At 66.4% G+C, this 56,049-nt stretch carries 60 protein-coding genes (1 of these 60 only partly in view); 29 read left to right on the plus strand and 31 right to left on the minus strand.

The genetic code is table 11. The features are described 5' to 3' along the window. The 8 genes in view from AU197_RS16380 to echA20 are tightly spaced (at most 57 nt apart) and all read right to left on the minus strand, a layout consistent with a single transcriptional unit that may run on beyond the window. Positions 1-647 carry the 5' portion of a hypothetical protein gene (locus tag AU197_RS16380; protein WP_064403712.1) on the minus strand. It extends 241 nt beyond the left edge of the window, so 647 of the gene's 888 nt are visible here — the first part of the coding sequence; its start codon is at positions 645-647; its stop codon lies beyond the left edge, outside the window. 19 nt (positions 648-666) lie between these two features. Next, entirely contained in the window at positions 667-1,782 is a 1,116-nt protein-coding gene (locus AU197_RS16385) for an NDMA-dependent alcohol dehydrogenase (protein ID WP_064403713.1), read from the minus strand. 57 nt (positions 1,783-1,839) lie between these two features. After that, positions 1,840-2,565, minus strand: coding sequence for a hypothetical protein (locus tag AU197_RS16390; protein ID WP_064403714.1), 726 nt, complete (start codon positions 2,563-2,565; stop codon positions 1,840-1,842). After that, entirely contained in the window at positions 2,562-3,215 is a 654-nt protein-coding gene (locus AU197_RS16395; RefSeq protein ID WP_064403715.1) for a SatD family protein, read from the minus strand. The genes AU197_RS16390 and AU197_RS16395 overlap by 4 nt, the downstream gene beginning before the upstream one ends. Before the next feature lie 43 nt (positions 3,216-3,258). After that, positions 3,259-4,335 carry a (3aS,4S,5R,7aS)-5-hydroxy-7a-methyl-1-oxo-octahydro-1H-indene-4-carboxyl-CoA dehydrogenase gene (gene ipdC, locus AU197_RS16400; protein ID WP_082696706.1) on the minus strand — a complete coding sequence of 359 codons (1,077 nt, stop codon included), beginning with the start codon at positions 4,333-4,335 and terminating at the stop codon, positions 3,259-3,261. Then, positions 4,332-5,078 (minus strand): cholesterol ring-cleaving hydrolase subunit IpdB, encoded by a 747-nt coding sequence (ipdB, locus tag AU197_RS16405; protein ID WP_064403716.1) that lies wholly within the window; start codon positions 5,076-5,078, stop codon positions 4,332-4,334. Before ipdB ends, ipdC begins: the two co-directional genes overlap by 4 nt. Continuing rightward, complete coding sequence (gene ipdA, locus AU197_RS16410) at positions 5,075-5,950, minus strand: cholesterol ring-cleaving hydrolase subunit IpdA (RefSeq protein ID WP_064403717.1); 876 nt, start codon at positions 5,948-5,950, stop codon at positions 5,075-5,077. Before ipdA ends, ipdB begins: the two co-directional genes overlap by 4 nt. Positions 5,951-5,984: 34 nt before the next feature. Then, positions 5,985-6,740: a (7aS)-7a-methyl-1,5-dioxo-2,3,5,6,7,7a-hexahydro-1H-indene-carboxyl-CoA hydrolase gene (gene echA20 / locus AU197_RS16415; RefSeq protein WP_064403718.1), complete on the minus strand. Its 756-nt coding sequence runs from the start codon at positions 6,738-6,740 to the stop codon at positions 5,985-5,987. A 61-nt stretch (positions 6,741-6,801) separates the two neighbouring features. On the opposite strand from echA20, the gene AU197_RS16420 reads away from it, so the two are divergent. Both AU197_RS16420 and AU197_RS16425 read left to right on the plus strand, forming a co-directional pair. Then, positions 6,802-7,575 carry an SDR family oxidoreductase gene (locus AU197_RS16420; protein ID WP_156434440.1) on the plus strand — a complete coding sequence of 258 codons (774 nt, stop codon included), beginning with the start codon at positions 6,802-6,804 and terminating at the stop codon, positions 7,573-7,575. A gap of 30 nt (positions 7,576-7,605) precedes the next feature. Continuing rightward, a complete protein-coding gene (locus tag AU197_RS16425; protein WP_064403720.1) occupies positions 7,606-8,511 on the plus strand; it encodes an SDR family oxidoreductase in 906 nt (301 codons plus the stop codon). A gap of 16 nt (positions 8,512-8,527) precedes the next feature. Here the strand turns inward: AU197_RS16425 and AU197_RS16430 are convergent, their stop codons facing one another. Then, complete coding sequence (locus tag AU197_RS16430; protein ID WP_064403839.1) at positions 8,528-8,983, minus strand: nitroreductase family deazaflavin-dependent oxidoreductase; 456 nt, start codon at positions 8,981-8,983, stop codon at positions 8,528-8,530. 23 nt (positions 8,984-9,006) lie between these two features. Here AU197_RS16430 and AU197_RS16435 point away from each other — a divergent pair, with 23 nt between their 5' ends. Then, positions 9,007-9,387, plus strand: coding sequence for a DUF8021 domain-containing protein (locus AU197_RS16435; protein ID WP_064403721.1), 381 nt, complete (start codon positions 9,007-9,009; stop codon positions 9,385-9,387). 42 nt (positions 9,388-9,429) lie between these two features. On the opposite strand, the gene AU197_RS16440 is transcribed toward AU197_RS16435, so the two are convergent. Next, positions 9,430-10,593 carry a steroid 3-ketoacyl-CoA thiolase gene (locus AU197_RS16440; RefSeq protein ID WP_064403722.1) on the minus strand — a complete coding sequence of 388 codons (1,164 nt, stop codon included), beginning with the start codon at positions 10,591-10,593 and terminating at the stop codon, positions 9,430-9,432. Positions 10,594-10,722: 129 nt separating this feature from the next. Between AU197_RS16440 and AU197_RS16445 the strand changes: the two genes are divergently transcribed. The 7 genes from AU197_RS16445 to AU197_RS16475 are packed head-to-tail and all read left to right on the plus strand — an operon-like array spanning position 10,723 to position 17,511. After that, the gene (locus tag AU197_RS16445) at positions 10,723-11,976 is read left to right on the plus strand and encodes a cytochrome P450 (protein ID WP_064403723.1); all 1,254 of its coding nucleotides are present in this window, start codon (positions 10,723-10,725) and stop codon (positions 11,974-11,976) included. Positions 11,977-12,027: 51 nt separating this feature from the next. Continuing rightward, a complete protein-coding gene (locus AU197_RS16450) occupies positions 12,028-13,053 on the plus strand; it encodes an acyl-CoA dehydrogenase family protein (protein ID WP_064403724.1) in 1,026 nt (341 codons plus the stop codon). A 2-nt stretch (positions 13,054-13,055) separates the two neighbouring features. Continuing rightward, on the plus strand, positions 13,056-14,219 hold the full coding sequence (gene fadE29, locus AU197_RS16455; protein ID WP_064403725.1) for an acyl-CoA dehydrogenase FadE29: 1,164 nt from the start codon (positions 13,056-13,058) through the stop codon (positions 14,217-14,219). Beyond that, complete coding sequence (locus AU197_RS16460; protein ID WP_064403726.1) at positions 14,216-15,196, plus strand: bifunctional MaoC family dehydratase N-terminal/OB-fold nucleic acid binding domain-containing protein; 981 nt, start codon at positions 14,216-14,218, stop codon at positions 15,194-15,196. Before fadE29 ends, AU197_RS16460 begins: the two co-directional genes overlap by 4 nt. Beyond that, on the plus strand, positions 15,193-15,597 hold the full coding sequence (locus tag AU197_RS16465) for a MaoC family dehydratase (RefSeq protein ID WP_064403727.1): 405 nt from the start codon (positions 15,193-15,195) through the stop codon (positions 15,595-15,597). Before AU197_RS16460 ends, AU197_RS16465 begins: the two co-directional genes overlap by 4 nt. After that, entirely contained in the window at positions 15,597-16,763 is a 1,167-nt protein-coding gene (gene ltp2 / locus AU197_RS16470) for a 17-hydroxy-3-oxo-4-pregnene-20-carboxyl-CoA lyase (protein WP_064403728.1), read from the plus strand. The genes AU197_RS16465 and ltp2 overlap by 1 nt, the downstream gene beginning before the upstream one ends. A 43-nt stretch (positions 16,764-16,806) precedes the next feature. Next, a complete protein-coding gene (locus AU197_RS16475; RefSeq protein ID WP_156434441.1) occupies positions 16,807-17,511 on the plus strand; it encodes a hypothetical protein in 705 nt (234 codons plus the stop codon). Between the two features lie 34 nt (positions 17,512-17,545). On the opposite strand, the gene AU197_RS26780 is transcribed toward AU197_RS16475, so the two are convergent. From AU197_RS26780 to kstD, 3 genes are all read right to left on the minus strand, one after another. Continuing rightward, positions 17,546-18,490 (minus strand): MPT63 family protein, encoded by a 945-nt coding sequence (locus tag AU197_RS26780; protein WP_064403730.1) that lies wholly within the window; start codon positions 18,488-18,490, stop codon positions 17,546-17,548. A gap of 276 nt (positions 18,491-18,766) precedes the next feature. Beyond that, entirely contained in the window at positions 18,767-19,627 is an 861-nt protein-coding gene (chsH3, locus tag AU197_RS16485) for an enoyl-CoA hydratase ChsH3 (RefSeq protein WP_064403731.1), read from the minus strand. 3 nt (positions 19,628-19,630) lie between these two features. Next, positions 19,631-21,313: a 3-oxosteroid 1-dehydrogenase gene (gene kstD / locus AU197_RS16490; protein WP_064403840.1), complete on the minus strand. Its 1,683-nt coding sequence runs from the start codon at positions 21,311-21,313 to the stop codon at positions 19,631-19,633. Between the two features lie 73 nt (positions 21,314-21,386). On the opposite strand from kstD, the gene AU197_RS16495 reads away from it, so the two are divergent. Genes AU197_RS16495 through dmpG form a run of 3 tightly spaced genes read left to right on the plus strand, consistent with a single transcriptional unit; the run spans position 21,387 to position 24,152 of the window. Further along, positions 21,387-22,172, plus strand: a complete 786-nt coding sequence (locus AU197_RS16495) for a 2-keto-4-pentenoate hydratase (protein ID WP_064403732.1) — start codon at positions 21,387-21,389, stop codon at positions 22,170-22,172. Between the two features lie 7 nt (positions 22,173-22,179). Further along, positions 22,180-23,097 carry an acetaldehyde dehydrogenase (acetylating) gene (locus AU197_RS16500; protein ID WP_064403733.1) on the plus strand — a complete coding sequence of 306 codons (918 nt, stop codon included), beginning with the start codon at positions 22,180-22,182 and terminating at the stop codon, positions 23,095-23,097. Continuing rightward, positions 23,094-24,152 carry a 4-hydroxy-2-oxovalerate aldolase gene (dmpG, locus tag AU197_RS16505; protein ID WP_064403734.1) on the plus strand — a complete coding sequence of 353 codons (1,059 nt, stop codon included), beginning with the start codon at positions 23,094-23,096 and terminating at the stop codon, positions 24,150-24,152. Before AU197_RS16500 ends, dmpG begins: the two co-directional genes overlap by 4 nt. On the opposite strand, the gene AU197_RS16510 is transcribed toward dmpG, so the two are convergent. Both AU197_RS16510 and fmdA read right to left on the minus strand, forming a co-directional pair. Further along, positions 24,149-24,793: a DedA family protein gene (locus AU197_RS16510; protein ID WP_231745003.1), complete on the minus strand. Its 645-nt coding sequence runs from the start codon at positions 24,791-24,793 to the stop codon at positions 24,149-24,151. The two genes, dmpG and AU197_RS16510, sit on opposite strands and share 4 nt — an antisense overlap. Positions 24,794-24,885: 92 nt before the next feature. After that, the gene (gene fmdA, locus AU197_RS16515) at positions 24,886-26,139 is read right to left on the minus strand and encodes a formamidase (RefSeq protein ID WP_064403736.1); all 1,254 of its coding nucleotides are present in this window, start codon (positions 26,137-26,139) and stop codon (positions 24,886-24,888) included. 83 nt (positions 26,140-26,222) lie between these two features. Between fmdA and AU197_RS26315 the strand changes: the two genes are divergently transcribed. From AU197_RS26315 to AU197_RS16525, 3 genes are all read left to right on the plus strand, one after another. Further along, a complete protein-coding gene (locus AU197_RS26315; RefSeq protein ID WP_156434442.1) occupies positions 26,223-26,423 on the plus strand; it encodes a hypothetical protein in 201 nt (66 codons plus the stop codon). Between the two features lie 114 nt (positions 26,424-26,537). Continuing rightward, positions 26,538-28,616 (plus strand): RecQ family ATP-dependent DNA helicase, encoded by a 2,079-nt coding sequence (locus tag AU197_RS16520; protein WP_064403737.1) that lies wholly within the window; start codon positions 26,538-26,540, stop codon positions 28,614-28,616. 191 nt (positions 28,617-28,807) lie between these two features. Further along, the gene (locus tag AU197_RS16525) at positions 28,808-29,218 is read left to right on the plus strand and encodes a hemophore-related protein (RefSeq protein WP_064403738.1); all 411 of its coding nucleotides are present in this window, start codon (positions 28,808-28,810) and stop codon (positions 29,216-29,218) included. Positions 29,219-29,268: 50 nt separating this feature from the next. Here AU197_RS16525 and AU197_RS16530 read toward each other — a convergent pair whose 3' ends face one another. After that, the gene (locus tag AU197_RS16530) at positions 29,269-29,475 is read right to left on the minus strand and encodes a hypothetical protein (RefSeq protein ID WP_064403739.1); all 207 of its coding nucleotides are present in this window, start codon (positions 29,473-29,475) and stop codon (positions 29,269-29,271) included. Positions 29,476-29,554: 79 nt separating this feature from the next. Here AU197_RS16530 and AU197_RS26900 point away from each other — a divergent pair, with 79 nt between their 5' ends. Further along, the gene (locus AU197_RS26900) at positions 29,555-29,728 is read left to right on the plus strand and encodes a hypothetical protein (RefSeq protein WP_156434443.1); all 174 of its coding nucleotides are present in this window, start codon (positions 29,555-29,557) and stop codon (positions 29,726-29,728) included. A gap of 93 nt (positions 29,729-29,821) precedes the next feature. On the opposite strand, the gene AU197_RS16540 is transcribed toward AU197_RS26900, so the two are convergent. Beyond that, positions 29,822-30,256: a hypothetical protein gene (locus tag AU197_RS16540; protein ID WP_064403741.1), complete on the minus strand. Its 435-nt coding sequence runs from the start codon at positions 30,254-30,256 to the stop codon at positions 29,822-29,824. Between the two features lie 183 nt (positions 30,257-30,439). Next, positions 30,440-31,363, minus strand: coding sequence for an IclR family transcriptional regulator (locus AU197_RS16545; RefSeq protein WP_064403742.1), 924 nt, complete (start codon positions 31,361-31,363; stop codon positions 30,440-30,442). An 84-nt stretch (positions 31,364-31,447) separates the two neighbouring features. Between AU197_RS16545 and AU197_RS16550 the strand changes: the two genes are divergently transcribed. The 3 genes from AU197_RS16550 to AU197_RS16560 are packed head-to-tail and all read left to right on the plus strand — an operon-like array spanning position 31,448 to position 34,496. Beyond that, positions 31,448-32,575, plus strand: a complete 1,128-nt coding sequence (locus tag AU197_RS16550; RefSeq protein WP_064403743.1) for a hypothetical protein — start codon at positions 31,448-31,450, stop codon at positions 32,573-32,575. After that, complete coding sequence (locus AU197_RS16555; protein ID WP_064403744.1) at positions 32,575-33,357, plus strand: SDR family oxidoreductase; 783 nt, start codon at positions 32,575-32,577, stop codon at positions 33,355-33,357. Before AU197_RS16550 ends, AU197_RS16555 begins: the two co-directional genes overlap by 1 nt. After that, positions 33,354-34,496: a sulfotransferase family protein gene (locus AU197_RS16560; RefSeq protein ID WP_064403745.1), complete on the plus strand. Its 1,143-nt coding sequence runs from the start codon at positions 33,354-33,356 to the stop codon at positions 34,494-34,496. The genes AU197_RS16555 and AU197_RS16560 overlap by 4 nt, the downstream gene beginning before the upstream one ends. Before the next feature lie 2 nt (positions 34,497-34,498). On the opposite strand, the gene AU197_RS16565 is transcribed toward AU197_RS16560, so the two are convergent. The 3 genes from AU197_RS16565 to AU197_RS16575 form a co-directional block, all read right to left on the minus strand. Beyond that, complete coding sequence (locus AU197_RS16565; RefSeq protein WP_231744964.1) at positions 34,499-35,083, minus strand: sensor domain-containing protein; 585 nt, start codon at positions 35,081-35,083, stop codon at positions 34,499-34,501. 130 nt (positions 35,084-35,213) lie between these two features. Beyond that, complete coding sequence (locus AU197_RS16570; protein WP_064403841.1) at positions 35,214-35,624, minus strand: hypothetical protein; 411 nt, start codon at positions 35,622-35,624, stop codon at positions 35,214-35,216. Between the two features lie 44 nt (positions 35,625-35,668). After that, on the minus strand, positions 35,669-36,832 hold the full coding sequence (locus tag AU197_RS16575; protein ID WP_064403747.1) for a 3-ketosteroid-9-alpha-monooxygenase, oxygenase component: 1,164 nt from the start codon (positions 36,830-36,832) through the stop codon (positions 35,669-35,671). 130 nt (positions 36,833-36,962) lie between these two features. Between AU197_RS16575 and AU197_RS16580 the strand changes: the two genes are divergently transcribed. Further along, positions 36,963-37,493 (plus strand): gamma carbonic anhydrase family protein, encoded by a 531-nt coding sequence (locus AU197_RS16580; protein ID WP_064403748.1) that lies wholly within the window; start codon positions 36,963-36,965, stop codon positions 37,491-37,493. Here AU197_RS16580 and AU197_RS16585 read toward each other — a convergent pair whose 3' ends face one another. Then, entirely contained in the window at positions 37,494-38,111 is a 618-nt protein-coding gene (locus tag AU197_RS16585; protein ID WP_197415561.1) for a hypothetical protein, read from the minus strand. A gap of 149 nt (positions 38,112-38,260) precedes the next feature. Between AU197_RS16585 and AU197_RS16590 the strand changes: the two genes are divergently transcribed. Then, positions 38,261-39,247: an MOSC domain-containing protein gene (locus AU197_RS16590; protein WP_197415562.1), complete on the plus strand. Its 987-nt coding sequence runs from the start codon at positions 38,261-38,263 to the stop codon at positions 39,245-39,247. On the opposite strand, the gene AU197_RS16595 is transcribed toward AU197_RS16590, so the two are convergent. From AU197_RS16595 to AU197_RS16615, 5 genes are read right to left on the minus strand one after another with little or no spacing between them, the layout of a single operon-like run. After that, positions 39,244-39,660 (minus strand): nuclear transport factor 2 family protein, encoded by a 417-nt coding sequence (locus tag AU197_RS16595; protein WP_064403750.1) that lies wholly within the window; start codon positions 39,658-39,660, stop codon positions 39,244-39,246. The genes AU197_RS16590 and AU197_RS16595 overlap by 4 nt on opposite strands. Continuing rightward, the gene (locus AU197_RS16600; RefSeq protein WP_502687885.1) at positions 39,657-40,544 is read right to left on the minus strand and encodes a TIGR03619 family F420-dependent LLM class oxidoreductase; all 888 of its coding nucleotides are present in this window, start codon (positions 40,542-40,544) and stop codon (positions 39,657-39,659) included. Before AU197_RS16600 ends, AU197_RS16595 begins: the two co-directional genes overlap by 4 nt. Next, positions 40,541-41,719: a thiolase family protein gene (locus AU197_RS16605; protein ID WP_064403751.1), complete on the minus strand. Its 1,179-nt coding sequence runs from the start codon at positions 41,717-41,719 to the stop codon at positions 40,541-40,543. The genes AU197_RS16600 and AU197_RS16605 overlap by 4 nt, the downstream gene beginning before the upstream one ends. Continuing rightward, positions 41,719-42,804, minus strand: coding sequence for a thiolase family protein (locus AU197_RS16610; RefSeq protein ID WP_064403752.1), 1,086 nt, complete (start codon positions 42,802-42,804; stop codon positions 41,719-41,721). Before AU197_RS16610 ends, AU197_RS16605 begins: the two co-directional genes overlap by 1 nt. A 14-nt stretch (positions 42,805-42,818) precedes the next feature. Next, the gene (locus tag AU197_RS16615) at positions 42,819-43,823 is read right to left on the minus strand and encodes a Zn-ribbon domain-containing OB-fold protein (RefSeq protein WP_064403753.1); all 1,005 of its coding nucleotides are present in this window, start codon (positions 43,821-43,823) and stop codon (positions 42,819-42,821) included. Positions 43,824-43,881: 58 nt separating this feature from the next. On the opposite strand from AU197_RS16615, the gene AU197_RS16620 reads away from it, so the two are divergent. From AU197_RS16620 to AU197_RS16630, 3 genes are all read left to right on the plus strand, one after another. Continuing rightward, positions 43,882-44,922: an LLM class F420-dependent oxidoreductase gene (locus AU197_RS16620; protein ID WP_064403754.1), complete on the plus strand. Its 1,041-nt coding sequence runs from the start codon at positions 43,882-43,884 to the stop codon at positions 44,920-44,922. A gap of 78 nt (positions 44,923-45,000) precedes the next feature. After that, positions 45,001-45,720: an acetoacetate decarboxylase family protein gene (locus tag AU197_RS16625; RefSeq protein ID WP_064403755.1), complete on the plus strand. Its 720-nt coding sequence runs from the start codon at positions 45,001-45,003 to the stop codon at positions 45,718-45,720. Beyond that, the gene (locus AU197_RS16630; RefSeq protein WP_064403756.1) at positions 45,717-46,922 is read left to right on the plus strand and encodes a cytochrome P450; all 1,206 of its coding nucleotides are present in this window, start codon (positions 45,717-45,719) and stop codon (positions 46,920-46,922) included. Before AU197_RS16625 ends, AU197_RS16630 begins: the two co-directional genes overlap by 4 nt. An 89-nt stretch (positions 46,923-47,011) precedes the next feature. Here the strand turns inward: AU197_RS16630 and AU197_RS16635 are convergent, their stop codons facing one another. Continuing rightward, the gene (locus AU197_RS16635; RefSeq protein ID WP_064403757.1) at positions 47,012-47,812 is read right to left on the minus strand and encodes a crotonase/enoyl-CoA hydratase family protein; all 801 of its coding nucleotides are present in this window, start codon (positions 47,810-47,812) and stop codon (positions 47,012-47,014) included. A gap of 69 nt (positions 47,813-47,881) precedes the next feature. On the opposite strand from AU197_RS16635, the gene AU197_RS16640 reads away from it, so the two are divergent. Further along, on the plus strand, positions 47,882-49,534 hold the full coding sequence (locus tag AU197_RS16640) for an acyl-CoA synthetase (RefSeq protein WP_064403758.1): 1,653 nt from the start codon (positions 47,882-47,884) through the stop codon (positions 49,532-49,534). 5 nt (positions 49,535-49,539) lie between these two features. Then, positions 49,540-50,661: an NAD(P)H-dependent flavin oxidoreductase gene (locus tag AU197_RS16645; RefSeq protein ID WP_064403844.1), complete on the plus strand. Its 1,122-nt coding sequence runs from the start codon at positions 49,540-49,542 to the stop codon at positions 50,659-50,661. A gap of 80 nt (positions 50,662-50,741) precedes the next feature. Here the strand turns inward: AU197_RS16645 and fadD17 are convergent, their stop codons facing one another. Genes fadD17 through AU197_RS16660 form a run of 3 tightly spaced genes read right to left on the minus strand, consistent with a single transcriptional unit; the run spans position 50,742 to position 54,547 of the window. After that, entirely contained in the window at positions 50,742-52,247 is a 1,506-nt protein-coding gene (gene fadD17, locus AU197_RS16650) for a long-chain-fatty-acid--CoA ligase FadD17 (RefSeq protein ID WP_064403759.1), read from the minus strand. Position 52,248: 1 nt separating this feature from the next. Then, positions 52,249-53,355 carry an acyl-CoA dehydrogenase family protein gene (locus AU197_RS16655; RefSeq protein WP_064403760.1) on the minus strand — a complete coding sequence of 369 codons (1,107 nt, stop codon included), beginning with the start codon at positions 53,353-53,355 and terminating at the stop codon, positions 52,249-52,251. Positions 53,356-53,365: 10 nt separating this feature from the next. Beyond that, the gene (locus tag AU197_RS16660; protein ID WP_064403761.1) at positions 53,366-54,547 is read right to left on the minus strand and encodes an acyl-CoA dehydrogenase family protein; all 1,182 of its coding nucleotides are present in this window, start codon (positions 54,545-54,547) and stop codon (positions 53,366-53,368) included. A 145-nt stretch (positions 54,548-54,692) separates the two neighbouring features. Between AU197_RS16660 and AU197_RS16665 the strand changes: the two genes are divergently transcribed. Then, positions 54,693-54,884, plus strand: coding sequence for a ferredoxin (locus tag AU197_RS16665; RefSeq protein ID WP_064347982.1), 192 nt, complete (start codon positions 54,693-54,695; stop codon positions 54,882-54,884). A gap of 45 nt (positions 54,885-54,929) precedes the next feature. Beyond that, complete coding sequence (locus tag AU197_RS16670; protein ID WP_064403762.1) at positions 54,930-55,856, plus strand: 3-oxoacyl-ACP reductase; 927 nt, start codon at positions 54,930-54,932, stop codon at positions 55,854-55,856. Positions 55,857-56,049 lie beyond the last annotated feature (193 nt).

A 56,049-nucleotide genomic window follows, 5' to 3' on the forward strand; every position in this document is an offset into this window, starting at 1 on the left:
GGCCCGACGCTGGTCGCGATGATCCAACTGGCGCAGGAGATCCCAAGCGACCACGGCCACGCCAGCAGCAGTGATTGTCTGTCCACCAGTTCGGCGGCGCAGCGCACGGTCTCGGCGAGGTAGGCGACGCCGAGTGCGGCCAAAAGAACCCCGATCTGCGCGGTGAGCAGGTCGTTGACCACCGGATGCGCCAGTTCGTCGTCGGGCCGGGTCGGCAGCCCGATTGCCAGCGCGACGAGGCCGGCCACCAGGGCGAGGGTCGCCAACCGCGCGGCGGTGTCGCTGATGCGATCGAACGAGTCGACGACGGTGCGAATCACGAGGCGTGACGCGGTAGCCGGCGCCGTTCGATAGATGACCACCAGCACGAGACCGGACACCACGATCGCGATCAACCATGTCATCACAGCCGTGCCCACGGCCGTCAGCGCCAGCGATCCCAGGAGCGGGACCAGCACGTCATCGGTGCTGACACTGCTGCGGATGACGATCAGTGGCACGGCGCCGAACGCCACGACACCGGCCAGTCCCAACAGCAACGGGAACGTGAAACGGGTGAGATCGGCGGGATTGAGGTCCAGCTTGCGATTGCGGACGGCGTGAATCTCGGTGCTCAGCACCGACCGCACGTGCGACAGCCAGCGCACCTATGTCTCCGGCATCGTGTCAGTGGTCGTGGATGATCACGCCGCGGATGTTTCGCCCCGCCAGCATGTCGTCATAACCCTCGTTGATGTCGTTGAGTTTGTATTCGGCAGTGACGGTTTCGTCGAGCAGCAGCTTGCCGTCGCGGTAAAGGTTGAGTAGCCGCGGAATGTCGGCGCGCGGATTGGCCTCGCCGTAGAGACTGCCCAGTAACCGCTTCTGGAACAACGTCATCATCGCCATCGACAGCGTCGGAGTGACATCGGCCATCGAGGCGATCGCGGTCATCACCACCGCCCCGCCCTTGCGGATGATGTTGAGCGCCTCGTCGATCATCCGGCCTTCGAGCACACCCATCGTCAACAGTGCGGAATCGGCCATCACGCCGCGGGTGAGCTCACCGACCAATTCCATCGCCTCGGGCATGGACGTCACGAAATGGGTGGCGCCGAACTCGAAAGCCTTCTCCCGCTTGCTCTCTACGAGGTCGACAACCACGATGTGTTCGGCGCCGGCCAGTCGTGCGCCCTGGATCGCGCCGCTTCCGATGCCGCCGCACCCGATGATCACGACCGTGTCGCCGGGACTGACGTCGGCGGTGTTCACGGCCGAGCCCCAACCCGTCATCACCCCGCAGCCCAGCAGGCAGGCCCGGGCCAGGGGGAAGTCGTCGTCGATCTTGACCACCGACGCCTCCGACAGCGTCCCGTACTGCGAGAAACTGCCGACACCGGAGAGGATTCCGACGTCTTTGCCTTGAACCTTGCGCCGGTATGTGCCGTCGGCCTGCAGGCCGACGAGGATCAGCGCGCCGAGGTCGCACAGGTTCTGATGCCCGCTGGCGCACCAGCGGCAGCGCCCGCACGCGGGCAGGAACGAGCTGACGACGTGGTCGCCGACCTCGAGGTCGCGCACGCCCGGCCCGAGTTCGACGACGACGCCCGCCCCCTCGTGGCCGCCGATGATCGGCAGCGGCACACCGGCGAAATCACCCGTGACGACGTGGTGATCGGAGTGGCACAACCCGGTCGCCTCGAAGGAGACCAGCACCTCGCCTTCCTTCGGACCATCGAGGTCGATCTCCTCGATGCTCCACGGTTCGTTGAGTCCCCACAGGACGGCGGCGTTCGTCTTCATGGGCGCGAGTGTAGGAAACCTGCGGGCGGATTACGGGCGAATGGAAAGGCTTACGGTTCAGTGTGCGAGGGCCAGCCCGCCGAGCGCGACGATCCAGCTCGCGAAGCTGCCGACGAGGAAGTATTCGGTGACTTCGTCGATGCCGATGCCCCCGTTTTCGCGTGCTTTCTGGGCGTTGATCTCGGGGAAGCGAATGATGCTCTTGGCGGCGACGACGGCCGTCGCGGCGGTGAGCTGGCCGGCCAGGCCCAGGCCCAGGATGAGCACCCGCTCCATAGGGCCGAGCAGCCTGCCGCCCTTCAACCGGTCGGAGGCTTGCGGCTCACCCGCCGGCTTGACCGAACCGACGGAGCCAAGAACCAAGCGCACCAACTGGTTCCCGGTCACCAGTTGCATGAGCATCACGCCGACGATCATCAAGAGTCGGTCGGGGGACACCGTGATGCCGACCCAGTCCGGCCACCGGGCCGCCACACCTGCCACGTCCGAGCCGAGGCCCGAGAGGAGGATCAGCACCCCGAGCGCACCGCCGAAGACGACGAGCGGTGTCACCTGGTGCCGGCCGGTGCGTTCTGCGCGCGCACTCAGCACCACCCAGCCCACGCTCGCCGCGGCGGCCACGACGAGCAGCACGATGTCGCCCCAGCGCCACAACCCCGCCATCGCCGCGCAACCGACCACGACAAGGGGTGCCGCCGCGGCCGCCAACCAGATCCGGTCGAGGAGCCGCCTGGCGAGATCGGCGATGCCCATCGCGATCAGCAGCACTGCGACCGCACTCATGGCACGTCCCGCAGATACTGCGCCGCAAGCACGATCAGGTCCAGCCCGTCGCGACCCGCGCGTTGGGACACCGCCGACGCGCTGATGCCTTCAGCGGTCGCAATGTCCTTCTTGGTCTCGCCGGTCAACAGTCCCTTCACAATCCTCAATGAGCGGTCATCGAGCGATCCAATCAGATGGTCCCGACACAACAGGGCGGCGTTGATCGCGTCGACGTCGCGGCGGACGCCGCCTTCGACCCGAAACGACGTGCGCACCAACGCCAGCCCCGGTTGGCGCTGTGTGGAGGCGGTCCACTCGATCGCTTCGCGGGCCGCCCACCACCCCGGTCCGTCCTGAATACGGGACTTCGAGTCCAGCACCGTCACCGCTCCCCAACCGATACCGAACCTGACATCGATCTCGGGCGCGACGGCCAGGCGGACGGTGAAGGCCGCATCGATCGCCGCGCCCACCGTCGGGTAGCTGCCCTGGAACTCGTCGCCGACCGTGAACGCGGGTGCGTCGATGGCCCCGGCGACGGCCTCGGCGAGCGCCACGTTGAGCGCGCGATGCGTGGCGGCACGGTCGGCGACCCGGCGCGAACCGACAACGTCTCCGATCAGCGTGGCGCGAGGACCCGATGAAGCAGATTGCTTCAGTCTAGCCATATGAAGACTATAGCTTCACTTAGCTCGATTTAAGGTATTTCCTTCACTCAATAAAGGCGTGGGCTGTTCGCAACCGCTCGACCGCGTCGGTCACGATCGTCTCTATCAGCTCGGCGCACGACGGCAGGTCGTCGAGGATGCCTGCGACCTGACCGGAGGCGAGGACTCCCGCGTCCGTATTGCCTTCGACCAGACCGGCCTTCAACAGCATCGGGGTGTTGGCCGCCATCACGACCTGCGACCACGTCAGCTCCTTGCCGTGCCGCATCTGCAGGCCGTCGCGGACCATCGACCGCCAGGTCATGCCCGACATCTTCTTGAACTTCTGCGCGTTGCGCACGGCGGCGGTGAACCCACGCAGCCGCGACCCGCTTTCCAGCTTCTCGACCAGCCCGGTGCGCAACACCCGGTGCGGCATGCCGTCGACACGGGTCGACACCACGGTGCCGTCCAAACCCGATTCGAGGTAGCGCCGTTTGACCGCATCCGGGACCGTGGAGTCCGACGTCAGCAGGAACCGAGTTCCCATCGCGACTCCCGCGGCGCCGTAGGACAGCGCCGCGGCGAGCCCGCGGCCGTCGAAGAAGCCGCCCGCGGCCACCACCGGGATATCGACAGCATCGAGCACGGACGGCAGCAGCAGCGTCGTCGCGATCGGCCCGGTGTGGCCCCCGCCCTCACCGCCCTGCACGATCACGGCGTCGGCGCCCCAGCCCGCCACCTTCTTGGCATGCTTGGCCAGGCCGACCGACGGAATCACCACGACGCCTGCGTCCTTGAGCTTGGCGATCAGGTCGGGTTTGGGTGCGAGCGCGAACGAGGCGACCTTGACACCCTCGCGGATCAGCAGGTCGATCCGTTCGCCGGCGTCTCCCGCGTCGGCGCGGATGTTGATGCCGAACGGCTTGTCGGTGGTGCTCTTGACCTTGGTGACCGCCGTCTGCAGTTCCTCGAGCGTCATGGTCGCCGACGCCAGAATCCCGAGTCCTCCGGCGTTGGAGGTCGCCGAGACCAGCCGCGCGCCCGCCACCCAGCCCATGCCGGTCTGGACCACCGGGTGCTCGATGCCGACGAGCTCGGTCAGCGGTGTGCGCAGTGTGGGCTTACCCGGCGTGCTCACCGTATTTCCTTGTCCCGCAAGCCCTTGGGGTCGATGACCTCGCGGATCAGTTTCTGCTCGTCGTCGGTGGGCAGCCGGGTCTGCTCGGCCGAGTCCAGCCCGTGCACCTCGAACGAGGTGTTCTCGGCGACCTGTTCGGGCTCGATACCGGGATGCAGTGACACCGCCCGCATCTGATGGTCGGGGCCGTTGAAGTCGAACACGCCGAGGTTGGTGATCACGCGGTACACGTTGACGAACCGGTATGCGGGATTGTCGGGATCGACCTTGTCCCAGCCGATACCGGAGACGATGTCGACGGCCTCGCCGAACACGCGCTTGGAGTGGTTGCCCACCCAGTAGCTCGTCGCGTGGTTGATCGTGTTGCCCGGCGCCCCGCGGACACCGAACATCTGACGGGTGGGATGCTGCAGCGGTCCGAACGCCGACAGGTTCTGGTTGCCGTAGCGGTCGATCTGGTTGGCGCCCATGACCACATGGCGTCGACCCCACGCCAGCGTCTCGAAGACCCGACCGAACGGCATCCATCCCTCGATCGCCCCCGCGGCGCCGAGTGCCGGCGTATCGGCGAGCAGGCGCGCCTCACCGTCGGTCAGCAGGATGTCGGGGGAGAAGGTCAGGCGGGCCAGCCGGGCGCCGATCGAGACCATGGTCGTCATCGGGCTGACCATGATCTCGCCGGCGTCGCGGAACAACTCGGCGCACGCGACGGCGCACACTTCGGCACGTGACACCGACATCATTGCTGCTCCTTGAATTCTCGCACCGCGGCCTGGTAGTCGTCCTCGGTGCCGGATAGATACGTGTGCACGAACTCCTGCCAGGAGTCGTCGGATTGCGCGGCCTCGGCGTAGTGCCGCTGAAACTTCTCGTCGCGGCGGTAGTCAGGCTCGGCCGTGGTGAAGTGCGCACCGTTGGGCGCCTCGACGACGGTGTCGACCATCATCCGGTTGATCAGAAGTGCTTGTGGCGGAACCGCTTTGACCAGCTCATCGGTGGGCACCACCCGCTCGACCGACAGAAGTCGGCGTTCGGCCGCCATCAGGTACAGATCATCGAAATAGGGATCGATGCCGGTGTAAGCCGCATTGCCCGCAGCGTCACCGAGATTCATGTGAACGAAGGCGGCATCCAAGGTGAGTGCGGGCATCGCGACGAGTTCTTCGTAGGCCTCACCGGTGGGGTACGGGGACTGCACGGTCTTGAGCTCGTCGCCCCAGAACGCGCGGACGTCGCTGCCCAGTCCGGCCCGGATCGGCAGGAACGGTAGCCGCTGCGCCGCGGCCTGCAGGCCGCACCGGAGCATGCCCTCGTCCATTTCGCGCGCTTCGATCGCGCCCGTGGTGCGCGCCTTGGCGAACCACGGGTCGTAGAACGGCGGCGAGTCGAGCGACACGAAGCCGTAGTAGACACGTTTCACCTTGCCCGCCGAGCACAGCAGCCCGAGGTCGGGCCCGCCGTAGGTGACGACGGTGAGGTCGGTGACGTCGGTGCGCAGCAGCGCCCGTACGAACGCCATCGGCTTGCGCCGAGAACCCCAGCCGCCGATGCCGATGGTCATCCCACTGCGGATCTGCGAGACCGCGTCGTCGAGAGTTGTTCTCTTATCGCTCATTACTTCCCCGCTCGCTTCGCTCGTGCCCGCCGAATCATTTGGCTCCCTTGTCGGTGCCCGCGAACGCGTCGCGGTGTTCGTCGGACACGCCCGCCAGGTTCAGCTCGAACGTGAAGCCCTGCTCCATGCGGTAGCTGGAGTTCACCCTCTGCACATCGATCAAGTTCAGCGCCTCCTTGGCCGCGCGGATCACCCGGGTGTCTTTGGCCGCGATGTCACGCGCAACGCGGAGCGCGGCCTCGTCGAGTTGATCGCGCGGCACGACCTCGTGCACCGAGCCGAAGTGGTGCAGCGTCGCCGCGTCGACCGTCGCGGCGGTGAAGAACAGTCGGCGCATCATGTGCTGGGGAACCAGGCGTGACAGGTGCGTCGCCGCGCCGAGCGCGCCGCGTTCGACCTCCGGCAGCCCGAACGTCGCGTCATCGGAGGCGACGATGACGTCCGCGTTGCCGACCAGTCCGATGCCGCCGCCGACGCAGAAACCGTTGACCGCCGCGACCACCGGGACCGCGCATTCGTAGACCGCTTTGAATGCCGCAAAGCAGCCGCGGTTGGCGTCGATCAGCGCGGTGAAGCCCTCGGTGCGCTGCATCTCCTTGATGTCGACGCCGGCGTTGAACCCCCGGCCCTCCGCGCGCAGGATCACGACGTGCGTCTCGAGGTCGGCGCCGGCCTTGGTGATCGCGTCGGCGAGATCGAACCAGCCGCGCGACGGGATCGCATTGACCGGCGGATAGTCGACGGTGACCGAGACGATTCCCGGTTCGGTGACGGTACGGGTGATGGTCATCGGAACTCCCGGGCACTTGGGTACGGTAGGAAAGCAAGCACTTGCTTGGTACGCTAGCACAGTGACCGACCTGCGAGACATAAACCTCGGCCTCGAAGGCAGGGTGGTGCTGGTGACCGGCGGAGTGCGCGGAGTCGGCGCCGGTATCAGCGCCGTGTTCGCCGCTCAGGGCGCGACGGTGGTGACCTGCGCCCGCCGGCCCGTCGAGAACCTGCGGTACGAGTTCCATGCGTGCGATGTGCGTGACGACGATGCGGTGGCGTCGATGATCGAGGCGATCGCCGAGCGCCACAGCCGCCTCGACGTCGTGGTGAACAACGCGGGAGGATCGCCCTACGTCCTGGCCGCCGAATCGTCGGCGAAGTTCAGCCGCAAGATCGTGGAGCTCAATCTCCTTGGACCGCTATCGGTTTCCACCCACGCGAACGCGCTCATGCAGAAGCAGGAGCGGGGCGGGTCGATCATCAACATCGCCAGCGTGAGCGGACGCCGTCCCACGCCGGGCACCGCACCCTACGGTGCGGCCAAGGCCGGAATGGAGAGCCTGACATCGACCTTGGCGGTCGAGTGGGCGCCGAAGGTTCGGGTCAACTCGGTGGTGGTCGGGATGGTCGAGACCGAACAGTCCGAACTCTTCTACGGCGACGCGGATTCGATCGCGGCGATCTCACGCAACGTTCCGCTGGGCCGGCTCGCCAAACCGGCTGATGTGGGGTGGGCCGCCGCGTTCCTTGCATCCGATGCCGCCTGTTACATCAGCGGCGCATCGCTGGAAGTGCACGGTGGCGGGGAGCCGCCGCATTACCTGGCAACCACCACTGCCGACATCAAATAGGGCGCTCAAACAGGCAAGGAGACAACAGATATGGGTTTACTCGACGGCCGAGTGGTAATCGTGACGGGCTCCGGCGGCGGCATCGGCCGCGCGCATGCACTGGCGTTCGCCGCCGAGGGCGCCCGCGTCGTCGTCAACGACATCGGGGTCGGCCTCGACGGATCGCCCGCGGGTGGCGGTAGCGCCGCCCAAAGTGTCGTCGACGAAATCACCGCCGCCGGAGGGGAAGCCGTCGCCAACGGCGCCAATGTCGCCGACTGGACCGAGGCCGAGGGCTTGATCCAGACCGCGGTCGACACGTTCGGCGGGCTCGACGTTCTGGTGAACAACGCCGGGATCGTGCGCGACCGGATGTTCGCCAACACCAGCGAAGAGGAGTTCGACGCCGTCATCGCCGTGCATCTCAAGGGACACTTCGCCACCATGCGCCACGCCGCGGCGTACTGGCGGGCCCAGTCCAAGGCCGGCAATCCGGTTGACGCGCGGATCATTAACACGAGCTCGGGGGCCGGCCTGCAAGGCAGTGTGGGACAGGCGAATTACAGCGCCGCCAAGGCGGGCATCGCGGCCCTGACCCTGGTGGCCTCCGCCGAGATGGGGCGCTACGGCGTCACCGTCAACGCGATCGCCCCGTCGGCGCGGACCCGTATGACCGAGACCGTGTTCGCCGACATGATGGCCACCCAGGATCAGGACTTCGACGCCATGGCGCCCGAGAACATCTCGCCCCTCGTGGTCTGGCTCGGAAGCGTCGAATCCAAGGATGTCACCGGCCGCATGTTCGAGGTGGAAGGCGGCATCGTGCGGGTCGCCGAGGGCTGGGCACACGGGCCACAGGTCGACAAGGGCGCGCGGTGGGATCCCGCCGAACTCGGCCCGGTGGTCACCGATCTCCTCGCCAAGGCGCGTCCACCCGTGCCGGTCTACGGCGCCTGAGCGGCCGGGTCATCGGTCAGGGTTCGCAGACCACCAACGGGATCACGCGATCGGTCCAGGACTGGTAGTCCTCGTACGTCGGATACATCTGGACCAGTAGCGGCCAGTACTTCGCACGCTCCTCCTCGGTGGCGTCGCGCGCGGTCAGGTCCAGCACTTCGCTCTTGATCTGCACCTGGACCCGGGGGTCGGCCCTGAGGTTCAGGTACCACATCGGATGTTTGTCGCTGCCGCCCTTGGACGCGGCGACAATCACCTTGTCGCCGTCGCGGTGGAAGTACAACGGGCTGACCCGAGGTTCGCCGGTCTTGCGTCCGGTCGTCGTCAGCAGCGCCACCGGGATGCCCTGGAACTCGCCGCCGAGCCCTTCGCCGTTGTTGCGGCGGTACATGAAGGTGTTGAGCCTCGACATCTGCTTGACGAAGAAGTCCGAGGCCTTCGTATCCATGAACCGTGGCCGCGACTTTGGCATGGCCGTCATCCTATGCTCGATCGATGGACACCGTCTCTGACACCGATCGCATCGCCGCCGCGGAATCCTATATCGATGCGCTGGTCAGCCATCGGGGCGACGACGTTCCCTTCGCGCCGGACTGCACCAGGATCGAAAACGGCCTCAAGACCGGCTTTTCGGGCGCGCATCTGCGCCGCAGCCTGAATCGCGGACCGCAGTTCAAGATCATCTCGGCGATCGTCGATCGCGAATTCCGCGTCGACGGCGACGACGTGCACGCGACGTTCACCGTCGTCACCAAGCCGACAATCGCGGGGCGCCGGGTGGGCGCCCGCACCGAGGAGACCTTCCGCATTCCGGCCGCCGACGGGAAGATCCACCACATCCACGCGCGCGTGCGGCCGGTGTTGCTGCGCGGCTGAGCCCGTCGACGTAAAGCGCTTCGGCGCCCGACGATTTCGCGACTAGATCCGCTCGATGATCGTGCCGGTGGACAGCGCGCCGCCTGCGCACATCGTGATCAGCGCCGTGCTCTTGTCGGTGCGCTCCAACTCGTGCAGAGCGGTGGTGATCAGCCGGCTGCCGGTGCTACCGACGGGGTGGCCGAGCGCGATCGCGCCGCCGTTGACGTTGACGCGGTCCATGTCGGGTTCGTGCACCCGCGCCCACGACAGCACGACCGAGGCGAAGGCCTCGTTGATCTCGACGATGTCGATGTCGCCCATCTTCATGCCGGCCTTCTCGAGCACCTTCGCCGTCGACTGGACCGGCCCGTCGAGGTGGTAGTACGGCTCGGCGCCGACCAACGCCTGGCTCACGATGCGGGCCCGCGGGCGCAAGCCGAGCGCCCGGGCTTTGTCCTCGTCCATCCACAGCACCGCTGCCGCGCCGTCGGAGATCTGCGACGAGGTGCCCGCTGTATGGATGCCGTCCTCGAGCACCGGCTTCAACGACGCCAGACCCTCGAGCGTGGTGTCGCGCAGGCCCTGGTCGCGCGTCACCACGTGGCGCTCGCTGGTGGGCTGCTTCTGCTCGTCGAGCACGGGAGCCTCGATGCCGCTGATCTCGCGGTCGAACCGGCCCTCGGCCCACGCCTGCTTGGCCTTGAGCTGGGACTCGAAACCGAACTGGTCGATCTCCTCGCGGGTGATCCCGCGTCTCTTGGCAATGCGCTCGGCGGCGGTGAACTGGTCGGGCAGATCGATGTCCCACGACGACGGCCGCAGGATGCTGCGATCGGGGCCGGCGTTGGCACCGAGTCCGACGCGGCTCATCGCCTCGATACCGCAGGCGATGCCGATGTCGATGGCGCCGGCGGCGATCAGTCCCGCGACGAGCCCGTTGGCCTGCTGTCCGCTGCCGCACTGGCAGTCCACGGTCATCGCGCCGACGTGCTCGGGCAGGCCGGCCACCAGCCAGCTCACCCGGGTGATGTTGTTGGACTGTTCGCCGTACTGTGTGACGCAGCCACCGATCACCTGCTCGACGTCGCCGGGGTCGATCCCGGCCCTCTCGACGACAGCTTTCTGGGTGGCACCGAGCAACTCGGTGGCGTGCAGGCCGGACAGCCAGCCGTTGCGCTTACCGATGGGGCTGCGGGTGGCTTCGACGATGACAGGGTTACCCATTCCGTCAGGCTAGAACACGTTTCATTACTCTGACAAGCGGCGTTGATGACCTGCCTTTTATCTGCGCAGAAGGCATGTTTTACTGAGACTAGAACATGTTGCAATAACTGTTGCGGAGGAGCTTCCCCCATGCCTTGCCCGAATATCCCAGCCGACTTCGACTTCCTCGACGCGAGCCTGAACCTCGAGCGCCTGCCCGTCGAAGAGCTGGCCGAGTTGCGTAGGACCGAGCCGATCCACTGGGTCGACGTGCCAGGCGGCACCGGCGGCTTCGGCGACAAGGGCTACTGGCTGGTGACCAAGCACGCCGACGTCAAAGAGGTCTCCAAGCGCAACGATGTCTTCGGTAGCTCACCGGACGGCGCGATCCCGGTCTGGCCGCAGGACATGACGCGCGATGCCATCGACCTGCAGAAGGCGGTGCTTCTGAACATGGACGCGCCCCAGCACACCCGTCTTCGCAAGATCATCTCGCGCGGCTTCACGCCCCGCGCTGTGGGGCGGCTCGAAGACGAACTGCGGGCTCGGGCACAGAAGATCGCCGAGACCGCCGCGGCCGAGGAGTCCGGCGACTTCGTCGAACAGGTCTCGTGCGAGCTGCCGCTGCAGGCCATCGCCGAACTGCTCGGCGTGCCGCAGGACGACCGCGACAAGATCTTCCGCTGGTCCAACGAGATGACCGCCGGTGAAGACCCCGAGTACGCCCATGTGGACCCTGCGGTCTCGTCGTTCGAGTTGATCCAGTACGCGATGAAGATGGCCGAGGAGCGGGCCAAGAACCCCACCGAAGACATCGTGACCAAGCTGATCGAGGCCGACATCGACGGCGAGAAGCTCTCCGATGACGAGTTCGGCTTCTTCGTCGTGATGCTCGCGGTCGCCGGTAACGAGACCACCCGCAACTCCATCACCCACGGCATGATCGCGTTCTCTCAAAACCCGGATCAGTGGGAGCTTTACAAGCGCGAACGCCCCGAGACCGCCGCCGACGAAATCGTCCGTTGGGCCACCCCGGTTTCGGCCTTCCAGCGCACCGCGTTGGAGGACGTCGAATTGGGTGGCGTGCAGATCAAGAAGGGGCAGCGGGTCGTGATGTCCTACCGCTCGGCCAACTTCGACGAAGAGGTCTTCGAGAACCCGCACAAGTTCGACATCCTGCGCGACCCCAACCCGCACGTCGGTTTCGGCGGCACCGGCGCGCACTACTGCATCGGCGCGAACCTGGCGAAGATGACCATCAACCTGATCTTCAACGCGGTCGCCGACCACATGCCCGATCTCAAGCCGATCGGCGAACCCGAGCGGCTCAAGTCGGGCTGGCTCAACGGCATCAAGCACTGGCAGGTGGATTACACCGGAAAGTGCCCGGTCGCCAACAGCTGACGATTTAAGTTGTAGCGACTGCGAAATATCCCGGTATCAAGGAGGATTCGGGTGGACTTCAGTCCAGACGAAGGGCAGCAGGCTGTCGCCGACGTGGTGACCTCGGTGCTGACCCGAGACAACAGCTGGGACGCACTGGTGTCCGGAGGCGTGACAGCCCTGGCGATTCCCGAGCGTCTCGGCGGCGACGGCGTCGGTCTCCCCGAGGTGGCGACCGCGCTCACCGAGATCGGCAGGCACGGCACGATCAGCCCCGCGTTGGCCACGCTGGGTCTCGGGCTGCTGCCGCTTCTCGAGTCCGCGACCGACGAACAGCAGGACCGCTACCTGGCCGGGGTGGCGAAGGGCGCGGTGCTCTCGGCCGCGCTCAACGAGCCGGGGGCGCCGCTGCCCGATCTGCCCGCGGTGGCGTTCACCGACGGCCGGCTCAGCGGTACCAAAGTCGCCGTTCCCTATGCGGAACAGGCGGATTGGCTGGTCGTCACGGCCGATCGCGCCGTGGTGGTGGTGTCGCCGAAGGCTGACGGCGTGGTGGTGACCAAGACGCCGACCTCCAACCACGCCGACGAGTACTCGGTGACGTTCACCGATGCCGCCGTCGACGGCACGCTGGCCGGCGCGCGGCCGCGCCGGATCAATCAGCTGGCGCTCGCCGCGATCGGTGCGTTCGCCTCGGGACTGGTCGCCGGTGCGCTGCGTCTGACCGCCGACTACGTGGCGAACCGCGAGCAGTTCGGCAAGCCGCTGTCGACGTTCCAGACCGTGGCCGCACAGTTGGCCGAGGTCTACATCGCCTCGCGCACACTGACGTTGGCATCGAATTCGGTGACCTGGCGACTATCCGAGGGTCGCGACGCCGACGACGACATCGACATCCTCGGATACTGGCTGGCCTCGCAGGCGCCTCCGGTGATGCAACTCTGCCACCACCTGCACGGCGGCATGGGTATGGACATCACGTATCCGATGGACCGCTACTACTCCTCGATAAAGGACCTCGCCCGCCTGGTGGGTGGTCCGTCACATCGGCTCGATTTGGTGGGAGCCGCGCTGGGCGAGCGAAACGACGGGAGCTAGCAATGTTCATCGAACTGACACCCGAACAGAAGCAGCTGCAGGCCGAACTGCGCGAGTACTTCTCCAATCTCATCTCCCCGGAAGAGGCCAAGGAGATGGAGAAAGACCGCCACGGAAAGGCGTACCGCACTGTCATCAAGCGGATGGGCTCGGACGGGAAGCTCGGCGTCGGCTGGCCGAAGGAGTTCGGCGGTCTGGGCTTCGGGCCCATCGAGCAGTCGATTTTCGTCAACGAGGCGCAGCGGGCGGATGTTCCGCTGCCCGCCGTCACCCTGCAGACCGTCGGACCCACGCTGCAGCAGTACGGCACCGAGGAGCAGAAGAAGAGATTCCTGCCCGCGATCCTGGCCGGAGAGGTGCACTTCGCGATCGGCTACACCGAGCCCGAAGCGGGGACCGACCTGGCGTCGCTGCGCACCACGGCGGTCCGTCAGGGCGACGAGTACATCGTCAACGGGCAGAAGGTGTTCACCACCGGCGGGCATGATGCCGACTACATCTGGCTGGCGTGTCGCACCGACCCGGATGCGGTGAAGCACAAGGGGATATCGATTCTCATCGTCGATACCAAGGATCCCGGCTATTCGTGGACTCCGATGATCCTGTCCGACGGCGCCCACCACACCAACGCGACCTACTACAACGATGTCCGGGTGCCCGCCGACATGCTCGTCGGCGAGGAGAACGGCGGGTGGAAGCTGATCACCACCCAGCTGAACAACGAGCGTGTGATGCTGGGCCCCGCAGGCCGATTCGCCAGCCTGTATGACCACGTGCACGCATGGGCATCGAAACCCGGTGGCAACGGCGACATTCCGATCAACCACGACGACGTCAAGCGCTCGCTCGGTGAACTCAAGGCGATGTGGCGGATCAACGAACTGCTCAACTGGCAGGTCGCGGCGGCGGGGGAGACCATCGACGTCGCCGATGCCGCAGCCACCAAGGTCTTCGGCACCGAGCGGATCCAGTACGCAGGCCGCCTCGCCGAGGAGATCGTCGGCAAGTACGGCAACCCGGCCGAGCCCGAAACCGCGGAACTGCTGGAATGGCTTGACTCGCAGACCAAACGAAATCTGGTGATCACGTTCGGTGGAGGTGTCAACGAGGTGATGCGGGAGATGATCGCGGCCGCGGGCCTGAAGGTTCCGAGGGTTCCGCGGTGAGTGCCGACCTGAGGGCGGACATCGAGAAGATCAAGGCAAGCGGCAAGAGCGAGCCGCGCACCGGTCGAGATCCGGTCAATCAGCCCATGATTCACCATTGGGTCGACGCCATCGGTGACCAGAACCCGATCTACACCGACGAGCAGGCGGCGAAGGCCGCCGGCCACCCCGGCATCGTGGCCCCGCCCGCGATGATCCAGGTGTGGACGATGGGCGGGCTCGGTCAGGGCCGTTCGGACGACGATCCGCTGTCGAAGATCATGCAACTCTTCGACGAGGCCGGCTACGTCGGCGTGGTCGCCACCAACTGTGAGCAGACGTATCACCGGTATCTGCGCCCCGGGGAAGAGGTCAGCATCCGCGCCGAGATCACCGACGTCGTGGGTCCCAAGCAGACAGCGCTGGGTGAGGGATACTTCATCAACCAGCACATCACCTGGACGGTGGCCGACGGCACCGACGGCGACGAGGTTGTCGCCGAGATGCTATGGCGCATCATGAAGTTCAAGCCCGCAGAGAAGGACGCCGGCGCTGCGGTGCCTGACGACCTGGACGCGGACATGATGATGCGGCCGGCTTCTTCCCGCGACACCAAGTTTTTCTGGGACGGTGTCAACGCACACGAGTTGCGCATTCAGAAACGTGGTGACGGCACGCTGGTGCATCCTCCGATACCTGCGATCTGGCAGGACAAGGACCAGCCGACGGACTACGTCGTCGCCAGCGGTAAGGGCACCGTGTTCAGCTTCGTGGTGCACCATGCACCGAAGGTGCCCGGTCGCACGTTGCCCTTTGTCATCGCCCTTGTCGAGCTCGAGGAGGGTGTACGGATGCTCGGGCAGCTCCGGAACGTCGACCCGGCCACGGTCGAGATCGGAATGCCTGTCCGCGCAACGTATATCGACTTCCCCGAGGGGGAGTCCGGTCCGGCGTGGACGCTCTACGCATGGGAGCCCGTCGAGGAGGCCGCCGCGTGAGCGCACCCGCAGTTGAAGTAGGGACCAAACTTCCCGAACTCGCCCTGTACGGCGATCCGACCTTCATCGTGTCGACGGCCATCGCCACCCGCGACTATCAGGACGTCCATCACGACAGGGACAAGGCGCAGGCCAAGGGCAGCAAGGACATTTTCGTCAACATCCTCACCGACACCGGCCTGGTGCAGCGGTACATCACCGACTGGGCCGGTCCGACCGCGATCATCAAATCGATCTCGCTGCGGTTGGGTGTGCCGTGGTACGCCTACGACACGGTGACCTTCTCCGGTGAGGTGACCGCCATCGACGACGGCCTGATCACGCTGAAGATCATTGGTGCCAACAGCCTCGGCCACCACGTGATCGCCACTGCGACTCTGACGATCGGAGGGAAGGGCTGATGGCCGGGACATTGTCTGGCAAGGCGGCGATCGTCGGCATCGGCGCCACCGATTTCTCGAAGAACTCCGGACGCAGCGAGCTTCGGCTCGCCTCCGAAGCGGTGCTGGACGCGCTCGGCGATGCGGGTCTGACACCAGCCGACGTCGACGGCATGGTGACCTTCACGATGGACTCCAATACCGAGGTCGCCATCGCGCGGGCGACGGGCATCGGCGAGTTGAAGTTCTTCTCCAAGATCCATCACGGAGGTGGCGCGGCCTGCGCGACCATCCAGCAGGCGGCGATCGCCGTGGCGACCGGTGTGGCGGATTGCGTTGTGGCATACCGCGCGTTCAACGAGCGATCCGGTGTTCGGTTCGGCCAGGTCCAGATGCGGTTGGTCGAGAACGCCGACTCGACCGGCGTCGACAATTCGTTCTCCTACCCGCACGGTCTGTCGACACCCGCTGCGCAGGTCGCGATGATCGCCCGGCGCTATATGCACCAATCGGGCGCGACCAGTAGGGACTTCGGCATGATCTCGGTCGCGGATCGCAAACACGCCGCGAACAATCCCAAGGCGTACTTCTACGAGAAGCCGATCACCATCGAGGATCACCAGAATTCGCGGTGGATCGCCGAACCGTTGCGACTCCTGGACTGCTGTCAGGAGACCGACGGTGGCGTGGCGTTGGTCGTCACATCCGTCGAGCGGGCCAAAGATCTCAAGCACCGCCCGGCGGTCATCGAGGCGGCCTCGCAGGGGTCCAGCCCCGACCAGTACTCGATGACCAGTTACTACCGACCGGAGCTGGGACTTCCCGAGATGGGTCTGGTCGGGCGGCAGTTGTGGTCGCAGTCGGGGCTCAAGCCCGAGGACATCCAGACCGCGATCCTCTACGACCACTTCACGCCGTTCACGCTGATTCAGCTGGAAGAGCTCGGATTCTGTGACAAGGGCGACGCCAAGGACTTCATCTCCGACGGCGCGATCGAGGTCGGCGGGCGGCTTCCGATCAACACCCACGGCGGACAGCTGGGCGAGGCCTACATCCACGGCATGAACGGGATCGCCGAGGGTGTTCGCCAGCTACGGGGCACGTCGGTGAATCCGGTGCCGAATGTCGAGCACGTCCTGGTCACCGCGGGCACCGGTGTCCCCACATCCGGGTTGATCCTCGGCTGATCGATGTGCGGCTGAGGTCGAGGCGCCTACTACCCTCTGAGGTGTGAACTCGCCGAGGCGACCCGAGTCGGACGGCCCTGATCCGGAATTCTCTGCCGGTCAGGGAAATTGGGCACGCAGGTTCGATGAGCCGCTGACGGTGACCCCGCGCCAGGTCCAGCCGAGGTCCAGCGGGAAGGCCCTGGTCATCATCGCCGCAGCCGTCGGCGTGGTCGCGGTCGGCGCAGTGCTCCTCTGGCCGACAGGGCCGGCCGAGGACAACCCCCAACCGGCCGGACCCGAGGGGCCCGCGGCGACCAGCCGGCCTGAGCCGACGACCGCAGCCGAAGACGACGCACGGCTGCTGCGGCTGCTACCGAAGGGCTACCGTGCGGGCGCGTGCGAACCGACGCAGGCACCGGAAGGTGTTCTGTCACAGGTGGAATGCGCCCAGAACGACGATCCCGACGGCCCGACGTCCGCGACGTACAGCCTTGTCGGGGACACCTTTTCACTCGAAAGGGTCTTCAACGAGACCATCTCAGCCGCGAAGAGGGTCGACTGCCCTGGCAATATCCAGTCACCTGGACCGTGGCGGCGCAACGCCACGCCGGACAGCGTCAGCGGACAGCTCTACTGCGGGTTCACGGACGGCCAACCAACCGTGGTCTGGACCGATGACGAGCGAAAGACGGTCAGCGCCGTCCGAGCGGGGCCGGCTGGCCCGACCTTCCCACGGTTGTACGCGTGGTGGTCTTCGCACTCGTGACGACGCTGACCGTATGACCTGTTAGGCGATCCGCTTACGGAGTCGGGGCCGGGGTGTAGGTGGTCGGGATCTGCACCTGGTCACCCGCGGGCAACGGAGTGCCCTGGCTTCCGGCGGGCTGCGGAACACCCTCGGCGCCGGCCGGAGCCGGCGTGCCCTGCGCGGGCTGAGCCGGGACACCCTGCGCGGTCGGAGCCGGCACGCCCTCGGGCTGAGCCGGGACGCCCTGTGCGGCCGGGGCCGGCACGCCCTCGGGCTGAGCCGGGGTGCCCTGCGCGGCCGGGGCCGGAGTGCCCTCGGCGATCGGCGTGCCCTGGCTACCCTCGGCGATCGGCGTGCCCTGGCTGCCCTCGGGGGCCTCGGTGCCCGTCGCGGCCGGAGCGGCGGTCGTGCCCTCCGGAGCCGCCTCGGTGGCCGGTGCCTCCGCGGGTGCGGTGCTACCGGTGCCGTACGAGGTCGAGGGTGAGGACGAGCTGGTGGCCGAGCTCGTGGCCGGCTGCGTCCACACCAGCAGATCCTGTCCGCCGGCGCTGTAGGCGACGCTGTCGGGAGTTGCGCCGGTGACGTCGAAGTAGACCTTGCCGGATGTCTCCTGACCCTGGGCCAACGTCGAGGGGTTCACGCCCTGCGGTGTCGCCACTTCGAACAGCGAGCGGTACGTCTGGCCATCAGCCGTGCGGGCAACCAGGTTCGCGACGATCGGCGTCACCGACCCCTGGATCGCCTGGTCCGTCGCGGTTGCCTCCCACAGTGTGCCCGTCACCGGGTAGGGGATGACGTCGCTGCTGGGCTTGAGGTTGGTGATCGTCCAGCCCTGGATCACGGCCCCGTCGACCAACTTGCCCTGGGTTCCGAGCGTTTGGGTTTGGACCACGGGCCCGGGCGGCGTGGCCTCGGGCTCGGCGGAAGCCAAAGGTGCTGCGATGAATCCCGCCGTCGCAGTAGCTGCCACAATGCTGCTGATCTTGCTGATCTTCAAGATGTGCTCCTGACTCGTCCGACAATTGGGATGGTCAACGCAGAAAACTATCAGGCCGCGAATTGTTTGTGTAATCCGGATCGGTTGAACCAGTTGGCAATACGATGTGAAGTATTCGCCGGCAGCAATCAAACTTTCGTACACGTAAGACGGATAGCGTTGTGTTTGAGCAACTTCAAAGCCAGTGGGCAAACGCTTTATTTCGTCGCGGAGTGGGCTTTGAGAAAAAAGTCCACATGGCGCAAATGCGCGGCGGCCGCGATTGGCGGCGACGCGCTAGGCCGGGACCAACTCCACGCCGGCGAGAGCCACCGCATCGTCGCGCTCGGGTGCGGTCACCGTGGCGACGAAGCCGTCACCCTCCTTCCACACGCTGGCCTTGAGCGTCTCGCCGGGGAACACCACGCCGGCGAACCGTGCGCCGTAGCTTCCGACCCGCGCCGTCTCCCCGTCGAGCAGGGTGTCGACCATCGCCTTGCACGTCATGCCGTAGGTGCACAAGCCGTGCAGGATGGGACGCGGAAATCCCGCCGCGGCCGCGAAGTCGGGGTCGGAGTGCAGGGGATTGCGATCACCGCACATCCGGTACAGCAGCGCCTGCTGGGGCGACGTGGGGATTGCGATCTCGAAGTCCGGTGCGCGCTGCGGGGGCTCCGAAGATCCGGACGGTCCGCGTTCGCCCCCGAAGCCGCCTTCGCCGCGCGCGAAGATCGAGCGCTTCTGGGTCCACAACGGTGTGCCGTCGGGCGCCGTGACCGTCGTCTCCGACCAGATGACCGCGGCCTTGCCCTTGTCCCAGATGTCGGTAAAGCGCGTGACAGCGATCCCGGTACCGGAGGGTGGGATCGGCCCGGGGGCCGACACCGCTTCGCTGGCGTGCAGCACCTTCGAGAGTTCGATGTCGATGCCCGGGAACTTCACCGTCGGCGGCTCGGTCATGTGGAAGCTCTGCGCGACGTTGCCGAATGTCGGTAGCACCTGCGGCGTTTCATCGATCAGGTAACGCAGCTCGCGCCTGTCCATCGGGTCGGCACCTGCGCCGAGTCCAAGGTGGTAGAGCTGGACGTCGCTGCTGGTCCAGGAGAACTCGGCGGCGGGAAGCTCGGCGCCGAGCGCCTCGTCGAGATTGATGGGCATGCGTCAACTCTTTCCGGCGATGTGGAGTGCTGCAAGGTAACCGAACGTCATCGCCGGGCCGATGGTCCCGCCCGGACCCGGGTAGGTGTGGCCCATCACCGGAGCGCTGACGTTGCCCGCAGCATAGAGTCCCTCGATCACCGACCCGTCATCGCGCAGGGCGCGCCCCTGCACGTCGGTGACCACGCCGCCCTTGGTGCCCAGGTCGCCGGGCACCATCTTGGCCGCGTAGTACGGCGGGTGCGTGATCTCGCCGAGGTTGGGATTGGGCTTGTTCGTCGGGTCGCCGTAATACCGGTCGTAGGCGCTCTCACCGCGCCTGAAGTCCTCGTCCACGCCGGAGCGCGCGAAGCCGTTGAAGCGCTCGACCGTCGCCTTCAAGGCATCAACCGGCAGCCCGGTCTTCTCGGCCAATTCCTCCAGCGTGGCCGCCGTGACGATCACGCCCGACTCCAGCCACTTCTTTGGAATCCGCTGTCCTGGTTGCAAGCCGGCGAAGATGTAACGGTCACGGTACTGCTGGTCGAACACCAGCCAGGCGGGGATGTTCTCGCCGGGCCCCGGACCCTGGCCGTACAGTCCGCCGTACATGTGGTGGCACGCCTCGACGTAGGGCATCGACTCGTTCATGAACCGTTTGCCCGCCATGTTGACGATGATCGAACCCGGCGAGTTGCGTTCCGACAGCGCGAACCACGGGGCGCCGACCAGCGGCACCGTCGGCCCCCACCAGGCGTCCTCCATGACATCGAGTGCGGCGCCCAACTTCTCGGCGGCGATGATGCCGTCGCCGGTGTTGGCCTTGGCTCCGACCGTCCACTCGGTGGTGATCGGGGCACGCTGATACTTGACGCGCATCTGCTCGTTGTGCTCGAAGCCACCCGAGCCGAGGATGACACCGCGGCGAGCCCGGATCAGTTCGGGCTCAGCGGACTCCGGTGCGGTGCTGTCGCGTACGTAGATGCCTCGTACGACACCGTCCTCGACATAGAGGTCGGTCAGCGCGGTGTTCAGCCGAACGGGCACACCCGCCTCGCGCAGGCCGATGCGCAGCGGCGCGATCAATGCGCGGCCCATCCCGACCAGGTTCTTGCCGGTGGCCTTGGCCCACATGGTGCGCGCGCCGACCTTGAGACTGCGCAGGACCCCGCGTGGGTGCCGCTTGAGCTGGTTGAGCCGAACGTAATCCTGCTGCATGACAACCACATTCAGCGGAACCTTGCCGTACGGCGGTTCCAGCCCCGGAAGGTCCGGGCCCAGCTTCTTGGCATCGAAGGGCTTCGGTTCGACCGAACGTCCCGTCGGCTTGCCGCCCGGCGTCTCGGGGTAGTAGTCGGAGTAGCCCGGCACCCAGCACAGCTTCAGCGGCGAGTGCTCGAGCACAAAGGACAGCATCTCCGGGCCGCGGTCGAGGTAGGTGTCGATCTTGTCGGCGGGTACGACGTCGCCGACGATGTTGTGCAGGTACGTGCGGGCGGCTTCGGGGGTGTCCTTGACCCCATCGCGCTTGAGCACCTCGTTGTTCGGAATCCACACGCCACCACCTGACCGCGCAGTGGAACCACCGTAGTGCGGCGCCTTCTCAACGACTATCGTCGAGAGTCCCTGGTGAGCGGCGGTGAGCGCGGCGACCATACCGGCTGCGCCGCTGCCCACCACGACGACGTCGTACTCCTGTCCGGTCATGTAGAACACGTTATAGAATTGCCCGGCCGACCCACAACCGCGCCGGTCAACAGAACAAGGGGACTTCATAAGGATGCTCAGTGATCAGGTGCGGCAACAGCTGGCCGCCGATCTCGCTCAGGCCGAGCGCAGCAAGGTCCCCATCGCGCCGTTGACCGACGCCCACCCCGACATCGACGTCGTCGACGCCTACGAGATTCAGCTGATCAACATCCGGCAACGCGTCGCTGAAGGCGCCAAGGTCATCGGCCACAAGGTCGGGCTGTCGTCGAAGGCGATGCAGCAGATGATGAACGTCGACGAGCCGGACTACGGGCATCTGCTCGACGAGATGGCCGTCCACGAGGACCAGCCGGTGAAGTCCGCGAACTACCTCTACCCCCGCGTCGAGGTGGAAGTTGGCTTCATCCTGGCCGACGATCTGCCCGGTGAGGGCTGCACCGAGGACGACGTGCTGGCGGCGACGGCCGCCTTCGCGCCCGCCATCGAGTTGATCGACACCCGCATCACGGACTGGAAGATCAAACTGTGCGACACGATCGCCGACAACGCGTCCTCGGCGGGTTGGGTGCTCGGCGAGAACCGGGTATCGCCCAAGGACATCGACGTCACCGCGATCGACGCCGTGCTCACCCGCAACGGCGAGGTGGTGGCCAAGGGCCGCAGCGATGCGGTGCTCGGTAACCCGGTGACCGCGGTGGCGTGGCTGGCGCGCAAGGTCGACAGCTTCGGTGTCCGCCTCAAGGCGGGTGACATCGTGTTGCCCGGTTCGTGCACGAAGGCGTTCGACGCCACGCCCGGCGCCGAGTACGTCGCAGACTTCGCCGGGCTGGGCTCGGTGCACCTCAGTTTCGAATAGGAGCGATATGCCTAAAGCAAGCGTCGCGATCGTCGGATCGGGCAACATCAGTACCGACCTGCTGTACAAGCTGCTGCGCTCGGAGTGGTTGGAACCACGCTGGATGATCGGCATCGACCCCGACAGCGAGGGTCTGGCGCGGGCCCGCAAGCTGGGCCTGGAGACCTCACACGAAGGGGTCGACTGGCTGCTGGCGCAGAGCGAGAAGCCCGACATGGTCTTCGAGGCCACCAGCGCCTACGTGCACCGCGACGCCGCGCCGAAGTACGCCGAGGCCGGCATCCGCGCGATCGACCTCACGCCCGCGGCCATCGGGCCCGGCGTGATCCCGCCGGCCAACCTTCGCGAGCACCTCGACGCGCCCAACGTCAACATGGTGACCTGCGGCGGACAGGCGACCATCCCGATCGTGTACGCGGTTTCTCGCGCGGTGGACGTGCCCTACGCCGAGATCGTGGCGTCGGTCTCGTCGGCCTCGGCCGGCCCCGGTACGCGCGCCAACATCGACGAGTTCACCAAGACGACCAGCGCCGGTGTGCAGAACATCGGGGGCGCCCAGCGCGGCAAGGCGATCATCATCCTCAACCCCGCCGAGCCGCCGATGATCATGCGCGACACCATCTTCTGCGCGATCCCCGAGGACGCCGACCACGACGCGATCACGCAGTCCATCCGCGACGTCGTCGCCGAGGTGCAGACCTACGTGCCCGGCTATCGACTGCTCAACGATCCGCAGTTCGACGAACCCTCCGTGGTCAACGGGGGCAACCACGTCGTCACCACGTTCATCGAAGTGGAGGGTGCGGGCGACTACTTGCCGCCTTACGCTGGAAACCTGGACATCATGACCGCGGCGGCTGCCAAGGTCGGCGAGGAAATCGCGAAGGAGTCCATGGCCACGAGCAGTGCAGGAGGCCAAGCATGAGCGGCACCGACAGCATCTATTTCAACCCGATCTGGGACGTCCGGATGACGGACACGTCGCTTCGCGACGGCAGCCACCACAAACGGCACCAGTTCACCAAGGAGGAAGTGCACGCGATCGTCGCGGCGCTGGACGCCGCCGGCGTACCGGTGATCGAGGTGACCCACGGCGACGGTCTCGGCGGGTCGAGCTTCAACTACGGCTTCTCCAAGACGCCCGAACAGGAGCTGATCAAGCTGGCCGCCGAGACGGCCAAGGAATCGAAGATCGCCTTCTTGATGCTGCCCGGTGTCGGCACCAAGGAGGACATCAAGGAGGCGCAGAACAACGGCGGGTCGATCTGCCGCATCGCCACGCACTGCACCGAGGCCGACGTGTCCATCCAGCACTTCGGTCTGGCCCGTGAACTCGGCCTGGAGACCGTCGGCTTCCTGATGATGAGCCACACGATCCCGCCGGAGAAGTTGGCCGCGCAGGCCCGCATCATGGCCGACGCCGGCTGTCAGTGCGTGTACGTCGTCGACTCAGCGGGCGCGTTGGTGCTCGAGGGTGTTCGCGACCGGGTCGCGGCGCTGGTGGCGGAATTGGGCGACGACGCGCAGGTGGGCTTCCACGGCCACGAGAACCTCGGCCTCGGCGTCGCCAACTCGATCGAGGCCGTGCGCGCGGGCGCCAAGCAGATCGACGGGTCCTGCCGCCGGTTCGGCGCGGGCGCGGGCAATGCGCCGGTGGAGGCGTTGATCGGGGTGTTCGACAAGATCGGCGTCAAGACCGGCATCGACTTCTTCGACATCGCCGACGCCGCCGAGGAAGTCGTCGCACCCGCGATGCCCGCCGAGTGCCTGCTGGACCGCAACGCGCTGATCATGGGCTACTCGGGGGTGTACTCCAGCTTCCTCAAGCACGCGATCCGCCAGTCCGAGCGCTACGGCGTGCCGGCGCACCAGTTGTTGCACCGCGCCGGCCAGCGCAAGCTGATCGGCGGCCAGGAGGACCAGCTGATCGACATCGCGCTGGAGATCAAACGCGAGCAGGACAGCGCCAAGACCGGCTAGCGACGGCTTGATCTGACGGCTCGGCGGCGCCTGGCCAGCCACACCGCGATCAGTACGGCCGTTACCGCCAGGACCGCGTACTGGTAGCGCGATGTCCAGGTGGACACGGCTTCCCAGTTGTTGCCCAACTTGAAGCCGGCCACCACCAGCACGCTGTTCCATACCGCGCTGCCCGCCGTCGTGAGCGCGATGAAACGCACGAAGGGCATGGTGTAGATCCCGGCGGGAACCGAGACCAGGCTGCGAACCACGGGGATCATCCGCCCGAACAACACCGCCACCGATCCGTAGCGACGAAACCACGCCTCGCTCTTGGCCAGGTCGTCGGCGGAGAAGAACGGCAGCCGCTCGACCAGCCGGTGCACCCGGTCGCGTCCGAGGCGGGCACCCACCAGATACAGCACGACGGCGCCCACCACCGAGCCCGCCGTCGTCGCGACGATGGCTTCTGCCAGCGACATCTCACCGCGGGCCGCGGACAGGCCCGCCAGGGGGAGAATGACCTCGCTCGGCAGCGGCGGGAAGATGTTCTCCGCGGCGATCACGGCGCCCGCGCCCAGGCCGCCGAGACGGTCCATCAACGACACCGCCCACCCCGCCGCGCCTCCGACGCTTGGTGCTGCGTCCGCGACGATGGTCACGGTCAAGGTGCCGTCCCCCGGTTGGCGCGAACGTGGGTTACCCGCACGTCTGATCGCGATTTGGCGTGCGGGTAACCCACGTTCGGCGAGTCCTACGCCGCGGCACGTGGGGCGCCGATTCCGGGGTCGATCTTCGCCGGCTCATCTGCAGTCGGGGCGATGGGAATGTCGAAGATCGCCGTCGGGAGATACACCGTCGCACAGGAATTCGGGATGTCCACGACGCCCGAGAACCGGCCTTCGATCGGGGCGGCTCCGAGCAGCAGGTACGCCTGTTCGGGGCTGTAGCCGAACTTCGTCAGGTAGTTGATCGCGTGCAGACACGCCCGCTGGTAGGCGAGTTGCGAGTCCAGGTAGCGCTGCTCACCGTCGAGGGTGACCGAGGTGCCCGAGAACGTCAGCCATTCGGAGTACTGCGGTTGGGTGTTGCCCGGGATGAAGATCGGATGCTCGCTGACCCCGTAGGTCTCCATTCCGCCGGAGATCACATCGACGTGCAGGTCGATGAATCCGCCCATCTCGATTGCCCCGCAGAAGGTGATCTCGCCGTCGCCCTGCGAGAAGTGCAAGTCGCCGACCGACAGCTTGGCGCCGTCGACGAACACCGGGTAGAAGACCCGGCTGCCTCTGGTCAGGTTCTTGATGTCCATGTTGCCGCCGTTCTCGCGAGGCGGCGCGGTGCGAGCCCCCTCGGCCGCGACCTTGTCGAACGCGTCGCCGGTGAGAGTGCCGAGGACCGCGTCGGTCGGGTTCGGTGGCAGCGCCAACGGCGGTTTGCGATCCGGGTCGGTCGCGATCAACGCGGCCTCGCGGGAGTTCCAGTTGTTGAGCAGCTCGGCCGACGGCGCAGTCCCCATCAGGCCGGGGTGGGTGATGCCGGTGAACTCGACGCCGGGTACGTGACGTGAGGTCGCCTTCTCTCCGGAGAAGTCCCAAACCGCCTTGTAGGCGTCCGGGAACTGGTCGACCAGGAAGCTACCGCCGTTGCTCTTGGCGAAAATTCCCGTGTAGCCCCAGCCCTGACCGGCCAGTGGTCCGGAGTCCTCTTGTGGGATGGGGCCGACGTCGAGGATGTCCACGATCAGCAGGTCACCGGGATGGGCGCCTTCCACAGCGATCGGTCCCGACAGCGCGTGCACCTTGGACATCGGAGCGTTGAGGATGTCTTCTGCGGAGTCGTCGTTGTGGATGTCGCCGTCGAACCACTCCCGACAGTGGACCCGGAACGAGTCGCCCGGCTTGACCGTGACCGCCGCGGGGATGTCGGGGTGCCAGCGGTTGTGTCCGACTATCTGTTGGTCGGGGAACCGCCTGGTGGAGTCGAGCGGAAAGATCAGTTCGGGCATGGGATCACCTTCAGGGTCGGGGGAGCATGCGGTGTCGCGGGTCAGTGCTCGTGGGTCGGCGACGAGTCGCGGGTGGTGGTGCGGTGACGACTCCGGGACGATCAGCGCTGGCGCGGGTCGCGTCCTGGAGTTTCATCGCGATGTCGGTGCGGCCCAAATGGGGCATCGGCATCATCTTCAGCGCGTGCCCCGCGCACTGCGGGCAGTCGACGATGTCCGGGCAGCTTTGCATGGAGAACGCCTGTTCGGTTATTCCGCAGCCGGATTCGCATCGAAACCTGTAGAGCACCATGATCAGCTCCGTACAGCTCGAGATTGCGGGGACACGTCAGCGGCATACCCCGCCGCTACCGAGGTAACCCTGCTCGGTCGTTGGACCCGACCGGCACGATGGGGACATGGCGACCCGTGGACAAGCTCAGTCGATTCTCGAGCAGCTGGCCGGGCGGCAGGCCTTGTTACGGGACGACCAGTGGGCCGCGATCGAGGCGTTGGTGGTGCACCGTCGTCGGGCATTGGTCGTCCAGCGCACGGGCTGGGGTAAGTCCGCGGTCTACTTCATCGCCGCCAAACTGCTGCGCGCCGAGGGGCGCGGCCCGACGGTGATCGTCTCGCCGCTGTTGGCGCTGATGCGCAACCAGGTCGCCGCCGCCGAGCGAGCCGGCGTCCACGCTGCCACCATCAATTCGAGCAATGTCGCCGAATGGGACGACATTCATGAGCGCGTGCGGACCGGAGAACTCGACGTGCTGTTGGTCAGCCCAGAGCGGTTGAACAACCCCGACTTTCGAGACGCCGTGCTGCCGGCGCTGGCACGTGATGCCGGGCTGGTGGTGGTCGACGAGGCGCACTGCGTGTCCGATTGGGGACACGATTTCCGGCCCGACTACCGGCGGATCCGCACGCTGATCGCCGAGCTCGGCGCCGGTATTCCGGTGCTGGCAACCACCGCCACGGCCAACGATCGGGTGGTTGACGATGTCGCGGCGCAGTTGGGTGTCGGCGGTGGTGACACCGTGGTGCTGCGGGGCGGGCTGGACCGCGAGTCGTTGCGCCTCTCGGTGGTCAAGGCGGGCAACCCGGCCCAACGTGCGGCATGGCTTGCCACACAATTGAATTCGTTGCCCGGTTCGGGAATTGTGTACACGCTGACGGTGGCGCAGGCGCACGACATCGCCGCGCTGTTGCGCGAGCAGGGGCATCCGGTGGCCGCGTACACCGGCGCGACCGAGGCCGCCGAACGCGAACAACTGGAGGCCGATCTGCTGGCCAACCGGGTCAAGGCCCTGATCGCGACGTCGGCGCTGGGTATGGGATTCGACAAACCCGACCTCGGCTTCGTCGTGCACCTCGGCGCACCGTCCTCACCGATCGCGTACTACCAGCAGGTCGGCCGCGCGGGCCGTTCGACGGCCAGCGCCGAGGTGATCCTGTTGCCGGGCCGTGAGGATCAGGACGTCTGGCGGTACTTCTCGTCGGTCGCGTTCCCATCGGAAGCCCTGGTGCGCAATGTGATTCGTGTCCTGCAGCCGGACCGTCCGCAGTCCACGGCGGCGTTGGAGCCGATGGTCGACCTCAACCGGACGCGGCTGGAGATGGTGTTGAAGGTGCTCGACGTCGACGGGGCGGTCCGGCGGGTGAAGGGCGGCTGGATCGGCACCGGCATGGAGTGGACCTACGACGAAGTTCGCTACCGCAAGCTCGACGAAGCGCGTAAACGAGAGCAGCAGGCGATGCTCGACTATCAAGCGACCGGCCGCTGCCGGATGGCGTTCCTGCGAGCCCAACTCGACGATCCCGAACTCGACGAGGGGGAGCGGTGCGGCCGGTGCGACAACTGCGCGGGCTCGCGTTATGAGGCTGTCGTCGACGCCGAGGCCGTGGACGCCACCCGCACGCGGCTCATGCGGCCCGGGGTCGAATTGACGCCGCGCAAACAGTGGCCGTCGGGGCTCGAGAAGCTCGGGCTGGAGCTCAAGGGGAAGATCAGCGACGGACCGGAGTCCGGCCGCGCCATCGGCAGGTTGACCGATCTCGGTTGGGGAGCACGCCTGCGGCGCGTGCTCGACGAACCGGACGCGGAGGTTTCCGACGACGTGGTGCAGGGCGCCGTACAGGTGCTGGCCGCATGGGACTGGGAGACCCGCCCAGCCGCGGTGATGGCCCTGGACTCGGACACGCATCCGCTGTTGATCACCTCGCTGGCGCGTGAATTGTCCCGGCTGGGCCGACTCACGGACCTGGGTGTGCTGCGATACGCGCCCGGACGTAGACCGGTGACCGCGGCGAACTCGGCGTACCGCGTCGCCGCGCTGAACGGTGCGTGGGAGATTCCGGATCTGACGGGGGTAGCGGGACCGGTGCTGTTGGTCGATGACGTCACCGACACAGGGTGGACGCTGACGATGGCCTCGCGGCTGGTCAGAGCGGCGGGCGCGCCGGCGGTACTGCCGTTTGCGCTGGCCAGCGTGAGCTGAGCGGTAATTCCCGCCTCCGAGTGCTTAAGGGGTTGACATCACGCACCACCTGCGTGCGATCACCGCTGTTAGCGCGCTGGGGTTGCTGACACCTGAAAAACGGGGTTTGTACTGGCGCTGTTTAGCCCGCCCCCCGGGTTGGTTACGCCTTACGGAGCGGCCACCGTGTCGCAGACCGAAGGAGTGATTTGATGAACCTGACCGCAACGACCGTTCGACGCGGCCTGTACGGCATGTTCGCCGGCGGCCTGCTTGCTTTCGGTTCCGCCGCAATCGTGGCACCGGTTGCCAACGCGCAGCCGGCCCCGGTACCGACGCAGGACAACACCTGCAGCGTGAGTGCGATTGCCAACACCTCGAGCACGGTGTCGGCCTCGACCAGCACCTATCTCGCCTCGAACCCCGAGGCCAATGAGGCGCTTACGGAGATCGCCACGAAGCCGCAGGATCAGGCCAAGCAGGACTTCCGCGCATATTTCGCGCAGAACCCGCAGGTCGAGTCCGAGCTGAAGGCGATCAACCAGCCGGTCACCGAGATTTCGAGCCAGTGTGGTGTCGAAGTGACGCCGACGCCGATCTCGGCCGCGTTGACTGACGCGTAACCCAAGCACGACCTTGTGGCGCCGGCTCCCAGCCGGCGCCACAAGTGTGTCTACGGGTTGTAGAGCACTGGTCCGCCGGGGTCGATCGGCACCACCTCGTAGGTGCCGCCACCGGTGCGCTCGGGGTTCTGCCCGGGGTCGGCCGTCCCGGCGGTAGGCGCTCGGACCACCTCGCCCGGGCTCTGCGGCGCGGTCTGGGCCGTGGCGGGCGGCGCCTCGCACTCGCCGGCAGCCGAGTTCCAGTCGCCGCCGGACACAATGCAGCATGCTTCGGAATCTTGCTTCCACTGGGCATAGGTGATGTCGCCGAGTTCGCACTGACGGGTGGGGATCTCGATGCAGGCACCGATTCGGGTGCAGCAACAGCATGGCGAGCAGTTCGCGCTGCTTGGGTCCGCCGAGATCCACCGGTCGGCTGCCGTCGCCAGTGACAGCGAGCGGACCCAGGATGCCGAATTCCGGCAGCCCGGTCACGACGTCGCTCCGCCGACTTTCACCAGGTCAGCGTAGCGTTCGAGGGGTACGGCGGGAGGCCCTGAGTCACCGAATACGCACAGCCGCCCTGCCATCGGCAGGGCGGCTGCGGTGTGGAGGTTCAACGCCTCATCGGTAAGCGATGAACACGCCGTTTTCCAGGAACACGCCGAATGCGTTCGCCTCAGCGTTCCACTCGACCTTCAGCGGGGTGTTGAGATCGGGGAAATCCGGACGCAGATCGGCTGGCGGGAGCCAGACATCCGGAACGTTGAGACGTGCCGGGTCATCCCAGTGTCCCGGCGGAACGCCATAGAACGGGTTCGGAAGCACGCCTATCGTGGGGTCCTTCTTCACCTGTCCGGGCGGGCCGAACGGGTTGTGCCCGGGCGGATCACCCGGCGCCCAGTTCGAGATGGCCGGCGCGGGCGGATTCGGCGGACCAGGGATGTTCGGCCACTTCGGCCCCGGGTCGGCTTGCGCCAGCCCGCTGCCCAGTGCGAATGCCGACAAACCGAGCGCACCCGCCATTGCCGTGGTGGCCGCAAGTTTCTTGATCTCCACAGTTGAACTCCTTGTTCGGTGATGGCGCCGATGGTCACGGCGCTACATCGACTTGTTGTTCGTAACCGCCCCGACCGCCCCGACCGGTGCGACCGGTGCGGCTTGAAGACCCCCAGACGCAATCTGAGTACCCCCGACCCCGGTGGCAAAACACGCAAACTCGAAAAAAGTATGTTTGCTGGTCTAACTGCTGCCGCGAGGTTTGGCACCCCCCAGCTGTGCGGTCACGGCGTCTGCCGTCGCCACCAGCGCTCGCGCTCGCTCGCTGATCTCTTTGTCGGTCAACGCTTTCCCGATGTGCATCGAGGCCACCATGATCTGTCGCTGGTAGTGGTCGTACACCGGCGCCGAGATCACGCTGATATCGAATCTAGCGGAGCGGTGTTTGCCTTCTGATCCGTTCTCGCCACGCAGGTAGACCCGCTCGCCGACATCGGAGACCAGTTCACCGAGCAGCGCACGCAACTCGTCAGGTAATTGGGTCGACATTCCCGCCATCAACGAATACAGCCGTCGCCCACCCGGCGTCAGCCGCTCGACCAGGTAACCGTCCGCGCGGCATTCGGCGATCACCCGGTGCAGCCGTTCTGTGTCGGTCCGCAGCGGAAGCGTCGGCTCCTTGGCCAACCATTCGCGTTCGGCCACGTCGTCCCAGAGCACGAACATCAGGCCCACCGGAGGGGCGAACGGATAGCTCTGGCCTACCTCGACACCCGGCCGCGCGCCGGCGGGCGCCACGAGGTCCAGCACCGTGATCCGGTCGTCAACCACGCCCGAGAGCGCCGCGGTGACACCGAACCGCGCCGAGAGCCGACGCAGTTCCTCCCTGGCGGCCGGGCTGACGCGCAACGCCTCCTGGGCCCGGTGCCCGAGCGTGATCAGCGACGGGCCCAGTCGGTACGTCTTGTCGGTCGGGTCGCGCACCAGGTAGCCCGCGTCGCACAACGAGGAGACGATGCCCAGGCAGGTCGGCTTGCTCAGCCCCACACGGCGGGCCAGGTCCGATACACCGAAGCGTTCGGCGGGACGGTCCGCGAGGTAGTCCAGCACGCGCACCACCCGGTCGGTCGGGGGTGATGCGCGGCCGGAAGGCGCGGTGCCGGACACGTCAGCAGCCTACTTTATGTTCCATATATGTACCGCCACGGTCGATATATTGACTCCTGCTAGAACGCGTTCTAGTTTCGCAGTGTGTACTCCCAGCCGCTGATCGATGCGATCGCCGAAGCCGAGCATCTCGTGTCCACCGCGCCGTTCATCGAATCCGACGCCGATCTGCTCGAAGGTCTGCAGTACCTGGCCGGACGCGTCGCCGCCTGCACCCACCTGGCGTTCGACTACGACCGGGATCATCCGTTCATGCAGTCCGGAACGGGCCCGTTCACGAAGATGGGCCTCGACAACCCGGACGCCCTCTACTTCGGCACCCGGGTGCAGGCCGGTCACGAATACGTCGTCACCGGTAAGCGGGGCACCACGACCGACCTGGCCTTCCAGATGCTCGGCGGGGAGTACACCGACGACAACGTTCCGCCCAGCCAAGCCGCGTTCGACGACCGCGACCTCGACATCGCCGAGGACGGCACGTTCGAATGGCGCGTCACCCCCACCAGCCCGTCGCAGTTGGTCATCCGGGAGGTCTACAACGACTGGTCGGCACAGCGCGGCTACGTCAGCATCGCGCGCACCGACACCGCGGGTACCGCACCGCCGCCGCTGAGCAAGGAGCTCATCGAGAAGCGCTACGCGGTGGCCGGTAAGCAACTGGTCCAGCGGGTCAAGACGTGGCTGCAGTTCCCGCAGTGGTTCTACAACACCCTGCCGGTGAACACGCTGACCGCCCCGCGGCTGACACCGGGCGGACTGGCAACGCAGTATTCGTCGGTCGGCCACTTCGACCTGGCACCGGACCAAGCCATGGTCATCACGCTGCCCGTGCCCGACGCTCCCTATCTCGGCTTCCAGCTCGGCAGCCTGTGGTACATCTCCCTGGACTACATCAACCACCAGACATCCCTGAACGGCACTCAGGCACAAGCTGATCCGGACGATAAGATCCGCATCGTCGTCTCCGACGCCAACCCCGGCGTCACGAACTGGTGTGAGACCCTCGCTCACCGCAAGGGATATCTGCAGTTCCGGTGGCAGCGGCTCTCACGTGCGCTGACCGAGGCCGACGGTCCAACGGTCGAGATCGTCGACGTGGACAAGGTCGCGGACACGTTGCCGTACTACGACAGCAACAAGATCTCCGATGGCGACTGGCGTGCCAGGATCGCATTGCGACAAGAGCAGATTCAGAACAGGATGGTGGGCTGATGCCGGGTCTCCTCCACGACAAGGTGGTCGTCATCAGCGGCGTCGGGCCGGCTCTGGGCACGACGCTCGCGCGCCGGTGTGCCCAGGAGGGGGCGGACCTCGTGCTCGCGGCCCGCACCGTCGAACGGCTGGAGGATGTTGCCAAGCAGATCACCGATCTGGGCAGGCGGGCGCTGTCGGTCGGTACCGACATCACCGACGAGGCGCAGGTGAACAACCTCGTCGACGAGACGATGAATGCGTACGGCAAGGTCGACGTGCTGATCAACAACGCGTTTCGGGTGCCGTCGATGAAGCCGTTGGCCAACACCACTTTCGAGCACATGCGTGACGCCATCGAGCTGACCGTGTTCGGGGCGCTTCGCCTGATCCAGGGCTTCACGCCGGCGTTGGCCGAGTCCAACGGCTCGGTGGTCAACGTGAACTCGATGGTGGTGCGTCATTCACAGGCGAAGTACGGCGCCTACAAGATGGCCAAGTCGGCGCTGCTGGCGATGTCGCAGTCGCTGGCCACCGAACTCGGAGAGCGGGGTATCCGGGTGAATTCGATTCTGCCGGGCTATATCTGGGGTGGGACGCTGGAAAGCTACTTCAATCACCAGGCCGGTAAGTACGGCACCACCGTCGACGAGATCTACAAGGCGACCGCCGCCGCATCCGATCTCAAACGGCTGCCCACCGAGGACGAGGTGGCCTCGGCGATCCTGTTCATGGCCAGCGACCTGTCGAGCGGAATCACCGGCCAGGCACTGGATGTCAACTGCGGGGAGTACAAGGCGTGACGCGCACCGATGTCGGTACGGTCGAGGATCTGCACGCTTCGGCCACCAAGGCCTGCGGCCTCGACGACTTCGGCAGCGACGACGACAACTACCGCGAAGCCCTCGGGGTGCTGCTCGAGTCCTACCGCCGCGACGCGGATCTCACCGAGTTCGGCAGCAAGATGCAACGGTTCTTCGTGCGCAACGCACTGGTCGCCCGGCTGGTGTCCGAAGCGGCGTGGAAGCAGCACCCTCAGCACGCCGACGTCGAGATCTCCAAGCCGATTTTCGTGACGGGTCTGCCCCGCACCGGCACCACAGCCATCCATCGACTCCTGGCCGCCGACCCGCGCCACCAAGGGCTCGAGTTGTGGCTCGCCGAGTTTCCCCAACCTCGACCACCGCGCGAAACCTGGTCCGATAACCCGGTTTTCGCTCAACTCGATGCCCAGTTCAGCAAGGCGCATGCGGAGAACCCGGACTACACCGGGCTGCATTACATGACCGCCGACGAGGTCGAGGAATGCTGGCAGCTGCTCCGCCAGTCGCTGCATTCGGTGTCGTACGAGACGCTTGCGCACATCCCGACGTATTCGCAGTGGCTGGCGAAGCAGGACTGGACGAAGCCCTATGAGCGGCACCGCAAGAACCTCCAGTTGATCGGGCTCAACGAACCCGAGAAGCGGTGGGTCCTGAAGAACCCGAGCCACTTGTTCGCGCTCGACGCGTTGTTCACGACGTACCCGGACGCGCTGGTCATTCAGTGTCACCGACCGCCGGAGACGATCATGGCGTCGATGTGCTCGCTGGCCCAGCACACCACCGAGGGCTGGTCCAACACGTTCGTCGGCAAGACGATCGGACGCGATTCGTTGGAGACCTGGTCGCGGGGACTGGAGCTGTTCAACGCCGAACGAGCCAAACACGATCCGGCCCAGTTCTACGATCTCGACTACTTCGATCTGATCAAGGATCCCGTCGGTGCCGTCGCCGACATCTACCGCGCGTTCGCGATCGAGTTCACCGACGCCGCGCGCGAAGCGGTGGCCGCAACCCACGAAGAGAGCAAGAAGGGCCCGCGGGCACCCAAACACACCTACTCGCTGGCCGATTACGGCCTGACTGACGACGAGGTCAAGGAGCGGTTCAAGGGGCTGTGATCTCAGGCGGTGGTGTTGGCCAACTTCTCGATCCGCTCGAGCGCACCCTCGGCCAGGGAACGCACGTCGTACCCGTTGGCGGGACCGCACGTCGAGATCTCGATGGCGGCGTTGTACGCCGCGACAAGCGCGCTGTCGCAGGCCCAGTCGTCACCCTGGAAAGACCAGAGCAGGATCTCGCGTGAACCGGAATCGACCGGCGGCAGAAGCTCGAAGACGTAGTCGCGTTCGGCCATGCTGGTGACCCGAAAGCTCTTGCCCTGACAGGAGTCGATCGTGCGCTTGGCCTGTGCGAGCGCGTCTTTGGCGTCGAAGTCGGCGCGATAGACGCCGACCATCTCCTCGACGTACACGTCCAGGCCGCCGTTGACGGTCATCCAGTGCCCGCCGTCGTATGCCGCGGGATCGTGATCGACGATGAACGGCGGGTCGACTTCACGCGCCACTCCCGCGCACTCGCCGGGATCGACGGAGACGAACAGGTTGCCGTCACCCTTGGTGACGTCTGGGCTCAGCAGGTCGCCGACCTGTCCGGCGGTGATCGGGGCGACGGGGGGCTCGGCCGTCGGCACAGGGCTGTCAACCACCCGCGTGCAGGCCGCAGCACTCATCGCGACCTGTGCCCATGCGACAGCCAGGGCACACGAAATCGCCCAACCCCGACCCATTTCGGGCAACTTTACTCTTTTCGCCGACAGAAACCGGGCGATGGGGCATCTAGCCGTCGCCGGGGGAGGGGGCCGACGAGATCTCTTCCAGGCATCCCTCGGCCACGGCATGCTTGATGCTGTCGGACAGCCGGGGGCAGGTCTTCTCACGGGCGGGGTCGCCGCCGGACTCCCGAATCTCGGTGAAGTACGCACAGCGTTTCGACGCCTCGGTGTTCCACTGCACCGACGTATGAGCCGGCCCCAGCTTCTTGACGTCCACCGAGACGTGGCAGAAGCGGCAGTCGACGGACACCAGGCCCGACCTCAGATACCGTTCGCGGTCCCGCTGGGTGGCCTCGCGCAGTGCCGCGGCACGTTCAGCGTCGAAAGAGGGTGCCCGCGAGGTGGTTCCGGGCGCCGAACCGCCGTGACCGTGGCCGTGGTCGTCGTCGTCATGCGACCCGTGAAGCAGCAACATCGCCCGGGCCAGCCGGTCGACATCGGGTGCCTTACGGTCTTCGGTCACGACTTCTGCTCGGCTCTTTCCTTCTGGTCCTTGTCTTCGGCTTGACGCTTGAGGTTCTCCTCCACCTCGACATGCCACTTCTCGTTGGCCGCCGTGGTGTCGACCTCTATTTCGAAGCGGTCGGTCATGTCGGGGGTGATGTCGGCGACATCGACGTAGAACTGCTGGTACCACCGCCGCATCTGGTACACCGCGCCGTCCTCCTCGACGAGCAGCGGATTGTCGATGCGGGTCTTGTGCTTCCAGATCTCCACGTCCTGAAGGAAGCCCTTGCTGACACCCTCGGTGAACGTGTTGGCCAACTTCTCGGTCATCTTCTCGTCCAGACCCTTGGGCTTCTCGACGATGACACCCCACTGCAGCATGAACGAATTCTGCGTGACGGGATAGTGGCAGTTGATCAGGATCGACTCGGCCTTGTATCCGCCGTAATTGTTGTGCAGCCAGTTGATCATGAACGACGGCCCGAAGTATGACGCCTCCGAGTCGAGGTGCGCCTCACCGTAAGTGGTGCCCATGTCGTTGATGTCGGGCCGGCCCACGTTGTGCAGATACTGCGACGCGATATGGCCCTCGAATACGTTCTTGAAGTAGGTGGGCAGCCCGTAGTGGATGTAGAAGAAGTGCGCCATGTCGGTGACGTTGTCGATGATCTCCCGGCAGTTGGCGTTCTCGATCAGGATCGAGTTCCACTTCCAGTCCGTCCACTCGTCGCTCTCGAACTCCGGGATGTCGGGGATCCGGACCTGGGGTGGGGGTGGGTTGCCCTCGTGGTCGTGCCAGACGAACAGCAGCCCGCCGCGAACGTCGGTCTCCCAGGCGCGGGTGCGGGCCAACCGCGGGGTGCGCTTGGCGTAGGGCACCAGCTTGCACTTGCCGTCCCCGCCCCAACGCCAGTCGTGGAATGGGCAGGCGACCTCGTCACCCTTGATCGTGCCCTGGGAGAGGTTCCCGCCCATGTGCCGGCAGTAGCCATCGAGCACCTTCAGATCGCCGTGCGAATCGGCGAAGACCACCAGCATCGTGCCGAAGATCTCGATGCCGTGCGGCTTGCCGTCCAGGTAGTCCTTCACCGGGCCCAGGCAGTGCCAGCCCCGGGCATACCGGTCGGGCAGGGCGCCGGTGTCGATCTCACGAATTCCCGCACTGTTGGTAGTCACGGTGGGCCTCCCGCTTCTGTGTCTCTAACTAGAACACGTTACAGTTTTTCCCGTTCCTCCCGCAATCTATGCAGGTAATCCGCCTCCCGTGAACGGCTCATTGCGAGTCAACTAGGGGTATAACCAAACGATGCCGTTGTACTCCTTCGAGGGACGCGCACCGACGATCGATCCGGACGCGTTCATCGCGCCGACGGCCACACTGGTGGGTGACGTGCACGTCGAGGCCGGCGCCTCGGTGTGGTTCAACGCGGTTCTGCGGGCCGACTTCGCCCCGATTGTGGTCCGCGAGGGCGCCAATGTGCAGGACTGCTGCGTCCTGCACGCCCCGCCCGGCATCCCGGTGGACATCGGACCCGGCGCCACCGTCGCCCACGCCTGCGTGGTGCACGGTGCCCACATCGGCGCGGAGGCGGTGCTCGCCAACCACTGCACGGTGCTCGACGGCGCGGTCATCGGCGCGCGCACCCTGATCGCGGCACATTCACTGGTCATCGGCGGCACAAAGATCCCTGACGAGGTGCTGGTGACCGGTGCGCCCGCGAAAGTCCGCGGACCGATCGCGGGGACCGGCGCCCAGATGTGGGTGAACACCAATCCCGGCGCGTACCAAGAGCTGGCGCGCCGCTACTCGACGGGTCTGCAGCTCGTCGAGGAGTGACTACTGCGACAGTCCGACGCGAAGGGCGACGTCCTGCATCCTGCCGACGTTGATCACGAACTTGTCGGTGGTGGCATCGCCGAGCGCGCTCTGGAACTCGAGCCGCACCAGCGCCGGACCCTGCGTGAACAGCAGCATCGTGACCGCCTTGCTGCGGTCGACGGACTCGCCGACGGCGGTGGTGCCGTCGGTGCCGACCGGGGCCGGTCGCGGTGTCGCGCCGGCGACCACCTGGTCGAGCCTGGGGATGGCCTCGCGCAGCGTCTTGGTCGCCGCCTCGGCGTCCGGGTAGACCACGATCGTGTTGGAGATGGCGCGGGTGTCGTCCTGATTGACAAACAGGGCGCTCGCCCCGGGCAGACCCCCGGGTGCCGGGTTCGTCGACTGGACGGTGAACGTGTCCTCGTCGTCGCTGAGATCGGACGCCTGCAGCAGTAGGCGGCTGTAATCCGCGGCCGAAGCGGCGGCGCTGCTGGTCGTCGTGGGGGCGGCCGCAGAGGGGGGAAGCGAGGTGGTCGGGGAAGTGGTGCCGGTGCCAGTGCCGGGAACCGGATTGGGTGTGGCATCACAACCGACCGCTGCGGCGCAGATGGCAGCCGCTACCGCTGCGGCGGACATCGACCTGGTAGCTGTCAGTCGGCGTTGTTCAGACATGTGTTCGGGCTTCGTGTTTCGCGGATGGAGTTCGCCCCCGAAGGGTACTGATATCGCCGTCTGCACTGGCTGGAGGTCTGGAGGTCTGCGCGCGCGAGCGCTAGCGTGGCGCAATGATCATCGGCAAGGTCGCCGAACTGTGGCGCTATCCGGTCAAGTCGATGGGCGGCGAACGCGTCGCCGATGTCGCGATCGGACCGCGCGGAGTCTTCGGCGACCGCCTCTGGGCGGTTCGCGATATGGAGCGGGACGTGACTGCCTCGGCACGCCGCATCCCGGCGCTGCTGAAGGCCACGGCGCGGTATACCGGTCCGCTGCCGCCGGACGCGGGTCCTGGCAACGTGCCCGAGGTGGTGATCACCTTCCCGGACGGAACGGAGCTGTCCAGCAGCGACGACGCGGTGCACGCGAAGCTGTCGGAGTTGGCCGGACGCGATATGCGCCTGACCGCATTGCCGCCGGTCGAGGACACCAGCCTGCACCGGTTGAGCAAGCACGAACGCGACAACGCATCGATCGCGTCGCTGCGCACCGACTTCGGAATCGACAAGGGTGAGAGGTTTCCCGATGTCTCGATGTTCCGGATCGCCGACCTGGCCACCTTCGCCCGCTACTCGACGCCGCCGGGCATGTTCGTCGATTTGGCGCCGGTGCACGTGCTGAGCACGACGAGTCTGTCGACAGTCGGTGCGGAGGTCGACGGGGCTCCACTGGACGTACGCCGATTCCGGCCGAACATACTTGTCGCGCTCCAGGATCCGGTCGACGGACTGCCCGAACCACAATGGACGGGCGGCCACCTCACCATCGGCGGCGCGGTGCTCGAAGTGGCGATGCCGACCATCCGCTGCGTTGTCCCGAGCCGACCGCAACCGGGCCTCGAGGTCGATCGCCGCATCACCAAGGCCGTCGCCCAGCGGGCGCAGCGATGCCTGGGCAGCTACTGCTGGGTGGACTCCGACGGAGCCGTGTCAGTGGGTGACGCGGTCGACCTCCGGGCAGCCGGCGCCCCCAAACGCGTGCTCACCGACGCGGTCAGGCGCGCGAAGCGGTTCACCTTCACCCTGGCCACCTCGGCTGCGGATCGGTTCCGCCGCTAGATCTTTCGCGCGCTGGCGGTGGCGCGGTCCAGCTCCCAGTATGCGCGCAGCGCAACGAGCTTGCCGTCGTCATTGACGCGGTAGGTGAACACGCCCTCGGCGGTCACCTCGTAGCCGGCCGACCGGATCACGATCGAGCCGACGTTGGCTTCCTCGTTGCCGCACTGGAAGGTCTCGACGAAGTTGAACTGCAGCTCACTGGGCGCGATCGCCTTGTCGTAGAACTTGGCGATCGCCTCCTTGCCGCGGTGTCCGTTGCCGTCGGGATCGAAGTGTGACGGTCCGATGGGATCCTCGACGATCGCGTCGTCGGCGAAGTTGTCCAGCCAGGACTGCTTGTCATGGGCGACCGCCGCCTCACGCGACCGCTTACCCGCCAGATGAACCGGGGCATTCGGGTCGGTGACGGTCACTGCTGCCAGCCCGAGTGAATGTAGGTGTCGGCGAAGCGCTTCATCGCGTCGAGCTTGGGTTGCAGCGGTGCGTCGAAGCCCAGTCCCTCGAACACCCATGGCATCACGATGTTGTCGGTGACGCCGGATTCGGCGAGTTCACGGTGGCCGTCGACGCCGAACTTGTCGATGCATACGGCCTGGAACTCGAACGGGTCGTCGGCCCGGCCGTATTCGGCGAGCAGCGCCTTCAACTTGGCGATCGTTTCGGCCAGCTGCTCGCCGGTCATCATCGCGCTGGTCCATCCATCGCCGACGCGTGCCGCGCGCTTGAGAGCGACGTCGGTGTGGCCGCCGACGTAGAACGGGACCGGTTCGGTGGGCGCCGGGCTCATCTGAAGCTTGTCGAAGTCGTAGAACTCGCCGTGGAACTCCACCATGCCGCCGGCCAGCACGAGTTTGATCACCTCGATCATCTCGTCGACCCTCTTGCCGCGGCGCGCGTACGGCTGGCCACACCACTCGAACTCCTCGGGGGCCCAACCGATCCCGACACCGAAACCGAACCGGTTGTTGGTCAGGTTGGCCACCGAGCCGACCTGGCGCGCGAGCAGCAGTGGATTGCGCGAACCCAGCTTCATCACGTTGGTGTAGAAGCGCAGCGTCGACGTCACCGCACCCATCGCCCCTGCGGCGATCAGCGGATCGACCCAGGGAGTGTTCTCGTCCCACATGCGGGAACCGTCCGGGGTGTAGGGGTAATCCGCCGACTGCTTCTCCATGTAGAAGATGGAGTCCGGCAACGCGATCGAGGTGAAGCCGACCTCCTCGGCGGTCCTGGCGATGTCGACGAGGTGGTCGATCTGACACATCGGCACCGCGCAGGTGTACTGCATGGTGGTCATCGGTGGTCGGGCTTGTCGCTGGCGACCACCCACATCGAGTAGTACTGCGAGCCGCCACCGTACGCGTGGCCCAGCGCCTTACGCGCGTTCGGAACCTGGTGCTCACCCGCCTTGCCCATCACCTGGATCGCCGCCTCGGCGAACCGGATCATGCCCGACGCGCCGATCGGATTGCTCGACAGCACGCCGCCCGACGCGTTGAGGGGGATGCGCCCGCCGATTGCCGTCTCGCCCGCTTCGGTGAGCTTCCAGCCTTCGCCCTCGGGTGCAAAGCCCAGATTCTCCAACCACATCGGCTCGAACCACGAGAAGGGCACATACACCTCGGCGACGTCGATCTCGTCGATCGGGCTGGTGATGCCCGCCGCCGCCCACAACGCCTTGGCGGCATCGCGGCCCGCCTGCGGGTTGACCTGATCGCGGCCCGAGTAGGCCAGCGGTTCGGTGCGCAGCGCGGTGGCGTGGATCCACGCCACCGGACTGCCGTCGGCGACCTGCTTGTCGGCGATCTCCTCGTTGCCGATCACCATTGCGCACGCACCGTCGGACGACGGGCACGTCTCGTCGAATCGGATCGGGTCCCACAGCATCTGCGACGACATCACCTTCTCCAACGTGATGTCGGGCTGATGCAGATGCGCCAGCGGGTTCTTGGCGCCGTTGAGCCGGTCCTTGACCGCCACCATCGCACCGATGTGGTCGGGCGCCCCGGAACGGCGGATGTAGGCCCGCACGTGCGGCGCGAAGTAACCGCCGGCGCCCGCGCCGACGGGCTTGGTGAACGGCACCGGAATGCTCAACGCCCACATGGCGTTCGACTCGGACTGCTTCTCCCACGCCATACACAGCACCCGCCGGTACTTGCCGGACTGCACCAGCGAGGCGGCCACCACGCCGGTCGACCCGCCCACCGAGCCGGCGGTGTGCACCCGAATCAGCGGCTTGTTCGTCGCGCCCACGGCATCGGCCATGAACAACTCGGGCATCATCACGCCCTCGAAGAAGTCCGGCGCCTTGCCGACCACCACGGCGTCGATGTCGTCCATCGTCGACCCGGAATCGGCCAGCGCCTTGTCGATGGCCTCGCGCACCAAACCGTTCATCGACACGTCCTGGCGCTTGGCGACGTACTTCGTCTGTCCGGTGCCCAGCACCGCAGCGAGATTCTTAGACATCAGGCGTGTCCTTCCAGAACGGCCACCAGATTCTGTTGCAGCGCAGGCCCGCTCGTCGCGTGCGCCAGAACCCGCTGCGCCGAACCGTTGAAGATGTGTTGTGCGGCGAATCCGATGCGCTCGAGGCCCGCGGAGAACATCGGGTTGGCGGACAACGCTCCACCCGACGGGTTGACCTTCGCCGACGAGGGCAGCCCGATCGCCTCGGTGAGGATCAGGTGCTGATGGGTGAACGGCGCATAGATCTCGGCGACCTCGATGGACCCCGTGTCGCCACCGGTGGCCGCTTGTGCGGACGCCGCGGTCGACGGCGAGGTGGTCAGGTCACGAGCGCCCAATATCGGCGTCTCGATGCGATGTTCGATCCCGGTGATCCACGCGGGGTTCTCGCGTAGCTCACGCGCCCGGTCGCCGGCGGCGAGCACGATCGCCGACGCGCCGTCGGTGATCGGCGCGATGTCGTGGCGACGCAACGGATCCGCGAAGTACGGGCGTTCGAGGAGTTCGGAGATCGCTTTCGCCTCGTCTGAGCCTGTCGGAGCCTCCTCGCTGTCGGTGCGGCCGGCCGCCGTCATCGCGTCCAGCGCCACCTGCGCCATCTGCTCGGCGGTCCACTTGCCCGCGTCCAGTCCGAACCGCGCCTGCAGGCCCGCCATCGAGACCGCGTCCGGCCACAGCGGGGCGACGCTGTACGGGTCGGTCTGCAGCGCCAGCACCCGGCGCAGCACACCCGCGCTGGACTTGCCGAAGCCGTACACCAGCGCGGTGTCCACCTCGCCGGTGAGGATCTTGATGTAGGCCTCGTAGAGCGCCCACGCCGCGTCCATTTCGACGTGCGACTCGTTGATCGGAGGCACCGCCCCGATCGAGTCGATCGCGGAGATGAACGAGAACGCCCGGCCCGCAAGGTAATCCGAAGATCCCGAGCACCAGAACCCGATATCGGTCTGCTGCAGGCCGAGCTCGTCGTAAAGCCGATGGAAGCACGGCATCAGCATCTCGACGCCGTTGGTGGTCCCGTCGGTGCGGCGCACGTGCGGTGCGTGCGCGAACCCGACGACCGCTACCCCGTTGTCCGAAGTCATGAAGTGAAGCCCCTTTACAGGTGGTGCTTGTAGGAGTCGTAGTCGGCGTCGGGCTCACCCGTCGGCCGGAAGTGGTCGATGTTGTCGATGCCCAGGCCCCACTCCTCACGTGGTTTCCAGACCGCTTCGACGCGCATCCCCATCCGGACCTCGGACGCCTCGATCTCGGTGACCAGGTGCAGGAAGGGGATGTCGGCGCCGTCGAGCAGCACGTAGGCGGCGACGTAGGGCGGTTTGATGCGCTGCCCGGCGAACGGGATGTTGATCACCGCGAACGTGGTGACGGTGCCCTTGTCCGGCAGCTCGATGAACTCGTCGAGCTCGAGGCCGGTGGCGGGATCGGCCTCCTTGGGCGGGAAGTACACCTTGCCGGGCTTGCCGTCGCGGCCGCTCTTGGTCCGGGCACCGAGAAGCTTGCCCTCCTCGAGCGCCCGCAGGAACGTGCTTTCGGGAAGCGATGCGGTGTGCTGGATCTCGATGGACGACGGCGACACCTGCACTGTCACGGGGTCGCGGTCGTCGGGCCGGCCCTCGGGTTCGGCCTGGTCGCCGAGGGCGAAGTAGGCGATGTCGGTGATGGCCCCGACGGGTTCGTCGACCCAGTGCGCGTGCACCCGCGCGCCGGTGCTGATGGCGTCGGAGGACTTGGCATCGACGGCGTGCAGCAGCGGGGTGTCGGCGCCGTCGAGTTTGATCAGCGCCCACGCGAACGGCCGATCGATGGGCTGACCCTCGAGCGGGGCCGGCTGCCAGGTCCACGACAGCACGGTTCCGACACCGGCCACCGGTACGATTTCCGTCAATCGCTCGTAGGTCACGGGATCGAACTCGGCAGGCGGCACGTGCACCCGCCCGTCGGAACCGCGCACTCCGACGATGCGTCGCTCGCGCAGGGCGGTGAAGAACTGGGACAGGAGTGGTCCGACTGAACGGGTGTAGTCGAATGAGAGCTTCAGCGGCGCGGAAAGCGGCCGCTCATGCGGATCGATCTGCACCGGGCTGCTTTGGCTGGTGGTCACGGCATCGAGTAGAACAGGTTCTAACAATGGTTTCAAGACACCGTTATGAGGTCTGCGAATGAAGCTCGGACTGCAGTTGGGATATTGGGGCGCGCAACCGCCCGAGAATCACGCCGAACTGGTTGCCGCCGCCGAGGAGGCCGGGTTCGACACGGTGTTCACCGCCGAAGCCTGGGGCTCGGACGCCTACACGCCGCTGGCGTGGTGGGGCCGCGAAACCACACGCATGCGGCTGGGCACGTCGGTGATCCAGCTGTCGGCGCGCACGCCGACCGCGTGTGCGATGGCGGCGCTGACGCTCGACCACCTCTCCGGGGGACGGCACATCCTGGGGCTCGGCGTTTCCGGACCGCAGGTCGTCGAGGGCTGGTACGGCCAGAAGTTCCCCAAGCCGCTGGCCCGCACCCGCGAGTACATCGACATCCTGCGTCAGGTGTGGGCGCGCGAAGCCCCGGTGCGCAGCGACGGCCCGCACTACCCGCTGCCGCTGACCGGTGAGGGCACGACGGGCCTGGGCAAGAACCTCAAGCCGATCACGCACCCGCTTCGGGCCGATATCCCGGTGATGCTGGGCGCGGAAGGACCGAAGAACGTCGCGCTGGCCGCCGAGATCTGCGACGGTTGGCTGCCGATCTTCTACTCGCCGCGCATCGCCGACATGTACAACGAGTGGCTCGACGAGGGTTTCGCCCGCCCTGGCGCCCGCCGCAGCCGCGAGGACTTCGAGATCTGCGCGACGGCGCAGGTGGTCGTCACCGACGACCGCGCCGAGATCATGGAGCTGATGAAGCCGCATCTGGCCCTCTATATGGGCGGTATGGGCGCCGAGGACACCAACTTCCACGCCGACGTCTACCGGCGGATGGGATACGCGGAGGTCGTCGAGGACGTGACGAAGCTGTTCCGCTCCGGCACCGAGGACGGCAAAGAGCGAGCCGCCAAGATCATTCCCGACGAGCTGGTCGACGACTCGGCGATCGTCGGCGACCTCGGTTACGTGCAGGAGCAGATCAAAGCGTGGGAGGCCGCCGGCGTCACGATGATGGTCGTCGGCGCGCGTTCGCCCGAGCAGATTCGGGATCTCGCCGCGCTGGTATAGGTTCCCACGCGTGAGCGCCCCTCTGGCCGAGTAGACACTTCCTTGCTAGTTGTCTACCCGGCGTTCTAGATTGGCGCGATGACCCAGCACACCATCGCGGGCACAACGCTCACCATGCCGGTGAGAATCCGCAAGGCGCATCAGCACATGGCGATGTTCTCCGTGGACGCCGACGCCGCGCAGCGCATGATCGACTACAGCGGTCTGAAGGTCTGCCGGTTCCTGCCGGGACGTGCGATCGCGGTACTGATGCTGATGCGCTACGAGGACGGCGACCTCGGCCAGTACTACGAGTACGGCACCAACGTGATGGTGAACCCGCCCGGGTCGAATGCGTCGGGGCCACGGGCACTGCAGTCGGCGGGTGCGTTCATCCATCACCTGCCGGTCGACCAGGCCTTCACGCTGGAGGCCGGAACCAAAATTTGGGGTTATCCGAAGGTCATGTCGGAGTTCACGATTCGTGACGGGCACACGTACTCGTTCGACGTCACCATCGACGGCCAGTTCGCCGTCGGCATGGATTTCCGTCCCGGCCTCCCGGTTCCGGCGGCGTTCACCGCCAAGCCGCAGGCCCACCCCACGTACTCGTGCCGCGACGGGGTGCTGCGCCGGACCGTCGGCGAGATGAAGCTCAGCGAGGTCCGCTATCGCCCGGGTGGGGCCCGGGTCCGGCTCGGCGAACATCCCTATGCGAAGGAGCTGGCCTCGCTAGGCTTCCCCAAACGCGCCTTGTTCTCCGGTTCGGCTGGGAACGTGGAGATGTCGTTCGCGGATGCAGAGGAGCTTCGATCGTGACTGTTACGGCACCGCAGACCAAACCGGACGTCGACCTGACCGACGGTGCGTTCTACGCCGGCGACTCGCGCTCGGTCTACAAGTGGATGCGCGAGAACGAGCCGGTCTTCCGCGACCGCAACGGATTGGCCGCCGCCGCAACCTATGCCGCCGTCATCGAGGCGGAGCGCAATCCGGAGCTGTTCTCCAACGCCGGCGGTATCCGACCCGACCAGCCGGGCGTCGAGATGATGATCGAGATGGACGATCCGCAGCATCTGCTGCGCCGCAAGCTCGTCAACTCCGGCTTCACGCGCAAGCGGGTCAAAGACCTCGAGGGCTCGATCGAGAACCTGTGCGACACGCTGATCGACAACGTGTGTGAGCGCGGCGAATGCGATTTCGTCTGGGACATCGCGGCGCCGCTGCCGATGGCCGTCATCGGCGACATGCTCGGGGTGCGTCCCGAAGAACGCGAGATGTTCCTCAAGTGGTCCGACGACCTGGTGGGTGCCCTCAGCAGCACCGCGGACCCGGAGGAATTCCAGGTCACCATGGACGCGTTCGCGGCCTACAGCGAATACATGATGGGCATGATCGCGGTCCGCAAGGACGAGCCGACCGACGACCTGGTCAGTGTGCTGGTGCACGCCGAGGTCGAGGGCAGCAAGCTCGAGGACCATCAGATCGTCACCGAGGTGCTGCTGCTGTTGATCGGCGGCGACGAGACCACCCGGCACACGCTGTCCGGCGGAACCCGGCAGTTGCTGTTGCATCCCGACCAGCATCAGCGGCTCGCTGCCGACCTGTCGTTGCTGCCCAACGCGATCGAGGAGATGCTGCGCTGGACGGCGCCGGTGAAGAACATGGCGCGCACGATCACCGCCGACACAGAGTTCCACGGAACGGCCCTCGAAGAGGGCGAGAAGATGATCCTGCTGTTCGAGTCGGCCAACTTCGACGAGAGCGTGTTCGAGGATCCCGAGCGCTTTGACATCGAGCGCTATCCGAACAACCACCTGGCGTTCGGCTTCGGCACGCACTTCTGCCTCGGAAACCAGCTCGCGCGACTCGAGCTGTCGATCATGCAGACCAAACTGCTGCAGCGGCTACCCGATCTGCGGCTGGCCTCCGGTGACGAGTTGCCCTTGCGGCCCGCCAATTTCGTGAGCGGTCTGGAGAAGATGCCGGTGGCGTTCACGCCGACGGCGAAGGTGCTCTAGTGCGCCGTTTGTGAAACGAGCGACGGAAATCCGACCGAAACCGTCGCAGGTTGCACAAACGAGCGAGGGAGCGGGACGCGGAAGCGGGCCTACTTCATCTGGAAGTTCGGGGCGCGCTTCTCCTTGAACGCCCGCGGCCCCTCCTTGGCGTCGTCGCTGAGGAACACCGGGATGCCGTTGGCGGTGTCGGGCTTGAACGCCTCGTTCTCGTGCATGCCCTCGGTCTCGCGGATGGTCTTGAGGATCGCCTGCACGGCGAGCGGGCCGTTGTTGTTGATCACCTCGGCGATCTCCAGCGCCTTGTCCAGCGCGGTGCCGTCGGGAACCACGTAGCCGATCAGCCCGTACTCCTTGGCCTCGGCGGCGGTGATGTGCCGCCCGGTCAACAGCAGATCGCACGCGATGGTGTACGGAATCTGGCGCACCAGGCGCACCGCCGAGCCGCCCATCGGATAAAGGCTCCACTTCGCCTCGGAGATTCCGAACTTGGCGCTCTCACCCGCGATGCGGATGTCGGTGCCCTGCAGGATCTCGGTGCCGCCCGCGATCGCGGGCCCCTCGACCGCGGCGATCAGCGGTTTGGTCAGCCGCCGGCCCTTCAGCAGCGCGTCGATGCGTGACGGGTCGTAGCTACCGTCCTTGAACGAGTCGCCCGGCGGCTTGGCCGTCGCCGCCTTGAGGTCCATCCCCGCACAGAAGTAACCACCGGCGCCGGTGAGGATGCAGGTGCGGATCTCGGGATCGTTGTCGACACGGTCCCAGGCCTCGACCATGATCGAGAGCATCTCGGTGGAGAGCGCATTGCGCGCCTCGGGCCGGTTCAGCGTCAGGATCAGGGTGTGTCCGCGCTGCTCAATGAGGGCGTCGGGGCCCTTCTGGGGATCACTCACGAGGGTTCGCCTTCCAGCGTCGATGCCACAGACTTGTCTGGAAATGTAACACGTTCTAGTTTAGGTCTCGTGGCCCTGAACATCGCCGATCTCGCCGAGCACGCCATCGACGCCGTGCCAGACCGTGTCGCCCTCATCTGCGGCGACGACCAGTTGACGTACGCCCAGCTGGAGGAGCAGGCCAACCGGTTGGCCCATTACCTCCTCGACCAGGGCGTCAAGAAGGACGACAAGGTCGGCCTCTACTGCCGCAACCGCAACGAGATCGTCGTTGCGATGCTGGGCATCGTCAAGGCCGGCGCCATCCTGGTCAACGTCAACTTCCGCTACGTCGAGGGCGAGCTGAAGTACCTGTTCGAGAACTCCGACATGGTCGCCCTGGTGCACGAGCGCCGCTACGCCGACCGCGTCGCGAACGTGCTGCCCGAGACCCCGGCCGTGAAAACCGTTCTGGTGGTCGAGGACGGCAGCGACGACGACTTCGAACGCTACGGTGGCGTCGAGTTCTACTCGGCTCTCGAACAGAGTTCGCCCGAGCGCGATTTCGGGCCGCGCAGCCCCGACGACATCTACCTGCTCTACACCGGCGGCACCACCGGGTTCCCCAAGGGCGTCATGTGGCGCCACGAGGACATCTACCGGGTCCTCTTCGGCGGCACCGACTTCGCCACCGGTGAGTTCGTCAAGGACGAGTACGACCTCGCCAAGGCGGCCGCGGAGAACCCGCCGATGATCCGCTACCCGATCCCGCCGATGATCCACGGCGCCACCCAGTCGGCCACCTGGATGTCGCTGTTCTCTGGTCAAACCACCGTCTTGGCACCGGAATTCGATGCCGACGAGGTCTGGCAGACCATCGAGAAGCACAAGGTGAACCTGTTGTTCTTCACCGGCGACGCGATGGGCCGCCCCTTGCTCGATGCGCTGGTCAAACTGCACGAGTCCGGTCGCGAGCCCGACCTCTCCAACCTGTTCCTGCTGGCGAGCACCGCCGCCCTGTTCTCGACCAGCATCAAGGAGAAGTTCCTCGAACTGCTGCCCAACCGGGTGATCACCGACTCGATCGGATCCTCGGAGACCGGCTTCGGCGGCACCAGCATCGTCGCCAAGGGGCAGTCGCACACCGGCGGCCCGCGGGTGACGATCGACCACCGCACCGTCGTTCTCGACGAGGACGGCAACGAGGTCAAGCCCGGATCGGGTGTGCGCGGCTTGATCGCCAAGAAGGGCAACATCCCGGTCGGCTACTACAAGGACGAGAAGAAGACAGCCGAAACGTTCAAGACGTTCAACGGCATTCGCTACGCCATCCCCGGTGACTACGCCGAGGTGGAGGCCGACGGCACCGTCACGATGCTCGGCCGCGGCTCGCAGTCGATCAACAGCGGCGGCGAGAAGATCTACCCCGAAGAGGTCGAGGCCGCGCTCAAGGGCCATCCCGACGTGTTCGACGCGCTCGTGGTCGGGGTGCCCGACGAGCGGTACGGCCAGTGCGTCGCGGCCGTCGTACACCGCCGGCCGGGCACCACCCCGACACTGGCCGAGCTCGACACGTTCGTGCGCCGGGAGATCGCGGGATACAAAGTGCCGCGCAAGATCTGGTGGGTAGACGACATCCAGCGCACCCCGGCCGGTAAGCCGGACTACCGGTGGGCCAAGGACGTCACCGAAGAGCGCGCCGCCGACGAGGTGCACGCCAATCACGTGGGGTCGGCGTCGTGACCGGAATGCGCACCGAACTCTGCGATCGATTCGGCATCGAGTACCCGATCTTCGTCTTCACGCCGTCGGAGAAGGTCGCCGCGGCGGTCAGCAAGGCGGGCGGTCTCGGGGTGCTGGGCTGCGTTCGGTTCAACTCGGCCGACGATCTCGAAGACGTGCTGTGCTGGATGGACGAGAACACCGACGGCAAGCCCTACGGCGTCGACGTGGTGATGCCCGCCAAGGTGCCTCAGGAGGGCACGGCGGTCGACATCAACAAGCTGATCCCGCAGAGCCATCGCGACTTCGTCGACAAGACGCTCGCCGATCTCGGGGTCCCGCCGCTTCCGGAGGACGGGGCGCGCAACGAGGGTGTGCTCGGGTGGCTGCACTCGGTGGCGCGCTCACACGTGGAGGTCGCGCTCAAGCATCCGATCAAGCTGATCGCCAACGCGCTCGGCTCTCCGCCGAAGGACGTCATCGACCAGGTGCACGCCGCGGGAGTTCCGGTCGCGGCCCTGGCAGGCAGCGCCAAACACGCTGCGCGCCATGTGGACAACGGCGTCGACATCGTCGTGGCCCAGGGGCATGAGGCCGGCGGCCACACCGGTGAGATCGGCTCGATGGTGCTGTGGCCGGAAATCGTTGACGCCCTTGACGGGAAGGCCCCCGTGTTGGCCGCCGGAGGTATCGGCACCGGCAGGCAGGTGGCCGCGGCGCTGGCGCTCGGCGCTTCCGGGGTGTGGATGGGTTCGGCGTTCCTGACCGCTGCCGAGTACGACCTCGGGCACCGCAAGCCCGGCGGCGTCTCGACGATCCAGGAGGGGCTGCTGCGGGCGACGTCGGCCGACACCGTGCGCCGGCGGATCTACACCGGTAAGCCCGCTCGTCTGCTGAAGACGAAATGGACCGACGCGTGGGATGCGCCCGACGCCCCCGAGCCGTTGCCGATGCCGCTGCAGAACATCCTCGTCAGCGAGGCGCACCAGCGCATGAACGAGTCGGACAACCCCGACACCGTGGCGATGCCGGTGGGACAGATCGTCGGCCGGATGAACGAGATCCGCCCGGTCGCCGACATCATCGCCGAGCTGGTGCAGGGTTTCGAGGAGGCCACCCGCCGCCTCGACGGCATCCGCGGCGACTAACTTCCCGGTCGAGCGTGGGCTCGACGCACGCGGATTCGCGAAATGCGTGACACAACGCCACGCTCGGCGCGAAGTATGCGTTATCGCGGGACCGGATACACCGGATCGGCGCAGGCCGTACCCTCGGCCGCCAACTGCCGTTTGATCACCTTGAACGTCTCCGTGCGCGGGAGCGCCGTGCTGACCCGGACGAATGAGGGCCACTGCTTGGGGCCGAGATCGGTTTGTGCCGAGAGGAATTCGCGGAACATGTCGACGTCGAAAACCGCCCCCTCGGTCAGCGTCAGCGCGGCCATCACCTGGTCGCCGACGTCAGGTGCGGGTATCCCGTAGACCGCCACCTCCACGACGTCGGGGTGCCGCAGCAGCACCCGCTCGATCGGTGCCGCACCGAGGTTCTCGCCGTCCACGCGCATCCAGTCGCCGAGGCGGCCCGCGAAATACGCGAAGCCGTTCTCGTCGCGGTAGGCCAGGTCGCCACTGTGGTACACGCCGCCGCGCATGCGCTCGGCGTCGGCCTCCGGATCGTTGTAGTACCCCTCGAAACGGCCTGCGTCCGAGACGTTGACGAGCTCACCGGTGACACCGGGCGGGCACGGCTCACCGGTGTCGACGTCGACGATCTCGGTGCCCGGCGGCAGCGGGCCCAGCGAGCCGGGCGGAGTGTCGGGTGTGCGCGCGATGGCGATACCGCCCTCGGTCGAGCCGAAGCCATCCATCACCACCGCGCCGAAACGCTTGGCGAATCGCTCGACATCGGCGGGCGCACCCTCGTTGCCGTACACCGCTCGCAACGGGTTGTCCGCGTCGTCGGGACGCTCCGGCGTCGCGAGGACATAGGACAGCGGTTTGCCGACGTAGTTCGCATACGTCGCCCCGAACCGACGGATGTCGGGCAGGAACTGCGATGCGGAGAACTTGCGGCGCAACGCCAACGAGCTCTGCGACGCCAGCGCCACGGCCCACCCGACCAGCACCGCGTTCGAGTGGAACAGCGGCATCGACACGTAGCAGACATCGCTCGGCCCGAGGCCGAACCGTTGGGTCATGGTCACGCCGGCCACCGCCACCTTGCCGTGGCTGCACTTGACGGCCTTCGGGTCGCCGCTGGTGCCCGACGTGTAGATGAGCATGAACAGGTCCGCGGGATCGGCCTCGCGCACCGCGACGGGCTCAGCGGCGAACGCCGCCACCTCGTCCGCCCACTGCTGCGAGTCGACATCGATGTGGTCGATCCCGTCGATCACCTCCCGTGCGCCCGAATCGGCCAGCACCAGTTGGCAATCGGCATGGGCGATGTCACGCTGGAGCGCGGCCCCGCGGCGCACCGGGTTGAGGCCCACCGGCACGATCCCGGTCAGTCCAGCGGCGGCCAGCACCGCCGAGAAGAACGGGGTGTTCTGCAGCAGGACACCCACATGTGGCGGGCGGTCCGGATCGAGGCGGGCGCGCAGCGCGGCGGCGATCGCGGCCGCATGGCGCAGATGTTCGCGCCAGGTGGTGAACGTCTCCTCGAAGAGCACGCCGCGGTCCTCGACGTCGACCAGCGGCGCCAGCAGCTCAGCGACCGTGGGTAGCTTGTTCACATCACGCGGGCGTATCGGCCAACTCCCGGCCGATGCGCAGCAGTTGTCCCGTGGCGCCGCCGACCGCGAACTCGGTCTGCTTGGCCGCCAGGAAATACCGGTGCACGGGGTGGTCGATGTCGATCCCGACGCCGCCGTGCACGTGCACCGTGGTGTGTGCGACGCGGTGGCCGGCGTCGGCGGCCCAGAACGCCGCGGTGTGGACGTCGACGTCCGCGGGAAGATCTTCGGACAACCGCCAGGCGGCCTGCGTCAGGGTCAGCCGGAGCGCCTTGACGTCGATGTAGCCGTCGGCCAGCCGCGACGACACAGCCTGGAAACTGCCGATGGGCCGGTCGAACTGCTCGCGCTCACGGGCGTACGCCGCGGTGAGCTCGAGCGCGCGCTCGAGGACTCCGAGTTGAAAGGCGCTGCGGCCCAGGGTCGCCCGGGTGCTCAGCCAAGCTGCGACATCACCACCCGAGCCGTCGCCGACGACCCGGCCGGCATCGACCTGCGTGCCCTGCAGTTCCAGATGGGCGACGCTGCCATGCCCTGTGGTGCTCAACGACTGCACCGTCACGCCGGGATCCGTCGCGGAGACCAGGAAAACCTTTGGGCCCGAGTCGGTTTCGGCAGGGACCAGGAACGCGTCGGCAACCGGACCGTAGGGCACCAGGGCGCGGGACCCGGTGAGCCGGTAGCCGTCCTCGGAGGATTGCGCCTGCACCGGCCCCTGACCCATCTCGGCGTCGAGCGCGACCGTGAGGATCTTGTCGCCCTTGATCGCGGGTACCGCCCACTCCTGTTGCAGTGTGTCCGAGGCGAACTCGGCCAGCGCCCCGGCGCCCAGAACCACCGACTCCAGATACGGCACCGCGGACAGCTGCCGGCCGAGCGCAACGAGCACGGCCACCTGCTCCAGCACGCCGAACCCGCCTCCACCCAGCGCCTCGGGGGAAGCGGCCGACAGCACGTCGGCCTCGATCAGCTTGTCCCACAGCGCGCGGTCGAACCTCTGGTCCAGACCATCGAGCTCGCGTTGGCGCTCGGGCGTCACGACCGAGTCGACGATGGTGCGCACCAGCCCGCCGAGGTCGTCGGACGCTTCGGTTGTCTTGAAGTCCATGGTGAGTTTCCTATCGATTCACTCGGGGCAGACCCAGCGCGACCATGCCGATGATGTCGCGTTGAATCTCGTTGGTGCCGCCGCCGAAGGTGAGGATCAGGCAGCTGCGGTGCATCCGTTCGATCCGTCCGCGCAGTAGCGCCCCGGGCGAACCCGGCCGCAACGTGGCCGCCGTTCCGAGCACCTCCATGAGCAGCCGATAGGCCTCGGTGGCCAGTTCGGTGCCGTACACCTTGGCCGCCGACGCGTCCGCGGGGGAAGGCGCTGTCTCATCGGCAGATGCCAGTTCCCAGTTGATCAGTTTGAGCACCTCGGCCTTGGCGTGCACGCGGGCCAAATTGAGCTGCACCCACTCCGAGTCGATCAGCCGGTTGCCGTGCACGTCCTTGGTGTTCTGGGCCCACTCACGAACCCCGCCGAGCGCCACGAAGATCGGCTGGGCGGATACGAGTGCGACGCGCTCGTGGTTGAGCTGGTTGGTCACCAGCTTCCAGCCGGCGTTCTCTTCGCCCACGAGGTTGGTCACCGGCACGCGCACGTCCTGGTAGTAGGTGGCGCTGGTGTCGACGCCCGCCATGGTGTGCACCGGCGTCCAGGAGAACCCCTCCGCGGTGGTGGGCACGATCAGCATCGAGATCCCGCGGTGCTTCTTGGCCTCGGGGTTGGTGCGCGCGGCCAGCCACACGTAATCGGCGTAGGCGATCAGGCTGGTCCACATCTTCTGGCCGTTGATCACGTAGTCGTCGCCGTCGCGAACGGCGGTGGTGCGCAGCGACGCCAGATCGGTGCCGGCGCCGGGCTCGGAGTAACCGATCGAGAAGTGCAGTTCGCCGGCGGCGATCTTGGGCAGGAAGAACTTCTTCTGCTCGTCGCTGCCGAAGTGCATGATCGTCGGCGCGACGCTGTTGATCGTCAGGAACGGCACCGGCACGTTCGCGATCGCGGCCTCGTCATTGAAGATCAACCCGTCGATGGGCGGGCGCTCCTGGCCGCCGAACTCCTTGGGCCACGACAGGGTCAGCCAGCCGTCCTTGCCCATCTGCGCGACGGTCTCGCGGTAGACGTTGCCGCGGCCCATCTCGCCGTCGTTGGATGCCAGAGCCTCGGCGCGCTCGGGTGTCATCAGCTTGGTGAAGTAGGAGCGCAGCTCGCGGCGCAGCTCTTCCTGCTCTGGGGTGTAGCCGATCCGCATCGCCTTGTCCTAACTTCTCTAGAGGCACGAAGTGGCGTACCGGGAGCCAGCCCCGATTCACTCCCGGTTGTAACACGTTCTAGTCTTGGGGTCCAGGCCGGTGCCACACTGGGCTCGGAGCAGCTTTGACCGCGAGGAGGTTGTGATGAGGGTGGAAGTGGACCGGGACCGGTGCGAGGGCAACGCCGTCTGCGTGGGAATCGCGCCCGACCTGTTCGATCTGGACGACGACGATTACGCGGTGGTCAAGCTGGATCCGGTGCCCGCCGACCAGGAGGATCTGGCCGAGCAGTCCATCGCCGAGTGCCCGAGGGCGGCACTGCTTCGCCGAGACTAGAGGTATTCATAAATTGACGATGCACACGGGCATACGAGGAGCGGCATGACTACAGACCCCAACGACCTGTCCGGCCGCGTTGCGGTGGTGACCGGAGCGGCCGCGGGCCTGGGGCGCGCGGAGGCGATCGGCCTCGCCCGGGCGGGGGCCACCGTCGTCGTGAACGACATCGCCGCCGCGCTCGACAAGTCCGACGTGCTGGACGAGATCTCGGCAGCCGGCTCGAAGGGCGTCGCCGTGGCGGGCGACATCAGCGCGCGCTCGACCGCCGACGAACTGGTCGAGACGGCCGATGGGCTCGGTGGCCTCGGCATCGTCGTCAACAACGCCGGCATCACCCGCGACCGCATGCTGTTCAACATGTCCGACGAGGACTGGGATGCGGTGATCGCCGTGCACCTGCGCGGGCACTTCCTGTTGACCCGCAACGCGGCCACCTACTGGCGAGCCAAGGCCAAAGAGAACGCCGCAGATGGGGCTGGCCGGGTCTACGGCCGCGTCATCAACACCTCTTCGGAAGCCGGGCTGGTCGGGCCCGTCGGGCAGGCCAACTACGGTGCCGCCAAGGCCGGGATCACCGCGTTGACACTGTCGATGGCCCGGGCGCTGGAGCGCTACGGCGTGCGGGCCAATGCCATCGCGCCCCGCGCCCGCACCGCGATGACCGCGGATGTGTTCGGCGAAGCGCCGGAGTTGAGCGATGGCCAGATCGACCCGCTGTCGCCCGAGCACGTCGTGAACCTGGTGCGGTTCCTGGCCTCCCCGGCCGCGGAAGCGGTCAACGGTCAGCTCTTCATCGTCTACGGTCGAACGGTGACACTGGTGGCAGCGCCGACGGTCGAGGCACAATTCAGCGCCGAATCCGATGCCTGGAATCCCTCGACGTTGTCGGAAACCCTTCGGGAGTACTTTGCTGGACGTGATCCAGAGAAGTGTTTCTCGGCCACGGGGCTGATGAATCAGCAAGACTGACGGTCTCGTTAGGTACGGCCGGGCTCTACTAGAACACGTTCTAGAATGAGCTGGATCACACTTGCTTTGACCTGCGCAAAATCACAATCAGGACTCCATTTTGGGAGCTTTGACACTGCGAACGTGTTCTAGTTAGTATGATCCGGCTCACCGAGAGCAACGCTTAGCCGAGGGGTGGGAAGTCCGCCGTGAC

This window comes from Mycobacterium sp. IS-1590 (assembly GCF_001500025.1).
In the GTDB taxonomy this organism is placed as follows: Bacteria; Actinomycetota; Actinomycetes; order Mycobacteriales; family Mycobacteriaceae; genus Mycobacterium.

Excerpts from the sequence above, each read along its gene's own strand:
- AU197_RS16385 (WP_064403713.1), bottom strand. The coding sequence starts at position 1,782 with ATGAAGACGAACGCCGCCGTCCTGTGGGGACTCAACGAACCGTGGAGC.
- AU197_RS16390 (WP_064403714.1), bottom strand. The coding sequence starts at position 2,565 with ATGAGTGCGGTCGCAGTGCTGCTGATCGCGATGGGCATCGCCGATCTC.
- AU197_RS16395 (WP_064403715.1), bottom strand. The coding sequence starts at position 3,215 with ATGGCTAGACTGAAGCAATCTGCTTCATCGGGTCCTCGCGCCACGCTG.
- ipdB (WP_064403716.1), bottom strand. The coding sequence starts at position 5,078 with ATGATGTCGGTGTCACGTGCCGAAGTGTGCGCCGTCGCGTGCGCCGAG.
- ipdA (WP_064403717.1), bottom strand. The coding sequence starts at position 5,950 with ATGAGCGATAAGAGAACAACTCTCGACGACGCGGTCTCGCAGATCCGC.
- echA20 (WP_064403718.1), bottom strand. The coding sequence starts at position 6,740 with ATGACCATCACCCGTACCGTCACCGAACCGGGAATCGTCTCGGTCACC.
- AU197_RS16425 (WP_064403720.1), top strand. The coding sequence starts at position 7,606 with ATGGGTTTACTCGACGGCCGAGTGGTAATCGTGACGGGCTCCGGCGGC.
- AU197_RS16430 (WP_064403839.1), bottom strand. The coding sequence starts at position 8,983 with ATGCCAAAGTCGCGGCCACGGTTCATGGATACGAAGGCCTCGGACTTC.
- AU197_RS16435 (WP_064403721.1), top strand. The coding sequence starts at position 9,007 with ATGGACACCGTCTCTGACACCGATCGCATCGCCGCCGCGGAATCCTAT.
- AU197_RS16440 (WP_064403722.1), bottom strand. The coding sequence starts at position 10,593 with ATGGGTAACCCTGTCATCGTCGAAGCCACCCGCAGCCCCATCGGTAAG.
- AU197_RS16445 (WP_064403723.1), top strand. The coding sequence starts at position 10,723 with ATGCCTTGCCCGAATATCCCAGCCGACTTCGACTTCCTCGACGCGAGC.
- fadE29 (WP_064403725.1), top strand. The coding sequence starts at position 13,056 with ATGTTCATCGAACTGACACCCGAACAGAAGCAGCTGCAGGCCGAACTG.
- ltp2 (WP_064403728.1), top strand. The coding sequence starts at position 15,597 with ATGGCCGGGACATTGTCTGGCAAGGCGGCGATCGTCGGCATCGGCGCC.
- chsH3 (WP_064403731.1), bottom strand. The coding sequence starts at position 19,627 with ATGCCCATCAATCTCGACGAGGCGCTCGGCGCCGAGCTTCCCGCCGCC.
- kstD (WP_064403840.1), bottom strand. The coding sequence starts at position 21,313 with ATGACCGGACAGGAGTACGACGTCGTCGTGGTGGGCAGCGGCGCAGCC.
- AU197_RS16495 (WP_064403732.1), top strand. The coding sequence starts at position 21,387 with ATGCTCAGTGATCAGGTGCGGCAACAGCTGGCCGCCGATCTCGCTCAG.
- AU197_RS16500 (WP_064403733.1), top strand. The coding sequence starts at position 22,180 with ATGCCTAAAGCAAGCGTCGCGATCGTCGGATCGGGCAACATCAGTACC.
- dmpG (WP_064403734.1), top strand. The coding sequence starts at position 23,094 with ATGAGCGGCACCGACAGCATCTATTTCAACCCGATCTGGGACGTCCGG.
- fmdA (WP_064403736.1), bottom strand. The coding sequence starts at position 26,139 with ATGCCCGAACTGATCTTTCCGCTCGACTCCACCAGGCGGTTCCCCGAC.
- AU197_RS16520 (WP_064403737.1), top strand. The coding sequence starts at position 26,538 with ATGGCGACCCGTGGACAAGCTCAGTCGATTCTCGAGCAGCTGGCCGGG.
- AU197_RS16525 (WP_064403738.1), top strand. The coding sequence starts at position 28,808 with ATGAACCTGACCGCAACGACCGTTCGACGCGGCCTGTACGGCATGTTC.
- AU197_RS26900 (WP_156434443.1), top strand. The coding sequence starts at position 29,555 with ATGCAGGCACCGATTCGGGTGCAGCAACAGCATGGCGAGCAGTTCGCG.
- AU197_RS16555 (WP_064403744.1), top strand. The coding sequence starts at position 32,575 with ATGCCGGGTCTCCTCCACGACAAGGTGGTCGTCATCAGCGGCGTCGGG.
- AU197_RS16570 (WP_064403841.1), bottom strand. The coding sequence starts at position 35,624 with ATGTTGCTGCTTCACGGGTCGCATGACGACGACGACCACGGCCACGGT.
- AU197_RS16580 (WP_064403748.1), top strand. The coding sequence starts at position 36,963 with ATGCCGTTGTACTCCTTCGAGGGACGCGCACCGACGATCGATCCGGAC.
- AU197_RS16585 (WP_197415561.1), bottom strand. The coding sequence starts at position 38,111 with ATGTCCGCCGCAGCGGTAGCGGCTGCCATCTGCGCCGCAGCGGTCGGT.
- AU197_RS16590 (WP_197415562.1), top strand. The coding sequence starts at position 38,261 with ATGATCATCGGCAAGGTCGCCGAACTGTGGCGCTATCCGGTCAAGTCG.
- AU197_RS16600 (WP_502687885.1), bottom strand. The coding sequence starts at position 40,544 with ATGACCACCATGCAGTACACCTGCGCGGTGCCGATGTGTCAGATCGAC.
- AU197_RS16605 (WP_064403751.1), bottom strand. The coding sequence starts at position 41,719 with ATGTCTAAGAATCTCGCTGCGGTGCTGGGCACCGGACAGACGAAGTAC.
- AU197_RS16610 (WP_064403752.1), bottom strand. The coding sequence starts at position 42,804 with ATGACTTCGGACAACGGGGTAGCGGTCGTCGGGTTCGCGCACGCACCG.
- AU197_RS16620 (WP_064403754.1), top strand. The coding sequence starts at position 43,882 with ATGAAGCTCGGACTGCAGTTGGGATATTGGGGCGCGCAACCGCCCGAG.
- AU197_RS16625 (WP_064403755.1), top strand. The coding sequence starts at position 45,001 with ATGACCCAGCACACCATCGCGGGCACAACGCTCACCATGCCGGTGAGA.
- AU197_RS16645 (WP_064403844.1), top strand. The coding sequence starts at position 49,540 with ATGCGCACCGAACTCTGCGATCGATTCGGCATCGAGTACCCGATCTTC.
- AU197_RS16655 (WP_064403760.1), bottom strand. The coding sequence starts at position 53,355 with ATGGACTTCAAGACAACCGAAGCGTCCGACGACCTCGGCGGGCTGGTG.
- AU197_RS16660 (WP_064403761.1), bottom strand. The coding sequence starts at position 54,547 with ATGCGGATCGGCTACACCCCAGAGCAGGAAGAGCTGCGCCGCGAGCTG.
- AU197_RS16665 (WP_064347982.1), top strand. The coding sequence starts at position 54,693 with ATGAGGGTGGAAGTGGACCGGGACCGGTGCGAGGGCAACGCCGTCTGC.
- AU197_RS16670 (WP_064403762.1), top strand. The coding sequence starts at position 54,930 with ATGACTACAGACCCCAACGACCTGTCCGGCCGCGTTGCGGTGGTGACC.